The sequence below is a fragment of the Mycolicibacterium sp. Y3 genome, assembly GCF_051188035.1.
In the GTDB taxonomy this organism is placed as follows: domain Bacteria; phylum Actinomycetota; class Actinomycetes; order Mycobacteriales; family Mycobacteriaceae; genus Mycobacterium; species Mycobacterium fluoranthenivorans.
In genome coordinates this window covers 4,814,406-4,871,473 of sequence record NZ_JAVQLT010000001.1, presented here as the reverse complement: position 1 = coordinate 4,871,473, position 57,068 = coordinate 4,814,406, and the positions used below count along the sequence as shown (strand labels likewise).

55 protein-coding genes (2 of these 55 cut by a window edge) are annotated in these 57,068 nt (G+C 65.0%); 31 read left to right on the top strand and 24 right to left on the bottom strand.

Annotated elements, in window-relative coordinates; all coding sequences use genetic code 11:
* From QN239_RS23685 to QN239_RS23675, 3 genes are all read left to right on the top strand, one after another.
* Window positions 1-412, top strand: partial view of a UTP--glucose-1-phosphate uridylyltransferase gene (locus tag QN239_RS23685; protein ID WP_499014166.1) — the final stretch only. 515 nt of this gene lie to the left of the window's left edge; only the last 412 of its 927 coding nucleotides appear in the window; its start codon lies beyond the left edge, outside the window; its stop codon occupies window positions 410-412.
* Between the two features lie 70 nt (window positions 413-482).
* Window positions 483-1,721: a hypothetical protein gene (locus QN239_RS23680; protein WP_499014164.1), complete on the top strand. Its 1,239-nt coding sequence runs from the start codon at window positions 483-485 to the stop codon at window positions 1,719-1,721.
* A 126-nt stretch (window positions 1,722-1,847) separates the two neighbouring features.
* Window positions 1,848-4,040 carry an MMPL family transporter gene (locus tag QN239_RS23675; protein ID WP_499014162.1) on the top strand — a complete coding sequence of 731 codons (2,193 nt, stop codon included), beginning with the start codon at window positions 1,848-1,850 and terminating at the stop codon, window positions 4,038-4,040.
* Here QN239_RS23675 and QN239_RS23670 read toward each other — a convergent pair.
* The 3 genes from QN239_RS23670 to QN239_RS23660 are packed head-to-tail and all read right to left on the bottom strand — an operon-like array spanning window position 4,024 to window position 7,366.
* Entirely contained in the window at window positions 4,024-5,157 is a 1,134-nt protein-coding gene (locus tag QN239_RS23670; protein WP_499014160.1) for an acyl-CoA dehydrogenase family protein, read from the bottom strand. The genes QN239_RS23675 and QN239_RS23670 overlap by 17 nt on opposite strands.
* Before the next feature lie 17 nt (window positions 5,158-5,174).
* Entirely contained in the window at window positions 5,175-6,119 is a 945-nt protein-coding gene (locus QN239_RS23665) for an NAD-dependent epimerase/dehydratase family protein (protein ID WP_499014158.1), read from the bottom strand.
* A complete protein-coding gene (locus tag QN239_RS23660) occupies window positions 6,116-7,366 on the bottom strand; it encodes an aminotransferase class I/II-fold pyridoxal phosphate-dependent enzyme (RefSeq protein ID WP_499014157.1) in 1,251 nt (416 codons plus the stop codon). Before QN239_RS23660 ends, QN239_RS23665 begins: the two co-directional genes overlap by 4 nt.
* A 188-nt stretch (window positions 7,367-7,554) precedes the next feature.
* Here QN239_RS23660 and QN239_RS23655 point away from each other — a divergent pair, with 188 nt between their 5' ends.
* The gene (locus QN239_RS23655; RefSeq protein WP_499014155.1) at window positions 7,555-8,139 is read left to right on the top strand and encodes a hypothetical protein; all 585 of its coding nucleotides are present in this window, start codon (window positions 7,555-7,557) and stop codon (window positions 8,137-8,139) included.
* Here QN239_RS23655 and QN239_RS23650 read toward each other — a convergent pair.
* Window positions 8,124-8,915, bottom strand: a complete 792-nt coding sequence (locus tag QN239_RS23650; protein ID WP_499014153.1) for a helix-turn-helix transcriptional regulator — start codon at window positions 8,913-8,915, stop codon at window positions 8,124-8,126. The genes QN239_RS23655 and QN239_RS23650 overlap by 16 nt on opposite strands.
* Before the next feature lie 76 nt (window positions 8,916-8,991).
* Here QN239_RS23650 and ilvD point away from each other — a divergent pair, with 76 nt between their 5' ends.
* The 5 genes from ilvD (at window position 8,992) to QN239_RS23625 (ending at window position 15,391) form a co-directional block, all read left to right on the top strand.
* Window positions 8,992-10,833 carry a dihydroxy-acid dehydratase gene (gene ilvD / locus QN239_RS23645; protein ID WP_499014151.1) on the top strand — a complete coding sequence of 614 codons (1,842 nt, stop codon included), beginning with the start codon at window positions 8,992-8,994 and terminating at the stop codon, window positions 10,831-10,833.
* Between the two features lie 244 nt (window positions 10,834-11,077).
* Window positions 11,078-11,998, top strand: coding sequence for a glycosyltransferase family 4 protein (locus QN239_RS23640; RefSeq protein ID WP_499014150.1), 921 nt, complete (start codon window positions 11,078-11,080; stop codon window positions 11,996-11,998).
* The gene (locus QN239_RS23635; RefSeq protein ID WP_499014148.1) at window positions 11,995-13,659 is read left to right on the top strand and encodes a glycoside hydrolase family 13 protein; all 1,665 of its coding nucleotides are present in this window, start codon (window positions 11,995-11,997) and stop codon (window positions 13,657-13,659) included. Before QN239_RS23640 ends, QN239_RS23635 begins: the two co-directional genes overlap by 4 nt.
* A gap of 151 nt (window positions 13,660-13,810) precedes the next feature.
* On the top strand, window positions 13,811-14,536 hold the full coding sequence (locus tag QN239_RS23630) for a proteasome-type protease (RefSeq protein WP_090356197.1): 726 nt from the start codon (window positions 13,811-13,813) through the stop codon (window positions 14,534-14,536).
* Window positions 14,537-14,584: 48 nt separating this feature from the next.
* Complete coding sequence (locus QN239_RS23625) at window positions 14,585-15,391, top strand: transglutaminase-like domain-containing protein (protein WP_499014146.1); 807 nt, start codon at window positions 14,585-14,587, stop codon at window positions 15,389-15,391.
* A gap of 15 nt (window positions 15,392-15,406) precedes the next feature.
* On the opposite strand, the gene QN239_RS23620 is transcribed toward QN239_RS23625, so the two are convergent.
* The 3 genes from QN239_RS23620 to QN239_RS23610 form a co-directional block, all read right to left on the bottom strand.
* Window positions 15,407-16,147, bottom strand: coding sequence for an SDR family NAD(P)-dependent oxidoreductase (locus QN239_RS23620; protein WP_499014144.1), 741 nt, complete (start codon window positions 16,145-16,147; stop codon window positions 15,407-15,409).
* Window positions 16,148-16,210: 63 nt separating this feature from the next.
* Entirely contained in the window at window positions 16,211-16,570 is a 360-nt protein-coding gene (locus QN239_RS23615; protein WP_499014142.1) for a nuclear transport factor 2 family protein, read from the bottom strand.
* Window positions 16,571-16,602: 32 nt separating this feature from the next.
* On the bottom strand, window positions 16,603-17,031 hold the full coding sequence (locus QN239_RS23610) for a MarR family winged helix-turn-helix transcriptional regulator (RefSeq protein WP_499016945.1): 429 nt from the start codon (window positions 17,029-17,031) through the stop codon (window positions 16,603-16,605).
* A gap of 219 nt (window positions 17,032-17,250) precedes the next feature.
* On the opposite strand from QN239_RS23610, the gene QN239_RS23605 reads away from it, so the two are divergent.
* The gene (locus QN239_RS23605; protein WP_499014141.1) at window positions 17,251-20,103 is read left to right on the top strand and encodes an MMPL/RND family transporter; all 2,853 of its coding nucleotides are present in this window, start codon (window positions 17,251-17,253) and stop codon (window positions 20,101-20,103) included.
* 49 nt (window positions 20,104-20,152) lie between these two features.
* Here the strand turns inward: QN239_RS23605 and QN239_RS23600 are convergent, their stop codons facing one another.
* Entirely contained in the window at window positions 20,153-20,482 is a 330-nt protein-coding gene (locus QN239_RS23600; protein ID WP_499014139.1) for a hypothetical protein, read from the bottom strand.
* 101 nt (window positions 20,483-20,583) lie between these two features.
* On the opposite strand from QN239_RS23600, the gene QN239_RS23595 reads away from it, so the two are divergent.
* From QN239_RS23595 to QN239_RS23575, 5 genes are all read left to right on the top strand, one after another.
* The gene (locus QN239_RS23595; protein ID WP_499014137.1) at window positions 20,584-21,216 is read left to right on the top strand and encodes a DsbA family protein; all 633 of its coding nucleotides are present in this window, start codon (window positions 20,584-20,586) and stop codon (window positions 21,214-21,216) included.
* 478 nt (window positions 21,217-21,694) lie between these two features.
* Complete coding sequence (locus QN239_RS23590; protein WP_499014135.1) at window positions 21,695-23,167, top strand: ATP-binding protein; 1,473 nt, start codon at window positions 21,695-21,697, stop codon at window positions 23,165-23,167.
* Window positions 23,151-25,859: a Z1 domain-containing protein gene (locus tag QN239_RS23585; RefSeq protein WP_499014133.1), complete on the top strand. Its 2,709-nt coding sequence runs from the start codon at window positions 23,151-23,153 to the stop codon at window positions 25,857-25,859. Before QN239_RS23590 ends, QN239_RS23585 begins: the two co-directional genes overlap by 17 nt.
* Window positions 25,856-26,833: a PD-(D/E)XK motif protein gene (locus tag QN239_RS23580; protein ID WP_499014132.1), complete on the top strand. Its 978-nt coding sequence runs from the start codon at window positions 25,856-25,858 to the stop codon at window positions 26,831-26,833. Before QN239_RS23585 ends, QN239_RS23580 begins: the two co-directional genes overlap by 4 nt.
* A 63-nt stretch (window positions 26,834-26,896) precedes the next feature.
* Window positions 26,897-28,753 (top strand): DNA cytosine methyltransferase, encoded by a 1,857-nt coding sequence (locus tag QN239_RS23575; RefSeq protein ID WP_499014130.1) that lies wholly within the window; start codon window positions 26,897-26,899, stop codon window positions 28,751-28,753.
* Here the strand turns inward: QN239_RS23575 and QN239_RS23570 are convergent.
* Entirely contained in the window at window positions 28,737-29,159 is a 423-nt protein-coding gene (locus QN239_RS23570) for a very short patch repair endonuclease (RefSeq protein WP_499014129.1), read from the bottom strand. The genes QN239_RS23575 and QN239_RS23570 overlap by 17 nt on opposite strands.
* Before the next feature lie 710 nt (window positions 29,160-29,869).
* On the opposite strand from QN239_RS23570, the gene QN239_RS23565 reads away from it, so the two are divergent.
* The 6 genes from QN239_RS23565 (at window position 29,870) to QN239_RS23540 (ending at window position 33,602) form a co-directional block, all read left to right on the top strand.
* Window positions 29,870-30,226, top strand: coding sequence for a hypothetical protein (locus tag QN239_RS23565; RefSeq protein ID WP_499014127.1), 357 nt, complete (start codon window positions 29,870-29,872; stop codon window positions 30,224-30,226).
* Window positions 30,227-30,544: 318 nt separating this feature from the next.
* Window positions 30,545-30,835, top strand: coding sequence for an ANTAR domain-containing protein (locus QN239_RS23560; RefSeq protein ID WP_499014125.1), 291 nt, complete (start codon window positions 30,545-30,547; stop codon window positions 30,833-30,835).
* Window positions 30,777-31,739 (top strand): NAD(P)-dependent oxidoreductase, encoded by a 963-nt coding sequence (locus tag QN239_RS23555; RefSeq protein ID WP_499014124.1) that lies wholly within the window; start codon window positions 30,777-30,779, stop codon window positions 31,737-31,739. The genes QN239_RS23560 and QN239_RS23555 overlap by 59 nt, the downstream gene beginning before the upstream one ends.
* A gap of 111 nt (window positions 31,740-31,850) precedes the next feature.
* Complete coding sequence (locus QN239_RS23550; RefSeq protein ID WP_499014122.1) at window positions 31,851-32,081, top strand: antitoxin; 231 nt, start codon at window positions 31,851-31,853, stop codon at window positions 32,079-32,081.
* The gene (locus QN239_RS23545) at window positions 32,078-32,476 is read left to right on the top strand and encodes a TA system VapC family ribonuclease toxin (RefSeq protein WP_499014121.1); all 399 of its coding nucleotides are present in this window, start codon (window positions 32,078-32,080) and stop codon (window positions 32,474-32,476) included. The genes QN239_RS23550 and QN239_RS23545 overlap by 4 nt, the downstream gene beginning before the upstream one ends.
* A gap of 76 nt (window positions 32,477-32,552) precedes the next feature.
* Window positions 32,553-33,602, top strand: a complete 1,050-nt coding sequence (locus QN239_RS23540) for a DUF7159 family protein (protein ID WP_499014119.1) — start codon at window positions 32,553-32,555, stop codon at window positions 33,600-33,602.
* A 3-nt stretch (window positions 33,603-33,605) separates the two neighbouring features.
* Here QN239_RS23540 and QN239_RS23535 read toward each other — a convergent pair whose 3' ends face one another.
* From QN239_RS23535 to QN239_RS23515, 5 genes are all read right to left on the bottom strand, one after another.
* Entirely contained in the window at window positions 33,606-34,562 is a 957-nt protein-coding gene (locus tag QN239_RS23535) for a DMT family transporter (protein ID WP_499014117.1), read from the bottom strand.
* A 136-nt stretch (window positions 34,563-34,698) separates the two neighbouring features.
* The gene (locus QN239_RS23530) at window positions 34,699-35,205 is read right to left on the bottom strand and encodes a hypothetical protein (protein ID WP_499014115.1); all 507 of its coding nucleotides are present in this window, start codon (window positions 35,203-35,205) and stop codon (window positions 34,699-34,701) included.
* Between the two features lie 541 nt (window positions 35,206-35,746).
* Window positions 35,747-36,265 carry a hypothetical protein gene (locus tag QN239_RS23525; RefSeq protein WP_499014114.1) on the bottom strand — a complete coding sequence of 173 codons (519 nt, stop codon included), beginning with the start codon at window positions 36,263-36,265 and terminating at the stop codon, window positions 35,747-35,749.
* 41 nt (window positions 36,266-36,306) lie between these two features.
* Window positions 36,307-37,890: a DUF4185 domain-containing protein gene (locus QN239_RS23520; protein ID WP_499014112.1), complete on the bottom strand. Its 1,584-nt coding sequence runs from the start codon at window positions 37,888-37,890 to the stop codon at window positions 36,307-36,309.
* Window positions 37,891-37,893: 3 nt separating this feature from the next.
* Window positions 37,894-38,199: a WXG100 family type VII secretion target gene (locus tag QN239_RS23515; protein ID WP_499014111.1), complete on the bottom strand. Its 306-nt coding sequence runs from the start codon at window positions 38,197-38,199 to the stop codon at window positions 37,894-37,896.
* 96 nt (window positions 38,200-38,295) lie between these two features.
* Here QN239_RS23515 and QN239_RS23510 point away from each other — a divergent pair, with 96 nt between their 5' ends.
* From QN239_RS23510 to QN239_RS23500, 3 genes are all read left to right on the top strand, one after another.
* The gene (locus tag QN239_RS23510) at window positions 38,296-39,207 is read left to right on the top strand and encodes a haloalkane dehalogenase (RefSeq protein WP_499014109.1); all 912 of its coding nucleotides are present in this window, start codon (window positions 38,296-38,298) and stop codon (window positions 39,205-39,207) included.
* Complete coding sequence (locus QN239_RS23505; protein ID WP_499014107.1) at window positions 39,204-40,031, top strand: SDR family NAD(P)-dependent oxidoreductase; 828 nt, start codon at window positions 39,204-39,206, stop codon at window positions 40,029-40,031. The genes QN239_RS23510 and QN239_RS23505 overlap by 4 nt, the downstream gene beginning before the upstream one ends.
* 278 nt (window positions 40,032-40,309) lie before the next feature.
* Complete coding sequence (locus tag QN239_RS23500) at window positions 40,310-40,648, top strand: hypothetical protein (RefSeq protein WP_139169877.1); 339 nt, start codon at window positions 40,310-40,312, stop codon at window positions 40,646-40,648.
* 209 nt (window positions 40,649-40,857) lie between these two features.
* Here QN239_RS23500 and QN239_RS23495 read toward each other — a convergent pair whose 3' ends face one another.
* From QN239_RS23495 to QN239_RS23485, 3 genes are all read right to left on the bottom strand, one after another.
* Window positions 40,858-41,181 (bottom strand): hypothetical protein, encoded by a 324-nt coding sequence (locus QN239_RS23495; RefSeq protein ID WP_499014105.1) that lies wholly within the window; start codon window positions 41,179-41,181, stop codon window positions 40,858-40,860.
* Window positions 41,182-41,245: 64 nt separating this feature from the next.
* Complete coding sequence (locus QN239_RS23490) at window positions 41,246-42,853, bottom strand: peptide chain release factor 3 (protein WP_499014104.1); 1,608 nt, start codon at window positions 42,851-42,853, stop codon at window positions 41,246-41,248.
* A gap of 42 nt (window positions 42,854-42,895) precedes the next feature.
* Window positions 42,896-43,723 (bottom strand): oxidoreductase, encoded by an 828-nt coding sequence (locus tag QN239_RS23485; RefSeq protein ID WP_499014102.1) that lies wholly within the window; start codon window positions 43,721-43,723, stop codon window positions 42,896-42,898.
* Between the two features lie 48 nt (window positions 43,724-43,771).
* Here QN239_RS23485 and QN239_RS23480 point away from each other — a divergent pair, with 48 nt between their 5' ends.
* Window positions 43,772-44,440, top strand: coding sequence for a YceI family protein (locus QN239_RS23480; RefSeq protein ID WP_499014100.1), 669 nt, complete (start codon window positions 43,772-43,774; stop codon window positions 44,438-44,440).
* A gap of 26 nt (window positions 44,441-44,466) precedes the next feature.
* On the opposite strand, the gene QN239_RS23475 is transcribed toward QN239_RS23480, so the two are convergent.
* Entirely contained in the window at window positions 44,467-46,218 is a 1,752-nt protein-coding gene (locus QN239_RS23475) for a sulfatase-like hydrolase/transferase (RefSeq protein WP_499014098.1), read from the bottom strand.
* 48 nt (window positions 46,219-46,266) lie between these two features.
* On the opposite strand from QN239_RS23475, the gene QN239_RS23470 reads away from it, so the two are divergent.
* Window positions 46,267-47,166 carry an LmeA family phospholipid-binding protein gene (locus tag QN239_RS23470; protein ID WP_499014096.1) on the top strand — a complete coding sequence of 300 codons (900 nt, stop codon included), beginning with the start codon at window positions 46,267-46,269 and terminating at the stop codon, window positions 47,164-47,166.
* Here QN239_RS23470 and QN239_RS23465 read toward each other — a convergent pair.
* The 4 genes from QN239_RS23465 to QN239_RS23450 are packed head-to-tail and all read right to left on the bottom strand — an operon-like array spanning window position 47,163 to window position 51,746.
* On the bottom strand, window positions 47,163-48,329 hold the full coding sequence (locus tag QN239_RS23465) for a cytochrome P450 (RefSeq protein ID WP_499014094.1): 1,167 nt from the start codon (window positions 48,327-48,329) through the stop codon (window positions 47,163-47,165). The genes QN239_RS23470 and QN239_RS23465 overlap by 4 nt on opposite strands.
* Window positions 48,326-49,693 carry a bifunctional 3-(3-hydroxy-phenyl)propionate/3-hydroxycinnamic acid hydroxylase MhpA gene (gene mhpA / locus QN239_RS23460; RefSeq protein WP_499014092.1) on the bottom strand — a complete coding sequence of 456 codons (1,368 nt, stop codon included), beginning with the start codon at window positions 49,691-49,693 and terminating at the stop codon, window positions 48,326-48,328. Before mhpA ends, QN239_RS23465 begins: the two co-directional genes overlap by 4 nt.
* Entirely contained in the window at window positions 49,690-50,625 is a 936-nt protein-coding gene (locus tag QN239_RS23455; protein ID WP_499014091.1) for a fumarylacetoacetate hydrolase family protein, read from the bottom strand. The genes mhpA and QN239_RS23455 overlap by 4 nt, the downstream gene beginning before the upstream one ends.
* Window positions 50,622-51,746 carry a VOC family protein gene (locus QN239_RS23450; protein ID WP_499014089.1) on the bottom strand — a complete coding sequence of 375 codons (1,125 nt, stop codon included), beginning with the start codon at window positions 51,744-51,746 and terminating at the stop codon, window positions 50,622-50,624. Before QN239_RS23450 ends, QN239_RS23455 begins: the two co-directional genes overlap by 4 nt.
* A gap of 93 nt (window positions 51,747-51,839) precedes the next feature.
* Between QN239_RS23450 and QN239_RS23445 the strand changes: the two genes are divergently transcribed.
* The gene (locus QN239_RS23445) at window positions 51,840-52,484 is read left to right on the top strand and encodes a TetR/AcrR family transcriptional regulator (RefSeq protein WP_499014087.1); all 645 of its coding nucleotides are present in this window, start codon (window positions 51,840-51,842) and stop codon (window positions 52,482-52,484) included.
* A gap of 69 nt (window positions 52,485-52,553) precedes the next feature.
* Here QN239_RS23445 and QN239_RS23440 read toward each other — a convergent pair whose 3' ends face one another.
* Complete coding sequence (locus QN239_RS23440; RefSeq protein ID WP_499014086.1) at window positions 52,554-54,098, bottom strand: PTS transporter subunit EIIC; 1,545 nt, start codon at window positions 54,096-54,098, stop codon at window positions 52,554-52,556.
* Between the two features lie 68 nt (window positions 54,099-54,166).
* Here QN239_RS23440 and QN239_RS23435 point away from each other — a divergent pair, with 68 nt between their 5' ends.
* Genes QN239_RS23435 through nagA form a run of 3 tightly spaced genes read left to right on the top strand, consistent with a single transcriptional unit; the run spans window position 54,167 to window position 56,568 of the window.
* Window positions 54,167-54,622: a PTS sugar transporter subunit IIA gene (locus QN239_RS23435; protein WP_499014084.1), complete on the top strand. Its 456-nt coding sequence runs from the start codon at window positions 54,167-54,169 to the stop codon at window positions 54,620-54,622.
* Window positions 54,622-55,407: a glucosamine-6-phosphate deaminase gene (nagB, locus tag QN239_RS23430; RefSeq protein ID WP_499014082.1), complete on the top strand. Its 786-nt coding sequence runs from the start codon at window positions 54,622-54,624 to the stop codon at window positions 55,405-55,407. The genes QN239_RS23435 and nagB overlap by 1 nt, the downstream gene beginning before the upstream one ends.
* Entirely contained in the window at window positions 55,408-56,568 is a 1,161-nt protein-coding gene (gene nagA, locus QN239_RS23425) for an N-acetylglucosamine-6-phosphate deacetylase (protein WP_499014080.1), read from the top strand.
* On the opposite strand, the gene QN239_RS23420 is transcribed toward nagA, so the two are convergent.
* Complete coding sequence (locus QN239_RS23420; protein WP_499014078.1) at window positions 56,525-56,737, bottom strand: hypothetical protein; 213 nt, start codon at window positions 56,735-56,737, stop codon at window positions 56,525-56,527. The genes nagA and QN239_RS23420 overlap by 44 nt on opposite strands.
* Window positions 56,738-56,923: 186 nt before the next feature.
* Between QN239_RS23420 and QN239_RS23415 the strand changes: the two genes are divergently transcribed.
* On the top strand, window positions 56,924-57,068 hold the start of the coding sequence (locus QN239_RS23415; protein WP_090355242.1) for a DUF2237 family protein. It continues 242 nt past the right edge of the window; 145 of the gene's 387 nt are visible here — the first part of the coding sequence; the start codon lies at window positions 56,924-56,926; the stop codon falls past the right edge of the window.

The following is a 57,068-nucleotide window of genomic DNA, read 5'->3' as shown; positions in this document are numbered from 1 at the left end:
TATCGGGGCGTACGGCGTCTTCGACGTCGCCCCGATGCCGCCGATCATCAATCCAGATGTTCTGCGGGTCAAAGGAATGGTGGAGAAGCCGGCTCCGGGAGAGGCGCCTTCGAATTTCGCGGCGGCGGGCCGCTACTTGTTGGATCGCGCCGTCTTTGACGCACTGCGGTCTACGCCTCGCGGGGCCGGTGGCGAAATCCAACTCACCGACGCCATTGCGGGGATGGCGGCGCAGGGGCACCCCGTCCACGTTGTGGTACACCGGGGCGCGCGCCACGACCTGGGCAATCCCGAGGGGTATCTCAAGGCTGCAGTGGATTTCGCGCTCGATCGCCCGGACTACGGCCCAGGGCTACGAAGTTGGCTTCTCACGCGACTGGGAATCACCGCAGCGGTCGCGGTGGGGGCGTGAACCGCTTCGACTGATCGTCGGGGCGGCGCGATCGTGAGTAAGGCTGAGTGCCGGGGGACAGGGGGTTCAGATGAACGGTCGGTCTATCGCGGCGCTCGTTGTGCTCGTGATGGTTTCCGTGGTGGCCTGTGCGGCCCACAGCGAGTCGTCTGATGGGCCTTCGTGGAGTGATCACACGGGTGAAGGGGTATGGCAATCAGACGATGTCAGCGCCTCGACCGGGGCGCCCCCGGCAAGCGGAGCCGCCCTGACCGGGTATGCGTTCGAGGCGCAGGGCACGCAGCACATCGTCTACGTCGGAGCGCAGGATCGGCATCTGTTGGAGCTGTGGTGGAACGTCAACGGCTGGCATTTCGCCGATCTCACCGTCGCTGCGCGCGGGGTGCCGGTCGCGGATCAGTCGTCGGTGTACGGCTATGCGTTCGACGGACAGATGACCGAGCACATCATCTTCGTCGGTGTTGATGGCCATCTTCACGAAACGTGGTCGGACGCCGGCCAATGGCGCAGCGGCGACCTGACGCTGGCCACGGGTACCGTCCCGCCCGCGCTCGGCCCGGGGAACATCTCCGGGTATGTCGCCGCGGCGAGTGGGTCCCAGCATGTGGTGTTCGTGGGTGTTGACGGCCACATCTATGAGTTGGCCTACGGCCAAACAGGCTGGTATGCAGCCGATCTCACTGACATCACGAAGTCTCCGTCACCCGCGCCGAAGGGTGAGCTCAGGGCCTACGCCTTCGAGAGTGAGGGAACTCGGCACGTTGTCTTTGCCGGTGTCGATGGTCGTCTGCATGAGCTGTGGTCGGGTGGTGCCGGTTGGCAATCCAGCGATCTCAGCAGTGCCACCAACACGCCGAGTCCGACGAGTTCTGCGGGAAATCTCGCCGCCTACACCACCGCGGCCACACGAACCCAGCACATCGTGTTCACCACCGTAGACGGGCGCCTGCTGGAACTGTGGTCCGGGCGCACCGCCGGCTGGCACGTCACCGACCTGAGTGCGGTCGCGCCCGCACTGCCGGCGCGCCGTCTCAGCGGTTATGCCTTCGATCGGCAGGGCACCCAGCACATCGTGTATGTCGGCGCCGACAGTCGGCTCTACGAACTGTGGTGGACCGACGGCTGGCACGCCGGCAACCTGACCGCGGCCACCGGGGATCCTCCGTGTGGACCAGATGTCATCGCGGGATACACCTTCGAGGCGCAGCAGACTCAACACGTCATCTGTGTCGGTGTCGCCGATGCCCACATCCACGAGCTGTGGTGGGGCCCGCCGTCCGGTCAGGCTCAGCAACCGGCGGTGCGCTGATGCCGGCGTAGACATCTGCCTGCGGTTCAGGCCTGTCAATGGGTCCGGTTCGTTTCCTTCGCGACTCGCCGTCCGCGGCGTTGAGTTCCCCCAAATGAGGCGGCCACGTCGCGTAGCGTCCGAAGCGTGCTGTCTTTGCTGGCCCGCGTGGTCATCGCGGCCCCGAAACGGGTACTTCTCGCGGTCGGGCTGCTGACGATCGTCGCCGGGGTGTGCGGTGCCACGGTCACGGAGCACCTGGGCGCTGCCGGCTTCCAGGACCCGAGTTCCGAATCGGCGCGGGGGACCAAGGTGCTCACGCAGAAGTTCGGCCAGGGCGATATGGACCTGACCTTCGTGGTGCGAAGCTCCGGCGGGGGCAGCGTCCTGGAACCGGCGGCCGTGACGGCCGGTCGCAAGCTCGTCGCGGACCTACGGGCCACCCCGCATGTCAGCGGTGTCGAATCACCCTGGGACGGTTCCCCCGCCGGTCAGGGGTTGCTCAGCGCCGACCGCAGGACTGCGGTGGTGATCGCGCAGATCACCGGGGGCGAGAACGAGGCGCCCAAGAACGGCAAGAACGTGGCCGACACGGTCACCGGTGACCGTGATGGTCTCACCGTGCTGGCCGGTGGCACGGCGATGGTGTCCGCGGAGATCAACGAGCAATCCGAAAAAGACCTGCTCATCGCCGAAGCCATCGCGCTGCCACTCTCCCTGCTCGTACTCATCTGGGTGTTCGGCGGCGTGTTCGCTGCCCTGCTCCCGCTCGTGGTCGGCGGTATGGCCATCGTCGGCACCCTCGGGATGCTGCGCGGAATAACCCTTTTCGCCGATGTGTCGATCTTCGCGCTCGACCTCACCACCGCCATGGGTCTGGCACTCGCGATCGACTACACGTTGCTCCTGGTCAGCCGGTACCGAGAGGAGTATGGACTGGTCGGTGATCGCGATGAGGCCCTGCGCCGGGCGGTGGCGAAAGCCGGTCGCACGATTCTGTTCTCGGCCTGCACGGTCTTCCTCGCGGTGGGCGCGCTCGCGGTGTTCCCGATGTACTTCCTGCGGTCGATGGCCTATGCGGGCTGCGGCGTGGTGGCGCTGGCCGGCCTCTACGCCGTCGTGGTAGCCCCGGCGGTGATCACGCTCCTGGGCGACCGGATCGAGTCACTCAACATCCGCACGGCGATCGGACGGGAGACCACGGACCCGGACATCCGGCACAGCGTGCTCTACCGGACCGCCACGTTCGTCATGCGGCACGCGATCCCGTGCGCGCTGGCGGTGATCGCGCTGCTGCTGATTCTCGGCGGCCCGTTCCTCAGTGCGCGGTTCGGGCTCCCGGATGATCGCGTGTTACCCGCGACCGCGCAGTCACGCCAGGTGGGGGATACGTTGCGTGCGGAGTTCCCGGGCAACGCCGCGGTTGCGACCTCGATCGTCATCCCCGATGCCCGTAGCCTGACCGGCAGCGACATCGCCGCGTATGCCGCCGCGTTGTCCGACGTTCCCGGTGCCGTCGCGGTGTCTGCGCCGAAAGGCTCCTACGTGCACGGCCGCGTCGTCGGCCCCCCGCTGTTGCCGACCGCGCTCAAGGACGGCAGCCTGTGGATCTCGGTGGCGATCGAGCATCCGTCGTCGGACTCGTTGTCCCGGGCGGAACTCGACCGGCTGCGCGCGGTGCCCGTGCCGCACAGCGTCGAGGCGCTGTTCACCGGTGCCAATCAGCTCAACCAGGACTCGGTGGATGAGATCGTCCGGCTGCTGCCCACGGTCCTGCTGCTCATCGCGGTCACCACATTCGTGTTGATCTTCCTGCTCACCGGAAGCCTCCTGCTGCCGGTGAAAGCCTTGGTACTCAACACGTTATCCCTGTCGGCGACGCTCGGAGCGCTGGTGTGGGTGTTCCAGGAGGGGCATCTGGGCGGCCTCGGCACCACACCGACCGGCACACTGGTCGCCGATGTGCTGGTGTTCCTGTTCGCGACCGCGTTTGGGTTGTCCATGGACTACGAGGTGTTCCTGCTGTCCCGGATCCGCGAACACTGGCTTGCGACGGGCAACAACGACGAAGCGGTGGCGCTCGGGATCGCCGGTGCGGGCCGGGTGATCACCGCGGCCGCGATTCTCATGGTGATCGTCTTCGCGGCGCTGTCCAGCGGCCAGGTCGCCTTCATGCGGATGGTCGGCGTGGGACTCGCGCTCGCCGTCGTGGTCGATGCGACGCTGGTGCGGATGGTGTTGGTGCCGGCCGTCATGAAGCTTGCCGGTAAATGGAATTGGTGGGCTCCCGCACCGCTGGCGACGTTGCACGCCAAGGTGGGGATCAGCGAGTCAGGCTGATCTTTCCGGCCAGTTCGTGGTCGAGCAGGAAGGCGCCGGATTCGCCCAGATTCGGTGGGTGGAACGAATACGCCGAGATGCACGAGGAGAGGTATGCGATCTCGGGGTCGGTGGCGAAGGCGACGCCACCCACCTTCGCCACCAGGCGGGCCACACTGGTCTGCAGCTGGTCGCGCAGGCCGAGCCGGATCCACAACAGGTCGGCGAACAGGTCGTCGCTTCGATCGCCGGCGTCGTATCGCGCGGCGATCATCCGCAGTGCGCGCCACACCCCTTCGACCGGTGAGAACAGTTCGACGAAGTCGGCCGGGGTGAAGTCGTCGCGGCTGGCCAACTTGAGCGCGAGCCGGGTTGCCGCGCCGACGTAGCCGGCGGTGATGATCAGACCGAACAGGACGTAGCCCGACTTCTCGTTGCGGCCGTGGGGATCTTCGATGTCGCTGACCATCATCAGCTCGTTCGGCACGAAGACATCCTCGAAGACCACCGCGTGGGTCTGCGCACCCGACAGGGGTGCGCTGGTCCACAGCGGGGTGACGCTGAGCCCGGGGCTGCCGTTGAAGATCACGGTGATGGCCCGCTGTTTGGTGTCATCGAGCAGCACGCTGGCCATCACACAGTCCATACTGTCGGCGAGGCTGCACGGCTTCTTCTGTCCCGTGAGCGTGTATCCACCGTCGGCCGGGCTGGCCTGCATCGTGGGGCGGAAGACGCTGCCGGCGATCGTGCCCTCCGAGAAGCCGGAAGCGAACACCGTGCGGTTCTCGATCAGCGATTTGATCAGGCCGACGGTCTCCTCGTCGGCCGTGTTCGCGAAGTCGGCCAACCCCGCCACCGACAGGTAGTGCATGGTGGTCGCCGCGGCGAGGGAGGGGCTCAGGTAACCGACACCGCGTTGCAGCTCAAGGGTTTCCACGCAGGTCGCACCCAGTCCGCCGAGGGCACTCGGCGCGGTCAACCGGGGTCCGTCGTGCTCCTTCCAAAGCGCGACGACGTTGGTCGACGGGTCCTCGGCGGCCATCATGCCGAGCGTCTCCAAGGTGTCGGCGAGATCAGGCAGGTGATGACGGACGGCTGCCACGTGTGACAGTCTTGCCTCGAGTCCGGTGCGGTCCATGTGCGGGTCCTTGCTCGTCAGGTACGAATGAGGTAGCGCTGGAGCGCTTCTGCGGAACTGGCTGAGGGTTTCCAGGCGGTCGTGGTGCGAAGTAGCCGGGAGTCGAGTAGCGGATCACCGCGTGTCACCCAATGCCCGGAGAACGGTGAAAGGTGAAGCCGGAAAGCCAGATCGGCACCCGGTTTCAACAGGCGTACCGGACCGCCGATCAGACGTGCGCCGTTCATCGAAGCGATCTCCTTGACGCTGGTGTGATCTGTCGGGGCGATGTTGTAGATGCCGGCCAGGCCCTCGGTGAGGATCGTGGCGTAGGCATCGACAAGGTCGGTGTCCCAGAGGAATTGGTAGAACGAGCGGGCCGGCTCCGGGTAGACGACCGTTTTGGCCAGGAACGCTTGCAGGCCCGAGTTGTCGAAGTGCTCGCCGACGATGTAACACGGCCGCGCCACCGCCAGTTTCGTGCCGCCCTCGCCAGAGTGTGTCCAGTACCAGTTGGCCAGGTGTTCCAGCAGTGCCTTGTGATAGAAGTAGTAGTGGTCGGGGTTCTGATCCCCGGCGGGATAGCTGTTCTCCGGCAACTGTTTTCCCGTACCGCAGGCCGCGACGCCGAGGGCGTTCGCGCTCGAGGTGAGAATCAGGTGGCCGATGCCCACCCGGTTGGCTTCGGCGAGGAGGGTTCGCGTTGCCACCACGTTGACCTGATAGGCCCGGCGTTTGTCCCTGGGTTCCTCCACGCAGTAGGCCAGGTGGATCAGCGCGTCGTACCCGGCGACCGTGTCGAGGTCGACATGGTTGCTCAAGTCGAGGAAGGCTTCGCGCACCTTGGGGTGCGCCACCTCGACCGGCCGGCGGCCGAGGACGGTGACTTCCTTGATGTCGTCGTTCTCGACGGCCCACGTGAGCATGGACCGTCCGAAATCTCCTGTCCCGCCCGTGATGGCGAGGCGGAGGCCTCCGCTCATACGGCCGCCAAGGCCCAGGACAATTCCGCGGTGAGCACGTCGGCGCAACGACGGACATCGTCTTCGCTCAGTTCCGAGGTCATGCAGACCCGCAGTATCGGTTCGCCCATGGGCACCGCCGGATAGATCGCCGGTGTGACGAACACGCCCGCGTCCCGAAGCTGGTTCCAGCTCAATGCGGTCCGCATCTCGTCGGACAGCCGGATGGGGATGATCGGGGACCAGTCGGGGCTGAGTGCGTCGGGTCGCTGGAGTGTGACGTCCAGGGGCGCAAGGAGGTCGCGCATGAGCCGCGAGTTGCGTTCCAGGCGACGCCGGCGCCGGTTGCCTTCGTCGCTTCGGATGATGTCGATCGCCGTCGCGGCCGCGGCCATCGCGGCCGGAGTCGCGGAGGTGCTGAACCAGAATGAACGTGCACTCAGCCGGATCTCGTCGATGAAGTCGCGTGACGCCGCGATGAATCCGCCGAGGCCACCGATCGCTTTCGACAACGACCCCATCAGGATGTCGACGTCCTTGGCGACGTCGTTGCGTTGCGTCAAACCGCCCCCGGTCGGTCCGAACACGCCGATGCCGTGCGCTTCATCGACCATGAGCAGCGCCCCGGCGTCCTTGCAGACGTCGATGATCTGCTCCAGGGGGGCGGTCGAGCCTTCCATCGAATAGAGCGAGTCCACGATGACCAGCATGCGGCGATATCGGGTACCGGCATGGCTGCGCAGGGTCGCGGCCAGGGACTCGGCGTCGTTGTGCTCGAACTTGGCTTCGACGGCCCGGCTCAGCCGTACTCCGTCGCGGATCGACGCGTGGGCCAGGGAGTCCACGACCGCCAGGCAGTCGTCGCCGAGCAGCGCCTGGATGGTGCCGACGTTGGTCTGGTAACCCGTGGTGAAGACGAGGGCTTCCTCATGGCCCAGCCACGCCGCGATCTGCTGTTCCAGCGCGACATGCAGTCGGTATGTGCCGTTGAGCAGACGGCTGCCGGTGGTGCCGGTGCCGAATTCGTTCGTCGCCTCGACCGCTGCGGCGACCACGTCCGGATGTGTCGACAAGCCGATATAGGAGTTGGAGCCGAGCAACACGCATTGCCGCCCCCGGATCCCGACGCGCGGCGTGTCGACGGAGTCGATTTGCTGGAAGAACGGGAGCTGGCCGGTCGAGGCAAAGTGGCGCACCAGCTCGATTCGCTGCCCCACATCCTTCGCAATATCCCCCGTTTCTGCGAATTCCTGCAGGTCGTGATCCATGATTCCCCTCCAACGATCGGCTATGGACACTGACGAGCGTTCACCGAACTCACGTCACCGAAGTAATTCGGGTTCAACGCCGCCGCGGATTGCTCGGAACTCGGAGAATCTCGATCTGAGGCGGGGTGTGCGTACGAGGACGCACAGATGCGCACGCGTCTCGGCGGCGGCTCTGCCACGCTGAGCCGGTGGACCTGATGTGGAGCGTCGTGGCGTTGACGGTCGCGACGTTTACCGTGCTGCTCGCGGTGCGCCGGGTCGTCATGGTGGTGAGCGGGCTGGTGTTCGCCCGCTACGTCGCCGTCGGCGGCCTGGCGGCGTTCTCCGTCGACCGCGACGGCGATGTCTGCCGCGTCCGGTTCGAGGTGGGCGGGCCCGGCGTCTTCCACAACGTGACGATGCAACTGTTCGGTGGTGACGGACCCGACCCGCCCGCGGTGCGGCACACCATGGCCGCGGGGGACCGCCCGATCGAATGGACTGTCCACGCCGGGGACGCGGCGTGGGTGCTGGTGACGTGGGTCCGGCCATATCTGCAGGGCGTCGAATCCGAGGCGCTGGCGCATGTGGTGCAGAGCGGCCGGCTCTACGAGTGGCGGTGGTACTCGGAGACGACCCGCTATGTGCGCACGGTGATCCGGTTCGTCGGCCGCCGCTGGTCGCTGCCCGGCGCCGACCTGGCGCTGTACGGGCGGTGGCGTCGGACCTCGTCGAACTCGGCGGAGGATCTGGTGGGACCCGATGACACCCCGCCGCCTCACGCCGGCGTGTAGACCACGATCTGGAACTCCGGCTGATCCGACGGCCGCAGCTGGTGGTGCTCGTAGGTGACGGCGCCGAATTCAGGGTGATGGAAGATCCGTTCGCGCGATTCGAAGCCGCGGATATCGTGGCGTTCCCAGCCGGCGCGGAACTCGGGGCTGGCCTCCGATAGTCGCGCCACCAGGTCCAGCAGGGCGGGATCGCCCAAGCGCGAACCGATTTCGGCACGGAACTCGGCGAGGAACCGCGAACTCGTCACGTGCCAGTCGTCGAGCAGATCTCGCACCGCGGGGTCGGTGAACACCACCCACAGCAGATTTCGCTCGGTCGGCGCGGTGGTCGCCACGTTGGGGTAGAGGCGTTGGTAGGCGGCGTTCCAGCCGGCGATGCCCCACTCCGGGGTCAGGGCATAGGCGGGGTTGTCCCCGATCGCGTCGAGGAAGCGCTGCAGGTGCGGCGGCACCGTCGACACCTCATCGGCCGAGGCCGCGGGTAGCGGAGCGAACCCGGCCAGTCCCAGCACGTAGCGGTGTTCGGGAACACCGAGGCGCAGCGTGCGGCTGACGGCGTCGAGCACCTGGCGGGACGGATTGATATCGCGGCCCTGCTCCAGCCAGGTGTACCAGGTGACGCTCACCCCGGACAGATAGGAGACTTCCTCGCGGCGAAGCCCCACCGTGCGACCGCGCCCGGCGGGCGGCAGACCGAAGTCCGTGCGGACCAGACGTTCCCGGCTGGCGCGCAGGAAGGCGCCGAGTTCGGCGCGGCGGTCCTCATCGGTGGGCATCTGTCAAGACTAGTACTGTCACTACTAGTAGTGACGGCGTCTTCCCAGGTGAGGGTCCCCGCCCGACAGTAGAAGCATGATCCCGCTGCGTTCCCGCACCGTCACCCACGGCCGCAACATGGCCGGTGCCCGGGCCCTGCTGCGCGCCGCCGGCGTCGCCCGCGAAGACTTCGGCAAGCCCATCGTGGCCGTGGCCAACAGCTTCACCGAGTTCGTGCCAGGGCACACCCACCTGCAGCCGGTCGGACGGATCGTGTCCGACGCCATCCACCGGGCCGGTGGCATTGCGCGCGAGTTCAACACCATCGCCGTCGACGACGGTATCGCCATGGGGCATTCCGGCATGCTGTACTCGCTGCCCTCGCGTGACCTCATCGCCGACTCGGTGGAGTACATGGTGGAGGCGCACAAGGCCGACGCCCTGGTGTGTATCTCCAACTGCGACAAGATCACTCCCGGCATGCTGATGGCCGCCCTGCGGCTGAACATCCCGACGGTCTTCGTCTCCGGCGGCCCGATGGAGGGTGGCCGCGCCACCCTGGTGGACGGCCGTGTGCGCACCGGCCTGCACCTGATCGACCCGATGGCCGGCGCGGCCGACCCGAACGTCTCCGACGAGGACCTGGCCCGGCTCGAGGAGGCCGCCTGCCCGACGTGTGGGTCCTGCTCGGGCATGTTCACCGCCAACTCGATGAACTGCCTGGTCGAGGCCCTGGGGCTGGCGTTGCCGGGCAACGGGTCGGTGCTGGCCACCCACACCGCGCGACGCGCCCTCTACGAGCAGGCCGGCGCCGCCGTCCTGGACCTCACCACGCGGTACTACGGCCACGGTGATGTCTCGGTGCTGCCACGCGCCATCGCGTCGCGGTCGGCATTCGAGAACGCCATGGCGATGGACGTCGCGATGGGCGGATCCACCAACACCATCCTGCATCTGATGGCCGCGGCACATGAGGCGGAACTGGACTTCGTGCTCGGAGAGATCGACGAGATCTCCCGCCGCGTCCCGTGCCTGTGCAAGGTCGCCCCCAACGGGGCCTACCTGATGGAGGACGTGCACCGGGCCGGTGGCATCCCCGCGATTCTGGGCGAGCTGTACCGGGCCGGGCTTCTAGCCAAAGAGGTGCATGCGATCCACGCCACGAACCTCGACGAGTGGCTCGACGCCTGGGACATTCGCGGGCTCAATCCCTCCGCGGAAGCCGTCGAGCTGTTTCATGCCGCCCCGGGTGCACGCCGCAGCGCCACCGCGTTCTCCCAATCCGAGCGCTGGGAGAGCCTGGACACCGACGCCGCGCACGGCTGCATTCGCGATGTCGCGCATGCCTATTCGCCCGACGGCGGGTTAGCCGTACTCACCGGGAATCTTGCGCCCCATGGGAGTGTGGTCAAGACCGCCGGTGTCGACCCGAGCGTGCTGACCTTCGCGGGCCCTGCGGTGGTGGTGGAGTCGCAGGAGGAGGCCGTCGACGCCATCCTCGGCGGCCGGGTCGCCGCCGGCGATGTGGTGGTGGTCCGCTACGAGGGCCCGCGCGGCGGACCGGGCATGCAGGAAATGCTGTATCCCACTTCATTCTTGAAGGGCAAGGGGCTGGGCAAGGCGTGCGCGCTGATCACCGACGGCCGGTTCTCCGGTGGCACCTCGGGACTGTCGATCGGGCACGTGTCACCCGAAGCCGCGGCCGGCGGACCCATCGCTCTGGTGCGCGACGGCGACCGCATCGTCATCGACATCCCCTCGCGGGCGATCACCCTCGATGTCTCCGACGACGATCTCGACCGCCGCCGTGCCGAGCTCAACGGCGTGTACCGACCGCGAGACCGGGACCGGCCCGTCTCGGCGGCACTGCGGGCGTACGCGTTGTTGGCAACGTCGGCCGATCGGGGCGCGGTCCGGGAGATCCCGGCCGACGTCTGAGTGTTGCTTGCGCGCGTGTGTGCGGTTTCGTCGGCGACGCGCCGCGACGGGCCGTCCAAATCGCACAATTGCGTACGAGCGGTGCGTGGAGCGACCCGGGTAGGCTCGAGTCATCACCACTTCCGAACGTCTCGCGGTCCGCGACCCCCTCCGTATTGCTGTCCTGGCGCCGATCGCGTGGCGGACCCCGCCGCGGCACTACGGGCCGTGGGAGCAGTTCGCATCGCTGCTCACCGAGGGGCTGGTGGCCGCCGGCCATCACGTCACCCTGTTCGCGACCGCCGACTCGCTCACCTCTGCCGAGTTGCAGGCCACGACGCCCACCGGCTGGTCGGAGGACACCAGCATCGACGCCAAGGTCTCCGAGTGCCTGCACATCGCGTCGGTGTTCGAACGCGGCGGCGATTTCGACATCATCCACAACGGTTTCGACTTTCTGCCGCTGACCTACAGCGAACTGGTCGACACCCCCGTCGTCACCACCATTCACGGGTTCTCCTCGGAGAAGATCGTGCCCGTCTTCCAACGCTATGACGGCGCAGGTGCGTACGTGTCGATCAGTGACGCCGATCGCCATCCCGACCTGCACTACGCCGCCACCATTCACCACGGCATCGATATCGACCAGTTCGCGGTCCACCCGAGCCCGGGGGAGCACCTGTTGTTCTTCGGCCGGATCCATCCGGACAAAGGCACTGCACATGCCATCGAGGTCGCCCGCCGATGCGGGCGACGACTCGACATCGCCGGAATCATCCAGGACGAGGAGTACTTTCGCGATGCCGTCGCGCCGCACCTCGACGGCGACCAGGTGCGCTACCTCGGGGCCGTCGATGCCGACAGCCGCACCGAAGTGTTGGGCGGCGCGCATGCCCTGCTGCACCTGATCGACTTCGATGAGCCGTTCGGTTACAGCGTCGTCGAGTCCATGGCCTGCGGCACGCCGGTGATCGCCCATGCCAGGGGCTCGATGGGCGAACTGATCGAGCACGGCGTCACCGGTTACCTGGCGGCAGACATGGACGCCGCGGTGGCGGCGGTCGACGCGGCAGGAGGGCTGGACCGCGCCAAGATCGCCGAGTGCGCCGCGGCGCGCTTCTCGGTGTCGGCGATGGTCGACAATTACGTCGATGTCTACCGCGACGTCCTCGGCGCCCGGGCGTGAACGCGGCGTGGTGGAAAACCGCTGTCGTCTACCAGATTTACCCCCGCAGCTTCGCCGACTCCAACGGCGACGGGATCGGTGATCTGGGCGGGATCATCGAGCGGCTGGACCATCTGCACGATCTCGGCGTCGACGTCATCTGGTTGTCCCCGATCTACCGCTCACCCCAGACCGACAACGGATATGACGTCAGTGACTATCGCGATATCGATCCGCTGTTCGGGACGCTCGCCGACTTCGACGGGCTGATCGCCAAGGTGCACGCCCTGGGGATGAAACTGGTGATGGACCTGGTGGTCAACCACACCTCCGATGAGCACCCGTGGTTCGTCGATTCGCGATCGGCACGCGGAAACCCCAAGCGGGACTGGTATATCTGGCGAGATGCCCGCGGTGGCGCGGTGCCGAACAACTGGCAGTCGTTCTTCTCCGGGTCGGCCTGGCAGTGGGACGAATTCACCGGCCAGTACTACCTGCACCTGTTCGCCCGTAAACAGCCAGACCTCAATTGGGCGAACCCCGATGTGCGAAAAGCCGTGCGGGACATGATGGTGTGGTGGCTGGACCGCGGGGTCGACGGATTCCGGATGGACGTCATCAACTTCATCTCCAAAGCCGACGGGCTGCCCGACACCATCTCGCCGCAGCAGCGCTTCGTCGTCGGAGACGCCGTACACACCTACCTCGCCGAGCTCGCCGATACCGTGTTCGATGGCCGCGCCGGGGAATTCCTCACCATCGGTGAGATGCCCGGTGTGACAACCGAAGAGGCACGGCTCTACACCGATCCGGCGCGCGGTGAGCTGGATATGGTGTTCCAGTTCGAGCATATGTCGGTCGACCAGCGCCCGGGGAACAAGTTCGACGATATCGGTCTTGACCTGGTCGCTCTGAAGACCGCGTTGCACCGGTGGCAGTCAGCACTGGCGGATGTCGGGTGGAACAGTCTGTACTGGAACAACCATGACCAGCCGCGTGTGGTGAGCCGGTTCGGCGATGACCACCCGGACCACTGGGCCGCCTCGGCCAAGGCGCTGGCCACCGTGCTGCACGGGATGCGGGGTACCCCGTTCGTCTACCAGGGTGAAGAGATCGGAATGACCAACTACCCGTTCCGTTTTCCGGAGGAGTACGCCGATATCGAATCGGTGAACTACTTCCGCAGCGTCCTCGATCAAGGCTGGGATCCGGGAGCCGCGCTGGCCGGACTGGCGAAGATGAGCCGCGACAACGCCCGCACCCCCATGCAATGGGATGCCGGACCCCACGCCGGATTCAGCTCCGAAACAGCGTGGCTGCCGGTCAATCCCAACCACAGCTGGCTCAATGTCGCAGCGCAGAGCGCGGCGGCGGATTCGGTACTCGCGCACTATCGCGCCCTCATCCGGCTTCGGCACGAGCTGCCCGTCCTGGTGGACGGCAATTTCACGCCCGTGATGGCCGATGACCTGCAGATCTGGGCCTATACCAGGGCGACTGCGCAGGAAAAGCTGCTGGTGATCGCGAACTGTGGCCGCGCTACGCGCACGGTGGAAATCGGGCTCGAATGGATGTCGGCTGAGTTGGTGCTCGGCAACGTGTCCGGTACTCCGGCCGCGCTGACATCGACCTCACTCGCTCTGTCGGGTTGGGATGCCCGGATCTACTGCCTCGGCTCCTGATCGGCGGATGGTCGGCGTTCGGCGTACAGTGAAGGAATCAAAGGTGTTCGGCGGGGTGAACTCCCTGATGTACTGAGACCTGCGTCTGCCACGAGTCAGATTCACCCGTTCCGACGAAACGGGTAATTCACATGTGTGGCAGGGGTATCTCGTGACGTACTGCATCGGCGTGATGCTGAACGACGGACTCATCTTCGCCTCTGATTCCCGCACGAATGCCGGCGTGGACAACGTCGCCAAGTTCTGCAAGATGACGGTGTTCGAGATTCCCGGCAATCGGGTTATCGTGCTGCTCAGTTCGGGGAATCTGGCCGGCACCCAGGCCATCGTCAGCGTGCTGACCCAGCGGTGCGCCGATGGCGCGGCCACCACCAATCTGCTCGGCGCCACAACGATGTTCGACGTCGCTCGGCTGGTCTCGGATGCGATGCGCGAGACGGAGGAACGCGATGCGAAATACTTGAACGGCAACGCGGTCGGATTCAATGCGTCGTTCATCGTCGGCGGGCAGCTGGCCGGTGAACCGATGAGGCTGTTCCGCATCTACGCGGAGGGCAACTTCATCGAAGCCGGAACGGACACGCTGTTTCTGCAAACGGGGGAGACGAAGTACGGCAAGCCGATCCTCGACCGTGTCCTCGCGCCGGACACGTCGCTTGCCGATGCCACGAAATGTGTGCTCGTTTCCTTTGATTCGACCATGCGCAGCAACTTGTCGGTGGGTATGCCGATCGACTTCCTCAGTTACGAACGCGACAGCCTGGTGGTGCGGCGGCGGCGATTCGACGACGAGGACCCGTACTTCACCGCGGTCGGGGAGGCGTGGAGCGAAGGTACCCGCGCGGTGTTCAGCAGGCTGCCCGAACTTCATTGGTGATGGGCAGAAGCCCTGCGCGAAAACTAGCTTGAGAGATCGCGAGACAATATGAAAATCAACGTCGGCTTCGAGATGATCTTCGAATGCCCCAAACCCACCCCGATGATCTTCAACCTCAACGTTCATTACACCCGGGTGTCGGATCTCCTCGGTCGCGACGCACTGATGGTCGACCCGCCGGTGCCGATGAAGGCCTACCGCGACGACTTCGGCAACTGGTGCACCCGCATCGTCGCGCCGACAGGACGCAGCCGGGTCAGCGCCGACGCGACCGTCACCGACAGCGGGCTGCCCGACGCACTGGTTCCCGGGGCACGCCAGACAGCCGTAGAGGACCTACCCGACGACACGCTGATCTTCCTGCTCGGCAGCCGGTACTGCGATACCGATCGGTTGTCCCAGACCGCATGGGACCTCTTCGGGCAGACACCCACCGGCTGGGACCGCGTGCAGGCGATCTGTGACTACGTGCACCGCCACATCGCCTTCGACTATGAGCAGGCGGACAACACGCGGACGGCGCTGGAGGCGTTCACCGGACGGGTCGGGGTGTGTCGGGACTTCACCCATCTGGCCGTCGCCTTCTGCCGGTGCATGAACATTCCGGCGCGGTACTGCACCGGCTATCTGGGCGATATCGGAATGCCCCCGCCGTATGGTCCGATGGACTTCGCGGCCTGGTTCGAGGTGTTCCTCGACGGGCAATGGCACACCTTCGACGCACGCAACAACGTGCCGCGTATCGGCCGAGTGCTGATCGCCCGTGGACGCGATGCCGCCGATGTCGCGCTCAGCAACGCGTTCGGGGCCAATACCTTGACGGGTTTTCGGGTGTGGACCGACGAGGTCGGCTGAGCCACGTGCCGGCCATCAGACCTGAATCTGCCCGCCGTCGACGGCCAGCTCAGCGCCGGTCATGAAGCTGCTCTGGTCCGAGGCCAGGAACAGTACGGCTGCGGCAATCTCCTCCGGCTTGCCGACCCGCTTGAGCGGCAGGCTGGCCGCCATACCGTCGAGCAACTCCTGCTGTTGATCGGCCGGCGCCAAACCGGTGAGCCCGGGGGTTTCGATCGGTCCGGGCACGATGGTGTTCACCCGGATCTTGCGGTCGGCCAGCTCGGCGGCCCAGGTGCGGCCCAGCGAGCGGATGGCGGCCTTGGACGCGGCGTAGAGCCCGAACGCCGGCATACCTTCGGAGGCGGCGGTGGAGCCGGCCAGGATGATGGAGGCGCCGTCGTTGAGCAGCGGCAGCGTCTTCTGCACGGTGAAGACCGTGCCGGCGACGTTGCGGTCGAAGTTGTCCCGGTAGTGCTGAGGCGTCACGTCGGCGAGGGTGGCGAAGTCGCCGCCGCCGGCATTGGCGAAGACGATGTCCAGGCCCGTGCCGTGCGTGGCGATCTCGGCGGCCAGGCTGTCGAGATCGTCGGGCTTGCTGATATCGCTCTGCACACCGTGGGCGCCGATCGACGCGGCCGCCGCGTCGAGGCGGGTGCGGTCGCGGCCGGTGATGAAGACGTAGGCGCCTTCATCGGCGAGCCGCTTGGCGGTGGCCAGGCCGATGCCTGAGGTTCCACCGGTGACCAGTGCTGTCTTGCTGTCGAGCTGTCCCATGATCGGGCTCCGTCCTTGTGTGGTTCGTGCGGTTCGCCCGCTACAATATAGGTGATACATCACCTATTCCGGTGTGAGTACCGTCCACAGTCTGGCGATGCGGTCATCGATGATCTCGGCCACGTCGAAACCCGATGCCACGGCAGTGTGGTCCGGGGTGCGCACCTCCCAGGCCAGGAATCCCAGGCCGCGGGTCCCGCGGACCGGCCCGGCCTTCACGAAATGCAGACCGGGAAGCTTTTCCTGCAGCTCAGTGACCTTGGCATTGAGTTCGTCGTGGCCGGTGGCGATGCCCTCGTCATCGATCCACTGCACGTCAGGCGCGTATGTCGTCGCGATCGCCGCGGCGCGGCGCTGCGGGTCGCGTTCATCGAACACGGCCAGCAGATTGGCTTCCATCAGTCGGGTGATGATCTCGGTCATAACGCTCCTTTAGGTGATTAATCACCTAAATACTAGCCCGGCGCCGGCGGGAGCGAGCTGTTGTGATTGAGGTTGACGTGAATGTGCTCCAGCGCCGCGGTGAACGGGGCGAGCAGGTTGTCGGGCAGGGGATCGAAGAACAGCCGTCGCACCAGGTCGACGTGCCGGGGCGCGGCTTCCTTGATGGCCTGGCGTCCGTTCGGGGTGAGCACGACATTGGTGATGCGGCCGTCGGCGGCGCTGGGCCGGCGTTCGGTCAGGCCGCGTTCTTCCATGCGGCGCAGCTGATGTGACAGTCGGCTGCGTTCCCAGCCGATCTGCGCGGCAAGATCACTGACCCGCATGCCCTCGTCTTTCGCGCCGCTCAGCGCCACCAGCACGTCGTAGTCGGCCAGGGATAGATTCGAGTCGGCTTGCAGCTGGCGGTTCATCTCGTAGCTCATCCGCAGTTGCACGCGCATATAGGCCACCCAGGCGCGTTGCTGCTTGGGCGTCAGCCATTCCTGCTTAGGTGATGTGTCCCGCTTCTTCGGCACCTCATGAGTATGACCCGATATTGCGCCCGAGTCTGGGAAGTCCAGTTGACACGCGATGCTTTGACGGACTAGGTATATTACGCGTGACTGCGCAGATGTAATGCCGACGAGCTCCCCACGGGCCGGGGCCTGATCGGAGTATCGATGACTGCTAGCACCACTGAACAGCGATCCAAGATCGCCCACCTCATCCGGGTGCTCTCCGTGCCGATCCTGATCGGCTGGATTCTGCTCAACGTCGCCACCAGCGTTCTCGTGCCGCAGCTGGAGGAGGTCGGGGAGGCCCACACGGTCGGGCTCAGCTCCAAAGACGCGCCAGCCATGATCTCGATGAAGCGCATCGGCTCGAACTTCCAGGAGTTCTCCTCCGACAGCAACGCCATGATCGTGCTGGAAAGCGACCAGCCGCTGGAGGCCGACGCCCACCACTATTACGACGAGCTGATCGCGAAGTTCCGGGCAGATCCCGCGCATGTCGAGCATGTGGCCGACTTCTGGGGCGATCCGCTGACCGCGGCGGGTGCCCAGAGCGAGGACGGCAAGGCCGCCTACGTCCAGCTGTATCTGAAGGGCAACCAGGGCGAGACGCGGGCCAACGATTCGGTGGCCGCGGTGCGTGACATCATCGCGAAGAATCCGCCGCCGCCCGGCCTGCAGGTCTTCGTCACCGGTGGCGCGCCGCTGATCTCCGACCAGCACCACGCCGGCGACAAGAGCATCGCCCTGGTCACCGCGATCACCCTCGGCGTCATCGCCCTCATGCTGCTGATCGTCTACCGCTCCCTGGTCACGATGCTGCTGATCATGGTGATGGTGTTCATGGAGTTGGGCGCCGCGCGCGGGGTGGTCGCGTTCCTGGCCAACACCAACATCATCGGGCTGTCGACGTTCGCGGTGAACCTGTTGACGCTGCTGGTGATCGCCGCGGGCACCGACTACGCGATCTTCGCCATCGGGCGATACCAGGAGGCCCGCGGCGCCGGCGAAGATAAAGAGACCGCGTATTACACGATGTTCCACGGCACCGGGCATGTGGTGCTGGGTTCGGGGATGACGATCGCCGGCGCCATGCTGTGCCTGTCGTTCACCAAGCTGCCGTACTTCCAGACCATGGGCGTGCCCTGCGCTATCGGCACGTTCGTGGCCGTGATCGCGGCGTTGACGCTGGGCCCGGCGATCATCACCATCGGCAGCCGCTTCGGCCGCTTCGAACCCAAGCGGGCCATCCGCTCCCGCGGTTGGCGCCGGGTGGGCATCACCGTGGTCCGCTGGCCCGGCCCGGTTCTGGTGGCCACGTTGGCGCTGGCGCTCATCGGCCTGGTGACGCTGCCTGGATACAAGACCAACTACGACGCGCGCAAGTATCTGCCGACCGATATCGCCGCCAATGTCGGATATGCGGCGGCGGAACGGCATTTCAGCGCCGCCCGGATGAATCCCGACCTGCTGATGGTCGAAAGCGACCACGACCTGCGGAACTCGGCCGACTTCCTGGTGATCAACAAGATTGCCAAAGCCATTCTCGCGGTGCCCGGCATCGGCAAGGTGCAGACCATCACTCGGCCCAACGGCAAGCCGATCGAGCACACCACGATTCCGTTCATGCTCGGCCAGCAGGGCGCGACGCAGAAGATGAACGAGAAGTACCAGCAGGACAACTTCGCCCAGATGCTCAAACAGGCCGACGATATGCAGACCAACGTCGAGACCATGGAGAAGATGTCGTCGGTCACCGAGCAGATGGCGGAGACCATGCACTCGATGGTGCAGCGGACCACCGACATGACCATCGATATCGCCGAATTACGGGACCACATCGCCGATTTCGATGATTTTCTGCGGCCCCTGCGCAACTACCTGTACTGGGAACCGCACTGCTACGACATTCCGTCGTGTTGGTCGATCCGGTCGATCTTCGATGCCCTCGACGGTATCGACACCATGACCGACGACATCCAGAAGCTGCTGCCCGATTTGAAGCGCATGGACACCCTGATGCCGCAGATGGTGGCGCTCATGCCGGAGAACATCCGCGTGATGAAGAACATGCGCGACCAGATGCTGACCATGTACCAGACCCAGAAGGGTATTCAGGATCAGCAGTCGGCCGCGGGGGATCAGACCAACGCGATGGGGCAGGCGTTCGACGACGCGCTGAACGACGACACCTTCTATCTGCCGCCGGAAGCCTTCAACAACAAGGACTTCAAGCGCGGGATGAGTAACTTCATCTCACCGGACGGCAAGTCGGTGCGGTTCATCATCAGCCACGACGGCGATCCAGCCACCCCCGAAGGCATCTCGAACGTCGAGCCGGTCAAGCAGGCGGCCAGGGAGGCCATCAAGGGCACCCCGCTGGAGGGCTCGAAGATCTTCCTGTCCGGGACGGCCGCGACGTATAAGGACATGCACGACGGGGCCTACTACGACCTGCTGATCGCCGGAATCGCGGCAGCCTCACTGATTTTCATGATCATGCTGCTGATCACCCGGTCGCTGGTGGCGGCCGCGGTCATCGTGGGCACCGTGCTGCTGTCGCTCGGGGCATCGTTCGGTATGTCAGTGCTGTTGTGGCAGCACATCCTTGGCCTGGAACTGCACTGGATGGTGCTGCCGATGGCGGTGATCCTGCTGCTGGCGGTCGGATCGGACTACAACCTGCTGCTGGTATCGCGGTTCAAGGAAGAGCTGCAGGGAGGGCTCAAGACCGGGATCATCCGCGCGATGGCGGGAACCGGTTCGGTGGTCACCTCGGCGGGCCTGGTGTTCGCTGCGACCATGGCGTCGTTCGCGTTCAGCGATCTGAAGGTGATGGCCCAGGTAGGTACGACGATCGCGCTGGGCCTGCTGTTCGACACGCTGGTGGTGCGGTCATTCATGACACCCGCGGTGGCGGCGCTGCTGGGCAAGTGGTTCTGGTGGCCGCAGATCATCCGGCCGGAGCATTCGGACCGGAGGTTGGCGGCGGCGGGAGTGGAGCCCGTCGCGGCCCGGTGAACCCGCTGACGGCCGGGGCTTGCGCCCCGGCCGTCAGCGGGTGTCCTGGCTAGGGGCTGGAGCTGATGGTGACGTGCGGGGTGACCTGCGGGATCTGGTCCTCGGACAGGCCGATGCACGCGCCGCTGTCGGCGCCGGTGCACGGGATGCCGTCGATCTCGGGCATGTCCGGGTTGGCAGCCGTGGTGGTGAAGCCCGACGAATCCGGTGAGTTCGGCACCATGAACGGCGTGCACTGCGTGGTGAACTGGTCCTCTTCCTCACCACTGCTGCAGGCTGCCTGCGCGGTCGCGGGGTTGAGGATGACCAGCGCGGCCGGGGCACCGAGCGCGGCCAGGGCGAAGGCGGCGGCTAGCGCACGTTTGGTCAGGTCGGGCATGGAGCGGCTCCTCGTCTTTGATAGTCGTCAGGATTGTACGGCTGAGTCACAGAAGTCACACGGGGAACTGACGGGGTTAGTGGCGGGCGCATGATGGGGATATGAAGCTGCCCGTTGTCCTCGGTCTGGTCCTGACGTTGCTGATGTTGTTCCCCGGTGTGTCGTCGGCGTCGGTGGCCGCGACTTCCGGGGATGTGGTGACGATCGGGGATCCCGATGCTCTGGGCCAGATCGATCTCTATGTCGACCCGCTGTGCCCCTACAGCGGCAAGATGATCCGCTCACAGGGGGCCGAGATCGGTCGGCGCATCGAAGACGGCTCGCTGCGGGTGAATCTGCGATTCGTGAACTTCCTCGAGAAGTACTCCGCGAGCGGCACTTACGATGCCCGGGCGATCGGCGCGGTGTTCGTGGTGGCGGGGCAGTCCGGGACGAGTGATGTGACGTGGCGGTTTGTGCAGCAGATCTTTTCGGCTGAGCAGCAGCCGCACGAGGGTGGGCCGACGGATCTGTCGAATGACCAGCTTGCTGGGTTGGCTGCTTCGGTGGGGGCCCCGGCATCGGCCGTTGATCAGATTCGGGTTGGGGTGTTTTTGGGGTTCGACCCGCAGGCGATCGCGGCGTCGAACCTCGCGGTGCTGCACACCTTCCCGGAGCCCGGGGTGCCGACGGTCATTCTCGGCGGGGAGCCGTTGGATGGGGAGTCGGATTGGTTGGCGCGGTTGCCGGGGTGACGGGATGGGGCGCGTGGCGGTTTCAAGGTAGTGGCCGACCTGTGGCTCCTCGGAGGTGTTGAATTCGAGTGGGCTGCTCCTTCGAACCCCTCTGTTGCTCTCGGAGCCTATCCAACCTCGTCCTACTATCCCGTAAACGAGAGTCTTGAGCCCGTAGGCGTATTGCGCCTCCAATTGCGAGCCCGACTTTGGGTGGAGGGCCAAACCTCTTGTCGATTCCCTACGTATGTTCTTGGGCGGCTAAGAGCTCATCGCCACGCGGTCCGGGCCCAACGTCTGAGCGCAGGTTGGTAGATCGGGCTTCGCCTGAATCGCCAGCGCCACATTTCATGGCACACACCGCTACCGGCGTGGGATCAACCAGGCTCACCCGCGAACGACAAGCACGTCGAACCCGCCATGGCCCAATGACTGGGAGCGCGGCGTGGTCGTGACGTGCCTAAGAAAGGTGGAGGACCCGAATCGCCCCGTGCTTAGCATGGCGAAGAGGCCACATAACCTACGCTCGATTGCGAACGAGGTCGTGGCTATTGGGGGAGAGGTTGCAGAGCTGGTGGGATCGACACGTAGCGGCGGCGGGAAGAAGCTGAAGGTCGAGGAAGTCGTACCAGCTGCAGCAAGGACGATCTCATCGCTTCGTGATATCGGCTACGAGCTACCACAAGCCATCGCCGATCTTGTGGATAACAGCGTTTCTGCAGGAGCTTCATGCGTTAACGTGGACCTCATTTTCGACGGCACAGACTCCTGGATCCGGGTATCTGACAACGGTTCAGGAATGGATACGTCGACGTTGACGGAGGCTCTGCGCTATGGATCGGTGCGGGACTACGACGGTGACGACCTTGGCAAGTTCGGCTTCGGTCTAAAGACAGCCTCGACGTCGCAGTGCCGGCGCGTCGTGGTTGCGTCACGGCGGTCACCCGAACGGGCTCGAATCGAGGCTAGAGCTCTTGATCTAGAGCATATTGAGAAAACAGACAGGTGGGAGATCCTTATAGTCGATCCTTCGGAGAGGCCCGCCCATCTAACTGATCCGTTGCAAGAAACTACCGGCACAGTCGTACTGTGGGAAGATCTCGACAGGGTGCTTGACTATAAAGATCCGTGGGGTGGTTGGGCAAAGCGGAAACTGCTAGAGCAAGCCGAGGCCGTTGCCGAACACCTGGGGATGGTGTTCCATCGATTTATCTCCGGCGAGGTTAAACGCACAAGATTGAAAATATTTGTCAATGGATCGAAAGTTGAAGCATGGGATCCATTCTGTAAGGCTGAGACAGCTACTACCCCACTCCCTGAACACGACTTCCGGGTGGCCTCCGAGAATGGAGTCGGTATTGTCCGCGTCCGTCCGTATGTCCTCCCCGAAAAAGGAGATTTCTCTGACGTTGCCGCTTGGCAGCGTGCATCTGGTCCACTGAAGTGGAATCGGCAACAGGGATTTTACGTTTACCGTGCAAATCGTTTAATCCAGTGGGGAGGCTGGAGTCGTATGCGGACCTCGGACGAACACTTAAAGCTCGCACGTGTCGCGATTGACTTTTCGCCGGACCTTGATTCGACATTCGGCATTAATATTTCTAAAGCGATTGTGAAGTTGCCGTCTGACCTACGATCTGATCTAGAGCCTGTGGTTGCACAAGTAGTTAGGGTCGCAAATCAGCGATACCGCAAGGAGTCTAAGTCAGGTGGCCCCTCCCAGCCGTCGCCCCGTCCGTCGCATAGCCCCCCCTCGTCCTCAGCGCGACGAGGGGCGCTGGCTGGCGGAAGTGGGCACGGCGGCAACCCTCCGCAACCTCCACCGGTAGACGCAGAGGACAAGTCGGCTCAGTCGACTCGTCAAGCCATAGAGGAGGCTGCCCGCGCGGCGGGCGAACAAGAAGCCCTTGAAAAGATCGTCGCAAGCTTGCGGCGCACGGCACCTGAGGTAGCGCATGAACTTGGATGGTGAACGCATTGATGGTCATATCCGCATTCTGCGAGCTTTAATAACGCGCGATGGAATTACTCTGGACGAAGCCTTAGATGCTGCGGGGAGTTTGGTGCCCCCAGCTGACCACGAAGCAGTTCGACAGGCTTATGAGAGGCAGTCGTCTACTACCATCAAGGTGCTGAGGCCAGACGTGTTGTCCGAAGGCGGTCCACGCCCTTGGTTCGCGAATTTCGACCCGTCCAGCGGATACTACTGGCGCCGGCAAAGGAATTTCCTGGCGCACGACTTAGGTCGGGAAGACTTCGAAATCGATGACCTGGATCGTGCCAGCAACGATGTGCTAGAACATCTCGAAGATCCCCATCTCGAAACTGGATTCGCCATCCGCGGCTTGGTCATCGGCCACGTGCAGAGCGGCAAGACGCAGAACTTCTCGGCCCTAATCGCTAAGGCCGCTGACGCCGGCTACAAGATTGTGATCGTACTGTCGGGCTTGCACAACACCCTCCGGCAACAGACGCAGAGGCGGCTGGAGCGAGACCTTGGTCGGGAGAACGTCGCTGGTGTTGGGGAGCCTGAAGCCGGTAAACGATGGCAGTGGATGACGGGGTCCGAGGTATGGGGTGATTTCGATCCGGGGGCAGTTAATGCTGCCTTGCTGCAAGGAAACGAAAATGTGATCTTTGTTGTAAAGAAGAATAAGACACGCTTAGAACGGCTGATCGAATGGATGGACGGTCGGGTTCCCGACCACGTCCCGGTGCTGGTTATCGACGACGAAGCTGACCAGGCATCAATCAACACAGGCGGTAATCGGAATTTTGAAGCCCGGGAAGAAGTCGATCTTGTCGGCGACAGCGACTTTGATGGAGACAACCTCGACGACGATGAGCTTGATCCAAGCACGATAAATCTGAATATCAGGCTTCTCCTCAGAAGCTTCGTTCGTTGTTCTTACGTGGCTTACACAGCAACCCCGTTCGCCAACGTGCTCATCGATCCGTCAGCTTACGATGTCCAGGGTGGTAATGATCTTTTTCCGAGGAATTTCATTATTTCTCTGCCAACTCCACCGGGTGGACTTTACGTCGGGGCCACACAGCTTTTTGGTCGTGATCGCCTTCCTGCCGATGCGCAAACGAGCGCAGATGAAGACGGCCTTAACGTCATAGAATTCGTACCGGACCACGAGGTTGAAATGCTGGTTCCACCGCCTCGGCAAAGGGCTGGCTTTGTTCCGATTGCTCCACCTACGCTGAAGCAGGCATTGGTGGACTATGTCTTGGCCTCCGCGGCCTGGCTCCAAAGGTCAGGTAAGGATGAACCTTGCACGATGCTTATTCACACTGATATGCGTCGAGCGATGCAAGATCCGCTTGGTCCCGAGGTTCGGGCTGAGCTTGCGTACATTCGTCAGCGTTGGCTATACGAGTCCAGCGAGTACAGACCTCTTTTAAAGGCGCGTTGGGATGACAGATTTCGGCCCCTGACGATCAGTATCAATCTAGACCTGGATAGGTTGTTCGATGTGATCGAGCCCTATATTGATAGGCTCTTGCGCGACGGGATTGACGTAAGAATATTGAATTCTAACTGGTCGGATACCGTCGATTTCGACCATGAACCTACCCTCAAGGCGGTTCTAATTGGTGGAAACAAATTGAGCCGAGGGCTCACAATTGAAGGTCTTTTGGTCTCCTACTACGTCCGGGAAACTCTTTATTATGACACACTTATGCAGATGGGGCGTTGGTTTGGCTACCGCGGGCGCTTCGTTGACCTTACGAGAATATATAGCACTGAACAATTGGTGACTTGTTTTCACGACCTCGCGACTGCAGAAGAAGAGCTTCGTAGACAAATTTCTCGTTACAAGCGCGATCGCCTAACTCCGACCCGATTTGTGCCAAAGGTTCGGACCCATCCGCTCATGCAGATCACGTCGGAGAGCAAGATGCAGGCCGCAGTCCGAGTCAATTTGAACTTCGCAGGTGAACGAGTGCAAACACTGCGTTTTCCGGAGAAGCCAACTGATGCATTGCTTGCAAACTTGGACGTCACCAGACAGCTTTTGAGTTCGTTGGGGCAGGCCGACGGGCAGAGTGATGCCAAACCTTCTTGGTCGGCTGTCAGCCCCGACGTTGTTAAGCGTTTTCTATATGACTTTCGCGTGATGAATCAGTTTGCAATCGATCCGCCGTCAGTGGTTGAGTACATTGATAATCAATTGCATCATGGCGAGTTGATGCGTTGGCGAGTTCTCCTGTCATCCGCGATCCGGCAACGCGACGAGGCTGGATGGACTGAAGACTTAGGTGTCTACGGAATGCCTAGGGTTCCACTGATATCACGTAGTCGGTTGGCTAACGATCCAACCTCGCTTGGTGTTGTAACGGACCCGGGTGACGAATTGATTGGACTTTCAGATCAGCAAATAATTGATGCCGACCGAGAATTCGAAGACGGCCACTACGGATCGCGTGCTGAGGCATATCGGAGTCGCCGTGATCCTGTGGAAGGCTTGCTGATGCTTTACCCAATTAGCGCCTTTTCGTCGCCGGGCGCGAACGCCTCTTCAAACCGTGTCCGACTATTCGCGGATCCGTCGCGTGCCCAAACGCTAATCGCATATGCGGTGTCATTTCCGTTCAGCTCGACCGATGCCACTCGTGAATACGTGTCGGCTCCCCGACCGCAAGGGACCCTATGACTCCTAACGAATTTGATGTTGTTTGGCGAGCGCTTCCTGCTCCCATGTCACTCGACGAGATGGAAGCGCACGAAGCCGCTCCAGGAACAGGCGTCTGGATTGCTCGAGATGTCTTGGGCCAGCAACATCTGTTGGTAGAGGTTCCTGCTGGCGTTCATGCAAATACCGCCAGTACGCATGGCTTGGGCGTCACTGTGGGGACGCGTCGTATTGCGGGTAAGCCAGATGCGCATGTCATCGACCTCGCTTGCCTCGATCCCGCCGTAACGGGCACCTTTTCGTCGGTAGCTGCGAATGTGCTGAGTGCTGTGCTGGACTTGGATCTGAAGGCTCGGCGGGACCAGCTTATGTTAGTGCTCAGTCAGTGGCGCTGGTTCTGGGGTGTTGATGGCAGCAGATTTTCGGCTTCGGAAGCTACGGGGCTGTTTGGGGAGCTGTGGTTCCTGCTCCGCTGGGCTGGGGTTACATCGGAGTCGGTCCGCGCATGGGACGCCTCTAATGGAGCGAGGCATGATTTCCAATGGCCGGAGCGGTCAGTCGAGGTCAAGGTGTCCTCGCGCTCCGGTGCCCTCGTGCATACAGTGCAGCATCTCGATCAACTTGCGGACCCTGAGACTGGGGAGCTGTACCTTTTTAGCCTGCGACTGAGGCGGGACAACCTGGCGGCCAACAGCCTCGACGGACTCGTGGAGGCCGCGGTTAACGCGCTCTCGGACGACGTAGTCGCCCGAGGTGATTTGCTTGAGAAGGTGGCTAAACGGGGTTACGCCCCAGCCGCCAGTGGCCAATCGTCAGCCAGCTATCGGATCCTGGATGAATCGCTTTACCGTGTTGCCGATGGGTTTCCGAGACTGACGGAGTTTTCGTTCACCGATGGACTACCCAACGCCATCACAAATGTGTCGTACCAGCTTGATATGAATGCGTGCGGCGACTGGTTGGTGGGCACGACATCTCAAGTGTGGTGTAGGTGAAGCTTGAAAGTGCTAGTCCAGGTGTGATCTCCTGGCCCAAGGCGTAGAGGGAGGAGTCCTGCGGTGTCACATTACGCGGTCACGCTGAAACGAAGTGACCAGCTCAGGCTAGCGCCGCACCCCGAGGGGCCGACGGTGCGAACGTTGAGGAAGTGGTGCGAGGAGCAACAGACGTCGGGCCGGCGAATTGCCGTTGACCTTTTTGCCGGTGCTGGCGGACTGAGCGCTGGTTTGGATTCTGCCGGATGGTCAGTTGCTGCTGCGGTGGATCATGACGAGCGAGCGCTCGAAACTCATCGTCACAACTTCCCCGGGTTGGCGTTAGATCTGGATCTCGGGGATGGACAGTCCAGGGATACATTGGTTCGACTCTTTGATGGTATTGAGGTTGACCTTGTGGCGGGTGGGCCGCCTTGCCAGCCATTCAGCCGGGCGGGCCGTAGCAAGATCCGAAGTCTGGTGGACGCGGGATTGCGAGCCGACGTCGATGAGCGACGAGAGCTTTGGTCAGCGTTTCTGGATGTGGCCCTTCGATTGTCGCCTCGAGCAATCTTGATGGAGAACGTCCCAGACATGGCCCTCGGTGACGATTTTCGAGTGATTAGATCTATGACTGACCAACTTGAGAGCGTCGGTTATATAACTATGGTTAGACTCGTCGATGCGTGGCAGCACGGGGTGCCGCAGCACCGAAAGCGGCTGCTGTTGTTCGCTCGACGTGACGGCCACGGCTTTCATTGGCCCGAAAGTCAACGCACTGTTACAACATTGCGCGAGTCGATTGGTGATCTGCCAAACCTCAGAGGAGGTACTGGCTCGCGGGAGTTGGCTTACGTTGAAAGTAGAGATATTTCGAGTTTCTCTGCGCGAATGCGCCGAGGAGCTACCCCCGGAGTGGTCTATGACCACATGACGCGGGCGGTGAGGCCAGACGATCTTCAAATCTTCAACATGATGAATTCGAAGACACTGTACTCAGAGATACCCGCAGAGCTTCGTCGTTACAATGCCGATTCATTCGATGACAAGTACAAGCGTCTGGATTGGAATGATGTCAGTAGATCAATCACTGCTCACATCGCAAAAGATGGTTACTGGTATATACATCCAGAAGAACCACGCACGTTAACTGTTCGTGAAGCCGCTCGTATCCAGACCTTCGGTGACAGCTTTCGTTTCGCCGGAACACGTAGCGATGCGTTTCGCCAGATAGGAAACGCGGTGCCGCCGTTTCTCGCGGAGGCCGCAGCTCGGGTGCTATCGCCTCAAGATGGTCTGTCACCTCCCGAAACGAATTGGTTTAGCGTCCGGGCGGACTTAACTACTTGGGCGAGGCGACAGAGAAGAACTAAGCATTGGTTTATGTTGCCGGGTACAGCCGTAACGCCTCCTGTTGCGGTGGCCCACGCGGTTACTGCGGGTTGCAGGGTGGGGGCGACGATATTGGGTGATGCGTTGCAGTCGATTCGAGGCCAAGCTGTACTGCAAGCATCAGCATTAGCTGATGCGGAGGAGCGATTGAGCGGCAGTCCAGCTGCCGCTCTTCGGCGACTGCGCCCGTTGTTAAGGAAGCGGAAGCTTTGGATCGACTTAGATGAGGTAGTTGCTGCCGTTCCCCTCAAACCTGCTGAGTCCCAACTTTTCTGGCTATTGTGCGGCGCTGACATACTATTGACCGGCCAAGGAGTTCTGCGAGTCGCCGCGCGTGTAGCTGGATCGAAGTCCAACGAGTCCAACCGATTGACGGATGGGCGCGTTGACTTAGTTCGGCTTGTCGGTGGTGGTTCTGACGCACCCTTGCGGATGGCGGCAGTCAGGCTTATAGGGGAGTCGGTATGTACCCCTCATAAACCGACGTGCGAGCAGTGCCCTTTGTCGACTTGCTGCGCATACTTTGCGGCCGCTAGGACGGAGACCTAGCATGTAAGATGTCAATAATCCGTTGGGCGGTCTGCTCGCTACTTTTCTCAACTTCGCATTCCCAGATACGCAGGCAGAACCATCCAGCGGTTGTCAGCGCTTCGACGGCTGCGATGTCTCGGATTCGGTTTGCGGTGAGTTTGTCAGCCCATCGGCGTGCGTTTGGGCCGGTGAACTCCTTCGGGCCGTGTTGGGGGCAACCATGCCAGAAGCAACCATCGACGAATATGGCTGTGCGGTAATGTGGGAGTACTATATCTGGCTTGTAGCCGTTGATATTGCGTCCTAGCCGGAACCTAAGGCCACGCGCGTGGAGCACGCGCCTGAGCGCAACCTCAGGGTGAGTACTGGAAGTCCGCCTTCCGCGCAAGTGCGCTCCACGGTCCGTCGAAACCCATTCGGCCACGCTACACGGCGTTCATTGAACTATCGCTGAATCCGATGGGCGCCCAAAGGCTTACAATCAAAACCGTTGTCCTTGATAGAGCTCAGAGGTGATGCTCACGCCAACACAGTGTACTGCCGACGCAAACAGTCGTCACGGGTCCGTGGAATCGATAGAACGCGATCGTCTTGTGGTGGATCTGATGGCCCAAACGGCCGACATTGAAGGTGTCGATGTGCGTGCGAACCGCGGGGCTGCGCCTAGGCCTGCGCCGTAGAGATCTGTGTAGTCATGTACGTGGCAACCCTTCTCGTTCGAACATGTTCGGTCAGGCTGCCGCTGGTGCTCGACCCCCGGGTGCGGCCGTTTGCGGCGCAATCGATCTCAGATTGGAAGAACGCCTAGCGTAGATGAATGCGAAGACTGTTCGGCCCGTAGCCAGTGCGTCGGATTCTTCTCAACGGGCCGACCAAGAAACCTCGTATTGATTGGCTCGCTGGAGTTGCACGTCGAACATAAGAATTGCGGAGACCATCGATGAGCAACGGTGCACCGCGACTGGTCCATATCGCAAGCCAAGCCCCCGCGCCTGCTGACCGCGGGTCTGCTTACTACGAAGGTCGTCAGCCTCTGATCGCAGCGACTCCGCGACTGAACTCGCCTTCGACAGTTCGGCTTTATGAGTAGTTCTACCGATGTATCGGCCAAACCCAACAGCGCAGAGTGATCCCATGCCAGCCGGATTCCCTGCCGATATCGAGCACGAAGCGGGCTCCCGCCCGGCCGGACTGGGCGGACTGGTGTGCTGGTGTTCAGCGATCTGTTTCGGCGTTGCCGCTGGCATTGCGCTGCAGGTGTGGGCCAGCCCCGAATTCGCCGTGGACTTCGACGGCGGTACCAGAACCGCTCACGTTTCCGCGGACATCCATCTGGCGACCCGACTGCTCGTCGCCGGCGTTCTGAGTGCGATCGGTTCCATCGTTCGCGGTGGCGGCTACCGCGTGCGACCGAGTGGCCTGCTGCTTTTATTGTTGGTCGGTCCGGGCGTCGCGGTTCTGACGCTGCCGTTACTGGGGTACTACGGCTGACCGACCCCTCCAGTTGGAAGCGGCTTATCAGTGCCCTGTTCGATCCGTGCCACTTGCGTCCGTCAGGCACCGACAGGCAGTAGGCAGACGTGGTTGCGACACCAAACGCCCAACCCACACGCGTCTCCGTATCGCGGAACGGCAGGAGTGAACCGGTCGGCCATTCGTGCAACTGTGCCGGACGGCACACATCGCTCGGCCAGGATCAGGACTAGAACCCTCCTGTTCGGGGTATCCGCCTTTCGCCGGAAGTGCACCTGCTGATCGTGCGGACGCAGAACGGCACTCTCGTTCGAAGGACCTGAAGGAGTTGTGACGATGTTTGGTGGAGTAGCCGGACCCGGAGCGGTCGTCGGATCTGATGAGCATCGAGTGCTCGCCGCGGCCGAGGGCGTGTTGATGGCACTTCGCCGATGCACTCCGCAATCCGCGATGGACGAACTGCGTGGTGCTGCACACCGCCACGGTGTGCCGCTGTCGACGATCGCGTTGGCCCTGGTGGATATAGCAGCCTGCCGGGCCGCGGACGACGAGACGCCCGGCCCGGCACATGTTGCGGCGCAACAGGAATGGGCCTCGCTCTTCAGCTCCTCCGCAGCGGCAGCCTGAGCAGCGGCACCCCACGCACGTCGCGGCCCGTCGGCTCCCGGGAATAATGAACGCCATGAGAGTCGCGGTTCTGGGTACGGGTGCCATGGGCGCCGGCATGGCGCAGTCGTTGCTGCGTGAGGGAATCGAGGTGGCGGTCTGGAACCGCACGCCAGAGCGGGCGCTGCCGCTGGCCGCCGACGGCGCCGAGGTGGCCTCCGATCCGGCCGATGCCGTCAGAGGTGCCGACGTCGTGGTGGCAATGCTCTTCGATGCGGCAGCGACGCTTGAGGTGATGGCCACGGTGCTGCCTGTTTTGGAGCCGGACGCGGTGTTCGTCCAGTGCGCGACCGTCGGCACCGACGCCGCCGAGCAGACCGCAGCCCTTGCCGCCCAGCACGAGGTGGCGTTCCTGGATTGTCCGGTGCTGGGCACCAAAGTGCCTGCCGAGCAAGGCAACCTCGTGATGCTGGCCTCCGGTGACCCTGGACTGCGTGAACGGGTGCAGCCGGCGTTCGACGCCATGGGGAGCAAGACGATCTGGGTAGGCGACGAGCCGGGCTTGGGGTCTCAGCTCAAGCTCGTCTGCAACGCCTGGATCAGCGCCCTGGCCGCCGCCATCGGCCAGTCATTCGCCCTGGCCAAGAGCTTGGGCTTGGATCAGCGACTCATCTTGGAAGCGTTCGATGGGTCCGCCGCGGGGTCGCCATACCTGCAGGTGAAGGGCAAGGCGATCATCGATTCGTCCTATGCGCCGCACTTCAGCGTCGACGGCGTCCGCAAGGACACCCGACTGATCCGTGACGCGATTGCGGCGGCGGGGCTGTCGACAGCCTTGGTGGACGGGGTCCGCGCCGCGTTCGACGCCGCCAGCGAAGCCGGCCACGGCGGCGAGGACATGGCCGCGGTCTATTTCGGTTTCTGAATCCGGACCGTTGAGTTTCTGAACCCGGACCGTTGATTCGGAGCTTCCTCGGACTGTCATCTCTGCATCGGCACATCATGATGCAGAGATGTAGCAGTGCTACGCTTTCATATGCGCACCACCATCGATCTACCCGACGAGCTGCACAAACAGGCTCAGGCGATCGCCCGAGATACCAAGCGCACACTCAGCGAAACCGTGGCGGATCTGATGCGGCGCGGCCTCGGAGCGGGTGGCACACCGGCGCCGATCTCTACCAACCCGCGTACAGGATTGCCCGCCATCAGCGTCGGTCGCGTCGTGACGTCGGAAGATGTGCGCTCGCTGGAGGACGAGCAGTGAGCGTTCTGCTCGACTCCAACGTGTTGATCGCGTTGCTGGTCGAGGAGCACGTGCATCACGATGCGGCCGTCGCCTGGTTCTCGGCATCCGGAGAGGCTTTCGCCACATGCCCCATCACCCAGGGCAGCCTCGTGCGTTTTCTCCTGCGCGAGGGCCAGTCCGCACACGCAGCGCGCGAAGTCGTCACCGCTATCACCGGCGCCGAGCGTCACGAATTCTGGCCTGACAGCCTCTCTTTCACCGATGTTCAGATGGACGGAATCGTCGGCCATCGGCAGGTCGCCGACGCTTACCTTGCTCAACTCGCCCGAGCTCGGCACGGACAACTTGCCACTTTGGACTCCGGCTTGGCCGGGCTTCACCTCGACGTCGCGGTACTCATCGAACAGTCTTGACCGCAAGCCTTGTGCTTAGCCTTCGGTCACAAATGGGTAACCTCATGCCTGAAGTCGACGGATCAGGGGGAAGTCCATGAGCCTGGTGCTGGGCCTTTCGGTGACGACGAGGGATATACGCGGCGAGCTGGTTGACGGCGCCACCGGTGAGGGAGACCACCTGGACCGGGCGGTGCTCGACGCCGCGGGCATCCAGGACTACCTGGCCACACTGCCCGCCGACGAGGAGCTCGCGGCCGTCGGGCTGACCTGGACCCCGGACGCCGAGTCGGATGCGATCAAGGTGCGCGAGGCGCTCGATGTCTACGGCGGGGGAGCACCCGTGGTGGCCGTCCGCGAGGTCGAAGCCACCGAAGCCCTCGCCCGCGGCATCGCCGAGATGACCGGGCATGACTTCCTGGTCGTGTGCATCGTCGAACCGGATGCGGCGGTGGTCGCGACCGTCGACGGTTACCACGTCGCGGTGGAACAGATCGACCGCATAGACGCCGCCACTCTGATCGAACGGGTGTGCGCGGTGGTGCGCAGTGCGCGCCCCAGCCCGGACGCCGTGTTCGTCCTCGGCTCGGAAGACTCTGAGGAACTCGTCGAAGCGCTGCAGGAGGAGACCGACCGGCCCGTCGTCACCGCCACCGAAGCGGACTTCGCGATGACGCGCGGCGCGGCGCTGGCGTCGGCATTGCTGGCCAGCCAGCCCGCGACGGAGCCCGCTGCGCCACGGTTCTCCCGGGTTCAGCTGCTGGCCTCGGCACTGGGCGTCGCGAGCGTGGCGTTCGTGACATCGGTGTCAGTGGTGCTTGCCTCGCATGGGTTGCCGCAGGTGAGCGAGTCAGAGCCCGAGCCGGTCGCCGCTTCGGCACCCCTCGCCCGTCCGGCGCCTCCGCCACCAAGCGTGGACGCCGTCCGGGCCATGGCCCGCAAGCCTTTCGCCCTCATGAACGTGCCCGCCCCGCAGGCGCCGGCACCCGCCGCACCGCCGCCCGCTGCGGAGCCCGCCGCGCCGGCGAACGTCGCACCCGTGCTGCCGCCGGCCTACCTGCCGCCGCCGGCAGCCCCGCCGCCGCAGCCACCCCGGCTGCGTGACCGGATTCTGGACAAGATCCCGATCATCGGCAGGTTCCGCTAGGCCTCAGGTCTCCGGGAGCGGAGATTCGCCAGCTCCGAGCCCGTTCAACGGGTGCTGCGCGGCGGCGCTCGGCTCCTTGCTCCGGCCGGAGACGAAGGGCACGGCGCCGCAGGCGACCAAGATGACCGCCACGCCGATCCACTGGATTGGGTCCAGGCGCTCGCCCAAAAGTGTTGCTGCCAAGGTGATCCCAATGACGGGTTCGAGAGCGCCGAGCAGGCTGAGGGGCACCGAGCCCAGCGTGCGGACGGCAAAGAGGGCGCCACCGGTGCCGATGGGCATCAACACCACACCCTGGATGGCGGCCACTGTCCATACGCCCGCCGGCACGGAGAAATGCTCGCCGGAGACGACGGCGAAGAGTCCGGTGGTCACCGTCGAGCCGATCGTCACCAAGGCGGCGGTGGCTACGGTGCCGACTTGGCGCACCCACCGCTCGCTGAGGACGAGATACCCGGCGTAGCCCGCCGCGCTGAGCAGGGTGAGGACCACCGCCGCAACGGACACCGCGCCCGATCCGGCGCCACCGACCATCACCAACCCAGCGATCGCCACGCAGGCCAGCAGGATCAACAACTTGGGTACCGGCGCCCGGTCACGCAGCCACACCAGGGCGATCACCATGAGCGGGCAGACGTTCACCACGATGACCGGTATCTGCGCACCGCCGTGTTCGACAGCCATGAAGAACGCGAGCACCTGAGCCCCGAACAGCGGACCGCAGAACACGAGCATGCACAGCACCGGTCGCCACGGCAGTCGCCGGGCCCGGCCGCTGAGCAGCCACAGCGCGGCGATGACGGCCGTACCGAGGATGCCGCGGATGGTGAGGAGCACCGCAGGACTGGCGCCGACGTTGTAGGCGAACACGGCCGCGACCGGCATCGAGCCGTATGCGAGTGCCGACGCCGCACCGGCAACCCAGCCACGCCGAGCTGAGTGCTCCAGATCCTGCCCCACCGCTGCCTTCCCGTTGCACGTGCCGCATCGAGCCGACGTCGTTGTCCGGGCTGATCTTGCGCACGCAAAGACTACTGCCCGGCGGGACGGGGCTGGATCGGGCGTCGAGATCGCGCCTGAAGCGTCGTTGGTGCCGTCAGACTTTCGGCAGCCAACCGGACCAGGTGGGGGACAGGATGAAGCCGCGACCCTGTGCGTCCTTGCACGCCGTGGTACCTGCGCCGTCGACGCCGCAGGTCATGCTGTTGAAGGTGATCGAGTGAAACGGTGGGAGCACCTTGAGAGGCTGGCCGCGAAGCGTGCCGTTCACGGCGACCGGATTCCCCGTTGTCTTCAATTTCGTCAGTGTGCCAATCCAATTGGCGCCATTGAGTCCTCGGCTTGGATCAGTCTTGACCGGTGGCACACCGGGAAAGTTGTTACCGGTGCATTGGGCTTGCTCGATCATGAAGTCACAGGAAATGCCGTCCGGCGTGAGGAAAGCAATGGTGCTGGCCGTGAATCCCGGTGTCGACGTGTCGATGGCGTAGTCGGCGAAGTCGACTGGTGTGTAGCGGCTGAGATCAGGGAACCTCGGTGTGTCGGCATGTGCTTCGGGGCAATGCGCGCCAACAAGCAGTGCTGCCGCGGCCAGTACAGACATCGAGTGGATCGTCATACTGCTAGACCTTTGGCAGCCAGCCCGAACCGTTCGTAGACAGAACAAATCCGCGACCTTGCGGGTCTTTGCACGCTGTGGTCCCTGAGTTGTCCACGCCGCAGATGACCCCGTTGACCGTGATCGAATGGGAGGGCGGGAGAGTACGAATTGACTGCCCGTGGATAGTGTTACCGTCGACATAGCCAGGGTTCGATGACTGGTATAGGCCCCGCTGGGTGTCCATATAGCTGACTCTGGACTCGGGATTTGCGAGCGCCGGGACGCTCGGGAGATTGTTCCCAAAACACGCCGCGCCGCCGTCATCGATGACACATACGACTCCGCTGGGAGTTAGGAAGTAGTCGGTCATAGTCGGCTGCCGGCCAGGATTGTCGAAGGCGATCAAGTAGTCCTGAGCGTTGACAGATGCGTAGCCCCCCAGATCTGGAAATTTCGGTGTGTCCGCGCGGGACTTGGGGCCGTAACTCCCGATAAGCAGACCCGCCGCGATAAACACGGCCGTAGTCGAGCGCATCCTCACCCTCTACACCTTCGGCAGCCAGCCTGACCACTCAGGGGACAAGATGAAACCTCGCCCCTGTGAGTCTTTGCATGCCGTGGTTCCGTGGTCGTCAACGCCGCAGACAGCGCCCCCGACGGTGATCGAGTGCAGCGGCGGCAGTGTCTTGATGGCCTGGCCGTTGAATGTGTTCGTCGGGGTTCCCTCGTTCGTCTGCTTCAGACCAGTCACGGTGCCGATCCAATTTGCCCGATTGAGTCCTCTAGCGGGATCGGACGCGGCGGGAGGAACAGCAGGGAAGTTGTTTCCGCGGCACTGCGGTTGGAGAGAACTGAAATTGCAGATCACGCCATCAGGCGTCGCGAAATAGGTACCTGAACTCGAGTGGCCAGGTGTAGTCGTGTCGATTCGATAGTCCGCGATGTCGACGGGGGTGTAGCCACTCAGATCGGGAAACGCGGGCGGGTTCGCGGACGAGATACCGGCGCTGAGCACGGCCACACCGCTGGTCACGGCGGCAACAGCGAGGGCTTTGGCGATCATGCTTGTCCTATCGGTACGGATGGTGGATGCGTTAACAGCCATCAGCGGTTCGGATTCACCTGGAACTGCTCGACGACGTAGGGGTTGCCGGTACTGGTGTTCCATTGACTGACCAGAATGCCCAGGTTGTTCAGCGACGAACCGGGCAAGATATAGCCGCCGTAGTTCTGCGGGTACTGACCGGGAACCGGCTGTTCCCAGCGGCCGGGTGCGGCAACGACGGTGGCGGGTGCGGTATCGAAAAGTCCCGTCGGCACCCCCGTTCCAACACGTACCTCTGTCGCTCCGGTGTCGGCGTTGAAGCCAGACAACACGGGGCGGCCATCAACTTCCCGAAAGCTGATCTCCCCGAAGTTGCCGCCACTGATCGCCGGGGCGACTTGCCCCTGCTGGCCGAAGCTCTGCCCATTCCACGGTTGCCATGCATCCCGGTCACCAATCTGGCTGGGGTCGACGCGGTACATGGAGACGCCCTGCTGACGGTCGAACCCGTCGGCAGCGATGTAGACCTTCCCATCGCTGGCTTGATATCCACTGATCTGTGTTGGGAGCGCGGTGGGGTCGCTGATGAGCGCGGGTTGCCCAGGCCCGGCGTTCGGATTCGGGACTGGCGACCAAGGCTTATAGCTGTTCTCCACCGGCACCCACCCTTTCGACGGTTCATTGGTCACCTTCACCAACCACGACCCGCCGATAGGCGCCAGCCCCTTCCCGGTGTTGGTGCCGACCACCATCATGTAGGTGTCCTTGCCGACGGTGATGCTGCCGGCAGGCAAGGAGTTGTTGGCGCCCGCCTTCACCGCTTCGGGAGGCAGTGGGAACAGCACGTTTTTCCCGTCCGGCCCGGTCAACGGCGTCCCGAAGTGCGCTTTCCCTTGCGAATCGAAACTGACTGGCACGGCCACGGACGGGTAGTGGGTGCCCTCGCCCTGCTTGCCGCCCGAATACGAGTCACCCAGAATCGCCACCTTCGACCCGTCGGGCAGGGTGATCACCTCACCGAGGTCGGCCGCATTGATCCCGTCGATCGGCGCGCCGGTGCCGGCGACCGGGCCCATGTTCCGGGACTCGCCCGGCTGCAGTGGGCCCAGATCCGGCGTCGTCATCGGAGACGGTGCAGGCTCCGGCAGCCCCGACGCCTTCGCGATCGCCTTGGCCAGCTCGTCGTCGATCCGGTCGCCCTCGATGATCGCGTCGGCGATCCGGGCCTTGAGGTCGGCGATCTTCTCGGACACCTTGGTCTGTGTCTCGGCGTCCATGTACTGGTAGCTGTCCGGTGGGCTCACCGCATTCGTCGCGGGGTCCACCTTCACCGCCGGCGCCTCGGCCGCGTAATTGAGGATGTCCTTGACCTTGTTGGCCAGCGTGTCGGCGTCCTGATGCGCGGTGTCGATCAGGGTCGCGGCCGCCTTGATCCGTTCGGCCTGTTTGTCGTGGTCACCGGCGGTCGAGAACACCGCTTGACGCGCGGTATCGCCGGACTCGCCGTCCCAATCCGCCGCCTGCATCGCCGACCGCAGGAAGTCGGCGGAGTCGGCGTGATTGGTCGCCACGTCATGTGCGGCCTTGCCCAGGTCGCCGATCTCGGGCGGCCAGTTCAACAGTTCCTGCAGGGTGAGGGCCACGAGCTACAGGTCGCGCCCGGCGGCCTCGATCTCGTCGGCAGCGCCATCGTCGGTCTTTGTGTACGCCGCGGCCGCCGCCCGGTGCCCGTCCGCGTGCTTGACGTGATGTGCCGCGAACTGGCTAGCCGAGGTCTGCCACTCACTGAGCATCGCCGGCAGCGCCGCGGCGGCCTTGCCGGCTCCGAGCGCCACCGAACCTGCGCGCGACTGCGCCTGCGTGTGCGCCGCCGTGAATGACTCGGCGTGACTGCTCAACGACTCCGCAGTGACCTGCAACTGGGCCGGATCGACCCGCAACGACTTCCCCATGAGAACTACCCCCTCGACCACAACGCGGACGTTCTTCGATTCTAAGCTCGCGCCGAACCGGCCCAGCACGCGAAAACCGGGCGGTACCGTCGACCGATGGAGATCTTGCGCACCCCAGACGAGCGTTTCGCCAACCTGCCCGGGTACAACTTCGAGCCGCACTACGTCGAGGTCAGCAGCGCCGACGGGACGCCGATACGGGTGCATTACATCGACGAGGGCGCACCCGACGCACCCGTGGTCCTGCTGCTGCACGGTGAACCCAGCTGGTCCTACCTCTATCGGCATATGGTGCCGGTCCTCGTGAGCGCGGGGCTGCGCGCCGTCGCGATCGACCTGGTCGGCTTCGGGCGCAGCGACAAGCCCGCGCATCGCACCGACTACACCTATCAGGCCCACGTCGACTGGGTTCGCGACGCGATTGCCGCGATCGGCCTGGCCGATATCACCCTGGTGTGCCAGGACTGGGGCGGACTCATCGGACTGCGCCTGGTCGGGGAGCACCGTGAGCTGTTCAGTCGCGTGGTCGCGGCCAACACCTTCCTGCCGACCGGCGACCGCCCGCCGGGCAAAGCCTTCCTGGCCTGGCAGCAGTTCAGCCAGCAGACACCGGTGTTCGACGCGGGCGCCATCGTCAACGGCGGCTGCACCACCTCCTTGCCCGACGATGTCATCGCCGCTTACAACGCACCGTTCCCCGACGAGACGTTCAAGGAAGGCGCTCGGCAGTTCCCGACGCTGGTGCCGACCAGCCCGGACGACCCGGCCACCCCCGCCAACCGCGCCGCGTGGGAGTCCTTGGGGCGCTTCGAGAAACCGTTCCTGTGTGCGTTCTCCGACTCCGATCCGATCACCCAGGGCGGCGACCGGGTACTCGCCGCGCACATCCCCGGCGCCAAGCACCACGAACCCGTCACCATCGCTGACGGCGGGCACTTCCTGCAGGAGGACAAGGGCGCTGAGCTCGCGGCGGTAGTGGTTTCGTTCATCCAGCGCACTCCGCAATGACGGTCGTCGCCGTCACCGGCGGCGGTCGCGGCATCGGTGCCGCCACGGCCCGAGCCTTGGCCGCGCGCGGCGACCGGGTGGCCATCGGCGATATCGACGCCACCGCCGCCACGGCCTTGGCCGATCAGCTGCCCGGCGCGATCGGCGCGCAGCTCGACGTCACCGACGCCGCGTCCTACCAACGGTTCCTCGATGACATCGAGAACCGTCTTGGCGCACTGGATGTGCTGATCGCCAATGCCGGGGTGATGTGGGTCGGCCCGTTTGACCAGGAACCCGAGGCCGCGATGCGACGCCAGATCGCCGTCAACCTCGAGGGCGTCATCACCGGTTTCAAGTTGGCGACACCGGCGATGCGGCAACGCAGATCGGGACACGTCGTCGTGGTGGCGTCGGCGGCCAGCAAGCTCGCGCCGGCGGGAGAGGCCACCTACGCGGCGACCAAGCACGCGGTCTACGGCTACTGCACCGCGGTACGGGAGGAACTGCGGGGCAGCGGTGTCGACGTCAGTGTGTTGATGCCGACCGTGGTGGCGACCGAGCTTGCGGCCGGAACCTCCAGCGGCAAGGTCGCTCTCCTGACACCAGAGCAGGTCGCGGCCGGGGTCCTCGCACTCGTCGACGGTCGACAGCCGGAACTGTTTCTGCCGCACAAGGCCGGTCTGGCGGCACTGGCAATGGCTGTGACGCCGCCTCGGCTGCGTGGCGCCCTGCAGCGGTTGCTCGTGCCCAATCAGGTCGTGCTCGGACATCCTGAACAGCGTCGCGACTACGAGACGCGGACCCTGGACGCGCCCGCACCGGAAGACGGACCCGTCAGCTGAACGAGCGCTGAGTGCGGTGAGCGACTGGTTACCCCAGGTCATCGCGATCTTCCAGCGAATTGCCAGCTGGCAGATGGCTTTTTGTGACAGCACTGCGACCTCTGGTTATCACTTGTACAAGCAATCCTGACCGTGCGCATAGCCTCTACTTAAGGTCGATAGCAAAACTAACTTTCAGACGTCCTCCGCCGGATCGGGACTACCGGTACGGGTCCCACGCGGTTGCGATCCCAGTAGCCGCGGTTCCCACGACGTCAGGTCTGAAAGGAATCATCGACATGAAGTTTGCGAAAGTCATTTCCACAGTGGGGATTACCGGCGCGCTCGCGATGGGTGTCGGTGCCGGTGTCGCCAATGCCGACCCTGGCTGGGGTCCGCATGGACCAGGTTGGAACAACGGCCCGGGCTGGAACCGTGGACCAGGACCGGCTGACTGGCATCACCCCGAATGGGCCGGTTGGAACGACGGATACCCGGCACCGGGCTGGCGGCCGCCGGAGGGCTGGGAGCCCCCGGGCGACTGGAACAACCCCGGCGGATGGGCACCGCCGGCGGATTTCCACATGAGATGTGGTGGTCCGCTGTGGAATCTGTTCCACCCGATCCCATGCTGGTGATCTAAGCCTGCTCCCTGTTCTGCCGCTCGCCGCGTGGCGGGCGGCAGAACGCCGGGGATGGCGCGCTCCGTGGTACTCCTCTTCTGGACTGTGTCATCACATGATGACAACCGCCAGCAGAGAGTCACTCCAGATCTCCGGGGTCCATTGCTCGGACTACCTGATGAGACAAGGCTTCTCAGGGGGAGGTCGTCCCTTCGCTGCCGTGGCTATTCGGTTATTGAATCCGCGGACGGATTGCCTCTACTCGTTGATGAGATTCCGCGACGAATGGACGCAGCAAGCACGCCGATGCCGATGATCGCTGGGATGCTTACCTGCCAGGCGATCAGGAGATACATGGGTCCCCAGACCGTCAGTGAAACAACGACTAGGCGAACATATTCACCAGCTGCCACCGTCGTGGTGCTGTCTTTGCCGACGATGAAGCCGATTGCCACCGCGATCCCCGCGATGACGCTGCTGACGACGAAGACGATGACGATCGACCAAAGCGCCCGGCGCAACGATGGTTTAGCGAAGTGCATGTTCACCGTCCCACCCCCACGGTCGGGACATTACCCATGAAGGGGTCCCGCGCCGCCATTCCAGAGCGTCTTACCCCTCGGCCGCCACCAACGACCGCAACTTCACCGACGGGTTGTCCCGCTGGAAGCCTTCCAGTCGCCACTTGGTGGAGAACAGCACCAGCAACACGCCGTCCGAGCGGGTCAGCACCTCCGAGGACACCTGCTTGCTCATAAACTCCGCGTCCTCGGGATCCACGATCCGCGCCACTTGATACGGCAGCGACTCCAGAGTGATCGCCGCACCGATCTCAGTCTCCATCCGGTGCGCGGCCACCTCGAACTGCATGGGCCCGACGGCCGCGAACACCGGGGCCTGCTCGCCGCGCTTGTCCGAGCGCAGCACCTGCACCACGCCCTCCTGGTCGAGCTGTTCGATGCCCTTGCGGAACTGCTTGTGCTTGCTCGGATCCTTGCCGCGGACCACCGAGAAGTACTCGGGGGAGAAGCTCGGGATCGGTGGAAACTGCACGGGCACATCGCGATACAGCGTGTCGCCGGGACGCAGTGCTGCCGCGTTGGCCAACCCGATCACGTCGCCGGGCCACGCGTCGTCCAGTGTCGAACGCTGCTGCCCGAACACTGACTGCGCGTACTTCGTGACGAACGGTTTGCCGGTCCCGGCGTGGGTCAACACATCCCCACGCTCGAACGTGCCCGAGCACACCCGTGCATACGCGATCCGGTCGCGGTGCGAGGAGTCCATCCCGGCCTGCACCTTGAACACGAACGCGCTGAAAGGAGAGCTCACCGGGCGCGGCTCACCGGCGACATCCACGATCGCGCCGGGCGGGGGCGCCAGCTCCACCAGCACGTCCAACAGCTGGTTCACGCCGAAGTTCAGCGCCGCCGAGGTGAACAGCACCGGCGAGGACTCGCCGGACAGGAACGTGTCCCGGTCATAGTCCGAGCCGTCCATCGACAGCAGCTCGGACTCCTCCACGGCGGTGTCCCAGTCATCACCGGCCGCGGCGTGAGCGTCGGCCGCCGCGATGTGTTCCTCCGGGGCCGCGGTGGCGCCACCGGCGGTCCGGGTGAACCGGATGAACTTGTTCGCCCGGCGGTCCATCACGCCCTTGAAATCACCGGCGATACCGACCGGCCAGGTCAGCGGGGTTGTCCGCAACCCGATGCGCTCGTGGATCTCGTCCATCAGCTCCAGGGCGTGCCGACCGGGGCGGTCCCACTTGTTGATCACGGTGATGATCGGGATACCCCGGTGCTTACACACCTGGAACAGCTTCAGTGTCTGCGGCTCAAGACCTTTGGCCGCATCGATGAGCATCACCGCGGCATCCACCGCCGTCAGCACCCGGTAGGTGTCCTCGGAGAAGTCCGCGTGACCAGGGGTGTCCAGCAGGTTGATCACGCAGTCGCGGTACGGGAACTGCAGCGCGGTCGAGGTGATGGAGATGCCACGGGCCTTCTCCATCTCCATCCAGTCCGACACGGTCGACTTGCGGCCCGCCTTGCCGTGGATGGCGCCGGCCTCGTTGATCACCCGGGCATGCAGCGCCAGCGCCTCGGTCAGCGTCGACTTACCGGCGTCCGGGTGGCTGATGACGGCGAAGGTACGGCGGCGCTTCGCCTCGGCGGTGACGCGGCCGGCGGTGCGGGTGTCCAGGGCGTTCTCGGTCATATCACCCTTGATGGTATTTGCCCAGGTGGGCAAACCTGAAATCTACGAGAAGTCGGTCCCGGAGCTGACGCGCTCCCACGTGGCGATCTCGGCGGCCCGAGTCTCCGCGACGTAGCGGTAGAGCGCCAGAGCATCACTGCCGAGCAGGAGGAAGCCGGGCGGCTCAGGTGCCTCAACCGCGGCGATGATCGCGGCGGCCGCCTTGGCCGGATCGCCGGACTGGGTGCCGTGCACCGTGTCGTTCTCGATGCGGCGCTTGCCCGCGGTCTGGGCGTAGTCTGCGATTGGCGACGTGGACTGGGTGAGTGAACGGCCCGCGAAGTCCGTGCGGAACGCACCCGGCTCGACCACGGTGACTGAAATACCCAGCGGGGCAAGTTCGCCGCGCAGCGATCCGCTCAATCCCTCGATCGCCGCCTTGGCCGCCGAGTAGTAGCCCGACCCGACCGGGGTGATCTGCGCGCCGATCGACGAGATGTTCACGATCGCCCCGGACCGCCGTGCCCGCATTCCCGGTAGCACCGCCTTGATGGTGGCGACCGTGCCGAAGAAATGCGTCTCGAACAGGGTACGCACGTCGGCGTCATCACCCTCCTCGACCGCAGCCCGGTATCCGTAGCCGGCGTTGTTCACCAGCACGTCGACGCAGGAGAACCGGTCTTCGGCTTGGCGCACCGCCTCGGTGACCTGCTCGGCGACCGTGACGTCCAGCCGCACGGGCAACACCCGGTCCGGTGCGGCATCCGCCAGGTCGGCGACGCGGGTGACGTCGCGGGCGGTGACCACGGCATTGTGGCCGGCGGCGATCACCGCCTCCGCGAGCTCACGTCCGATTCCTGAGGAGCAGCCGGTGATGAGCCAGGTCGACATGTCGCCAGTATGCCGCCCGATCCTGTGGCTTCTGCCACGATGTTGGTCGTGAAGAAGCGTTGGCTGGTCCTGGTTGTGCTGCTGGTCGCCGCGGTGGCCGCATTGCCGTGGGGGTTTCGGACCTTTGTCGAAGGATCACCGGAGCCTGCTCTCATGCTTCCCGCGGGAGCTCAGCCGGCCACCACCGCTGTGGACGGGTCCTGGACGGTGCAGCCGGACTCGCAGGCCGGCTACCGCGCCCGGGAGAAGTTGCTGTACCAGCCGATCGACGTCAACGGCCGAACCGGCAAGGTCACCGGCGACGCCAAGGTCGCCGAATCCCGCTTGGTGTCAGCCGATTTCGTCGTCGATGCGGCATCGCTGCAGTCCACGCACCGCGGCCGCGACGAGAAGTTCCGGAGCACCGACGTCATCGACGCGAAAAAGTTCCCGACCGCCGAGGTCAAGGTCACCGCGCCCGTCGACCTCACGTCGGTGCCCGACACCGGGAAGGCGGCGGAGGTGGAGATCCCCCTGACCGTCACCCTGCACGGCGTCACCCGGCCGGAATCCGCACATACCAGCATCCAGCGCAACGGTGACCGCGTCGATGTCGCCGGAACCATCCCGATCACATTCGCCGACTACGACGTGCACCCACCCAAGCTCCTCGGCGGCGTGCTGGAGATCCAGCCGGAGGCGACCATCGAGTTCTTGGTGCATCTCGCCAAGAACTGACACGATCGGCCCGGTGTGCTGGAGCGTCAGAACCGCAACCAGCCCCGCTTGGCCGGTGTGTGCCGATCCGCGTACGGCCACGGCCAGTGCCGCTCCGGAACCGATTCCGCCCGCACCTGCTTGAGCTGGGTGCGCAGGAACCGGCGTACGTCATCGAGCGTGGGATCAGCCCAGCGGTTGACGGCCTCGATCGGATCGCCGGTCAGGTCGTAGAGCTCCCACTGGTCATCGAGCACATCGTTGCGGTACCGGTCGCCGCCGCGCCCGCTGAACGCCAGCTGCCGCACCCCGGGCTCGGTCCAGACGCCCGGATCGTCGAAGCAGCGCACCAACTTCCACAACCGCCCGTCGTATCTCTGGACGAGCCCCTCGAAATTCCCGGCGACATCTGCGGGCACCCTGATGCGTAGCGGTGCAGGGGGATTCGAGGCGACTCCGAACATCCGTGCCACCCCCGATGCCCCGGTGTCGCCTTCGAGGACGTTATCGCGGGTCATCAGATACACCGGCCGGTCGGCATCGGCGGGGGCGCCGTCCACCACCGGCATCAAGTTCTGCCCCGGCAGCGGATGCACCTCGCTGAACGTCTCGGCCAACACCGCGGCGGTCCCGGCCACGTCGACGCCGGCCGCGCCCAGCAGCGTCGGCACCAGATCCACGTGCGAGGTGGGCGCGTCGACGGTGCGTGCCGAGGTGGCTCCGGCACCGATGCGCGCGATGATGAATGGCACCCGGGTGGCCTCGTCGTACAGGTTGAACCACTTCTGGTGCAGCCCGCCATGCGCGCCGAGCAGATCCCCGTGATCGGAGGTCCGCACCAACACCGCGTCCGTCGAACCCTCGGTGACGGCGCGGCGCACCCGCTCCAGCGGACCGTCCACCTCCGCGTGCAGCCGGTAGTACAGATCGCGGTACTCCTGCGCCTTGCGCCGGTAGGTCCGTTCGATCGCCCCGGCCGGGCCGTATCCGGAGTAGTACGCCTCACGGAACGCGGCCTGGGCCGCGGGCTTGGACCGAAGATCCTCATCCGCGGTCGGGGCGGGCGGCACCGGCGGCGGATCCAGCGGTGAGGCGGCCAAGGGGGAGCGTCGGGCCCACGCCGGAAACAGCACGATGTCATGCGGATTGACGAAACTGGCCACCAGCAGGAACGGCTTCAACGCCTGCGCATCGCCCGCGCGGCGACGGGCATAGCGGTCCTCCAACCACGCCACGATCCGGTCGGCGAACAGCGGGTCACGCCGAAACCCGCTGTTGCCCATCAACGCCCCGTGCGGCTCGGGGCCGACCCAGCCGGAGAAGCCGTAGGGCGCCAACGGGTCGGCATCGAGGTACTTCTGCACGGCCGCCGGGTCGACGACACCTTTGGCATCGTTGGTGGCCAACGGTTTTCCGGTCTTCGGGTCGGTCAGATCGGCATGCGAGATATGCCATTTGCCGTCGTAGTGGGTGTCGTATCCGGCGGCGCGGAACCAGTTGCCCAGGGTCGGCACCTCACCGGGGCGCAGCCAGCGCAACCGCGAATCGTCATACCGTTTGCCGATACCGTCGGTCTGGGTGACCCCGTGCAGATCCGGGTACTGCCCGGTGAACAGCGTGGGCCTGCTCGGCACACACGCCAGCGACCCGGTGTAGTGCCGGGTGAAGCGCACGCCGTGCTTGTCGAACCAACGCCACCCGGCCAGGGTGGTCTGCCGCCACTGCCGCAGCGCCTCGGGTTCATAGGGCGGCGCGGCGCGTTCCTCGTCGGTCATCAGGATGACGATGTCTGGGTCCATATGTGAATCTCACACCGTGCGCCCAGCATGGTGGGGGAGAATCGCCGCATGTCGACACCGCCGCCCGACCCGGCTACTCGGCGGATACCGCGTCCGCCCCGACCGGAGGTGCCGACCCAGCGGATTCCGCGCCCGGAGCCACCGACAGAGCAGCTCCGCGTCCGGGCCGAACCGGCCACCGAGAAGATCGCCCTGCCGCAGCAAGCCCCGCCGCCCGCACCGCCGAAGAAACGCAACACCCAGACGATCGTGCTGGTCGCCGTCATCGTGGTCGCACTTGTGGTCGGCAGCCTGGCCGGCGCCGAACTGTATGCCAGATACAAAGCGGCCGCCCTGCTGTCGAGCATCACCGACTGCCTGGTGCAGGACGGCGCGAATGTCTCGTTCTCGGTGAGCCCGCCGTTCCTGTGGCAGTACCTCTCCGGTGACTACACCAACATCTCGGTGGCCACCGACGGCAACCGGGTACAGGAAGCCAAGGGGATGACCGCCGACGTCACCCTCAGCAAGATCGCACTGAAGGACTCCGCAGACTCGAAGGGGACGATCGGATCCCTGGACGCGACGCTGTCCTGGACATCGGACGGCATCAAGGACACCGTGGCGCAGAATCTGCCGGTGGTGGGGAGCCTGGTCACCGGCGTACACACCGACACCGGCGCGGGCACGCTGATCATGGAGGCCGCCGGCGGCACCACGGTCACCGCACAACCCGCGGTGGCCGACGGCAAGCTGAATCTGAACGTCACCGACGTCACCGGCCCGTTCGCCAAGGACACCGTCCAGACCGCGCTCAACGATCTGACCACCAAGCTCAACGACAACTACCCGCTCGGCATCAAGGCCGACAGCGTGCAGGTGACGAGCACCGGTGTGGTCGGCAAGTTCTCCAGCCGGAACGCGACGATCCCGTCCGGCACGAGCAATTCCTGCTTCGCCGATCTCTAGGCGACGAGCCTGATGGGCAGGTGACTGTGCCTGCGAATGATGTTGTTGACGGCCCACACCGGCCGGCCCGTCACCTCGATCCGATCCACGTGTTGCACCAGCGCGCGCAGGATGGCGACCGTCTCCAGCCGGGCCAGGCCCTGACCGGCGCAGGCGTGTGCGCCATTGCCGAAACCGACGTGCCGCCCGGCGTCGCGGCGGATGTCGAACGTCGCCGGGTCGTCCCAGGCGTCCTCGTCGCGATTGGCCGATGCGTAGAGCACCAGCACCCGGGACCCGGACGGCAAGGTGGTGCCGGCGATCTCGCCGTCCTGGCGGACCCGACGGGCGAACGCCCGCAGCGGTGACTCATAGCGGACGATCTCGTTGACCGCGGCCGGAATCAGATCCGGGTCGTCCTTGAGCAGGCGCCACTGTTCGGGGTGCGTGCCCAGCAGGTACAGCGCATTCGAGATCGCGCTGATGGTGGTGTCCAGCGACGGGGCGATGTAGTCGATCATCAATGCCGGGCACGCACTGTGGTCCAGCACGCCGGCGTCGGCCGCGGTCAGCAGTTCGTCGACGATGCTGCCGGGCAGGACATTGCGCTGCCGTACCACCCGGCGGGCGAACCGCAGCATCTGCAGTGCCCGAGGCATCGCTTTGACCGCTTGCCAATTGAGCGGTCCGAGGATGTCGAAAGTGGCCCCGCCCCATTCGATCAGGTGCTCACGCTGATCACGCGGCCAGCCGACCAGATCGGGGACGATGGCCAGCGGCAGCGCGGACGCCAACTCCACGCCGTCGACGTCCCGGCGGCGCACCGCCTCTTCGACCACCGTGTTGGCCTGTTCCTCGACGGTGTCGCCGATGGCGCGCAGGGCGCGGGGCAGCAATCGGTGCGCGACGAGTTTGCGTCGGTCAGCGTGCTCATCGCCGTCGCTGGCCAGCGTGGTCCCATGGGACAGCTTGTTGGACAAGCTATTCAGGGACACACCTTCGCGGGACAGGAACTGCTCATCGTCACGCAGGGTGGCCTTGCATTCCGGGTAGCGCGGCAAGGCGAAGCACTTGTGCCGGTCCAGCCACACCACCGGCCCGAGCCGGCGCAGCTTCTCGTAGTGCGGGTGCGGGTCGAGGATGGCATCGGTGCTGTACAGGTCGGCGGCATAGGTGGCGGTCATGAGATCCTGCTGGCCACGGTGAAATCCGGTCGCACGAGCAGGGTCTGGCCGCGTAGCCAGTCGGCGGCGGCGCCGGACACGATCTGTACGGTGGCGCCGCACGCGTCGGCGTGCGCCTGTTCGGCGTCGGAGAGCGGACGCGCGGACACCACGGCGAATCCGTTGCCCCACGGCGCGCCCGGGTACAGCCGGCCGGTGAGCCGGCTGCGGCTGACTCGGCCGTCGCGCACCTTCAGTGCCGGCGTGGTCGAGTCGACCATCTTGGTGCGCAACCCGGGGATCAGGTGCAATCGCGGTACGACGACGCGGCGCAGCAGATCACCGAGCCGGCCGCCGCTGGTCATCGCCCGGCCCACCATCAGGGCCAGCCGGATCATGGCACGAGCGTGCGGTTTGCGTTCGCGCTCGTAGGTGTCCAGGACCTCGGGCGGCAGCTCACCGTGCAGCACGCCGGCCAGCTTCCAGGCCAGATTCATCGCATCGCGCATTCCGGCGCCCATGCCCTGGCCGATGAACGGCGGGGTGAGATGTGCGGCGTCGCCGAGCAGGAACGTGTTGCCGTGCCGCCAGCGTTGCGCGAGCAGCGCGCGGAAGGTGTACTCGGCGACCCGGACCAACTCCAGGTCGGGTTCGGTGGTCCAGGGTGCCAACAGCGGGCGCAGCGCCTCCAGGGTGCCGTAGTCCGAGGCGGATTCACCCGGCAGTAGCTGGAATTCCCAGCGGTAGCGGGCATCGCCGATACGCATGTACGTGGCGGCCCGGCGGGTGCTGCACACCTGGTACACCCCGTCCCATTGGCGAAGATCGGCGGTGGTGGCGATATCGACCACCAGCCAACGCTGTTCGAAGCCGAGGTCCTTCATGGCGACACCGACGCTGCGGCGCACCAGGCTGTTCGCCCCATCGCAGCCCAGGATGTAGTCACACTCGATCACCGCACCGTCGGCCAGGGTGATCCGGCCGGGCTCGACACCGGTGACCTCGACCCCCGCGCGCAGATCAATCTGTGGATACCGGGATGCGTTGTCCCGCAGGAGCGTCTCCAGCTCGGGCTGGTCGAACATGTTGGCCTGCGGGAAGCCGCAGCGCCCGGGCCCGCGGTGGAACCGGGCCATCACATTCAGCTGCTCGTCGACCAGTTGCAACCCGAGAGCGGGCCGGGAGACCTTGGCGAATTCGCCGGCCACACCCAGCCGGTCCACGATCCGGTACACCTCGTCATCGAGGTGGACGGCGCGGGGCTGCGGGTAGACGTCGGGCCAGCGCTCCAGCACCAGGGTCTCGATCCCGTACTGGGCCAGCAGGGTGGCGACGGTCATTCCGGTGGGCCCGGCGCCGATGACGGCCACCGAGACATGTGTCACCGGTAGCGCACCGTCAAACGCTGTGCGCCAAGGTCGATCGCACCGTCATCGGTGCCGATCGTGGCTTCCACGATATCGCCGTCGCGCAGGTACTTCGGGTTGCCGGCCTGCCGCTTGAAGAACGCCTTCCACTTCACCGCCGGCGGCAGCAGGTTGCCGATCATCTCGATCACCTTCGCCGGGGCCACCAGCGCGGTGCCGGCGGGGGTGCCGGTGAGCACCAGGTCACCGGCGGACAGATCCTGGAATCTGGTCAGCGACTGCAACGCCTGCAGCGGCCGGTACAGCATGTCCCCCTCCACGATCGCGTTCTGTCGCTGAGATCCGTTGACGCTCAACCGCAACCGGAGGTCGCCGAATCGCTTGAGCTCGTCGGCATCGAGTAGCACCAGCTCGGGGCCGGTCGGGGTGAACGTGGGGTAGGACTTGGCCTCGTAGAACTGGGTCTGGGGCAACTGGATATCGCGAGCCGACACGTCATTGGTGATCACCAGGCCGGCGATGACACCGGGCAGGTCGGCCTCGGAAAGGGTTGTGCCCACCGGGATGTCGCGTCCGATGACCAGGCCGATCTCGACCTCGTAGTCGAGGAACCGGACATGCTGGGGCTTGACGATATCGTCGAACGGCCCGCTGATCGATGCCGAGGACTTACGGAAGAAGGTCAGGGGCACCGTCTTCGGATCCATGCCCGAGTCGCGGACGTGGGATTCGAAGTTGGTCATCTGCGCCACCACCCGGCACGGGGCGGTGACGGGGGAGACCAGCGCGAGGCTGTCCAGCGGCACACTCTGGCCGTTGCGCGCCGCCTCGATGGCGGCCCGGTCGGCCAGCAGCGCGCCGGTGGTGGCGGCCTCGGTGTCGATCCGGGCGGCCCCAGTGGGCGTCTTGACCCACCAGGCGTCGGCGGTGCGCAATACGGAAATGGTCATGAGGAAGCAACTTTCAGTAGGCCGGCCAGGCGCCGGATATCGAATTCGTTGTCGCCGCACAGTGCGGTCAGCAGGTGCGCGGCTTCATGGCGGACCGATTTCACGTCGGTGCCCAGGAAGTCCCGGCTGACCGGCGGGCCCCACTGCGACAGGCCGGTGGCGGTGAACGGCGCCCAGCCGGGCTCCAGCGTGTTGTCGAACATGTCGCCGTCGGCGTAATGCTCGACCAGAAAGCCGTCGGGGTCGCGCCAGTAGTCGAACAGCTGGCTGCCCTGGATGTGCCGCCCGATACCCCAGGAGCGGAAATAGCCACGCTCGCGCAGGTATTCGCCGCCGGCCGCCAGCGCGTCGAGGTCGCTGACCTGGTAGGCAGAATGCACGTAGCGGTTCGCCGGACCCAGCGCCAGGGCCAGGGTGTGGTGATCGGCCGGGGTGGCGCCCCGATCGCATCGGATGAAGCTCATGGTGGGGCCGCGGTCGCGCTGACCGGGGAAGTAGAGGAAGTCGCTGACGATCATCCCGAACAGGTCCAGGTACCAGTTCAAGGTCCGGCGGTAGGTGGTGGACTGCAGCACCACGTGACCGAGGCGTTGCACGCGGGCCGGGACCCGCGGGGGGCGCTGAGTGGCGTTGGTGCGGGTGACGGTGCGGCCGGTGTTGTGCACGAGCGGAGGTTGGACGGGCAGTTGCGGCAGGGTGTGCATCCCGGCGACCACCCGTACCGGTGTGCCGCCCGGGTCGGCGAGGTCGACGGCCAGCCCGCCGATCGCCTCCGGCAGCGCGTGCGCCGCGACGCCGGTGTGCTCGGCCAACCGCAGCACGTCCACCTCGTCGGCGGCCTGCAACGCCAGCCCGGCGAACCGGGTGGCCGGCCCCTGGCGCAACAGCACGCATGGCGCGTCCGCGTCGGTGCCGCGCAGATGTACCTCGCTGGGGGTGCGCAGAGCGGTCTGGAACCCGAACGCGCGGGCGAACGCTTCGGCCCGGGTCAGATCGGGCTTCTCGAACTCCAGCCAGGCCAGGTCGACCACCTTGATGACCGGGTTACGCGAGCGTCCGGGATGTTCACCCTGGTGCGCGCCCTGCTCGCTGTGCAGGTCTTTGTGCACGTCAGTGTCCATGCTGCCCCCTTTTCTGACGAAATCGTCACATGAGACGTGGCCGTCAGTCAATGTTTCTGACGAAATCCTCAGAAATGAGCTACGCTGCTGTGCGTGCCTGAAGCACCCGTGGGCCGGGTCGACTCCCGTAAGCGGCGCACCCGCGCCGCGCTGATCGAGGCCGCGCAGGCGTTCGTCGCCGCAGGCCGGCTCAATGCGCCGATCCTGGAGATCACCCAGGCCGCCGATGTCGGGATGGGCTCCTTCTACAACCACTTCGCCACCAAGGAGCAGTTGTTCGAAGCGGCGGTGACGGAGGCGCTCGACGCGCACGGAGCCCTGCTCGATGCGTGTACCGCCGAGCTCGACGACCCGGCTGAGATCTTCGCGGCCGCCTTCCGGTTGACGGGTCGGTTGTTCCGTAGCCGGCCACAGGAGAGCCGGGTGTTGCTGGCCAACGGGATGGCCCTGTTGGTATCGGATCGCGGCCTGGCACCTCGGGCGCTGCGTGACATCAGGGCCGGGGTGGCTGCGGGGCGGTTCCGGGTCCCGGATCCCGAACTTGCGCTCGCGATGGCCGGTGGCGCGTTGCTCGGGTTGGGCAATCTGCTTCAGGCGCAACCCGATCGCGACGACGCGCACGCAGCCGATGCGGTGACGGCGGACTTGCTGCGCCTGTTCGGCATGACCGAGGACGATGCACGCGAGATATGCGCGCGTCCGCTGCCCGACCTCAGCGTCCGGGCCGCCGCGAGCTGACGCGATTGTGCGGAATCATCGGTCCCGATCGGCGAGTCGGCAATGAAACCGCACAAACTCGCGCCGGGTCTAGAGGATGCCGAGGATATCGTTCTTCAACGCCTCGGCCTCGGTGCCGAACACCGCCTGCACACCGTTGCCGACTTCGATGACCCCAGCGGCGCCAAGGCTTTTCAGCCGGGCCTGATCCACCTTCGAGGGGTCGGCGACCTCCATCCGCAGCCGGGTGATGCACGCGTCGACGTTGACCAGATTCGCCCGTCCGCCGAACGCGGCGATCACCTGTTCGGCCTTCGAATCCACCTGCGCGTCGGACCCCACGGGCACTGCGACGGCGGTCGCCGAATCGGCACCCTCGCCGAGATTGGCCTGCTCCTCGGCCTCGAACTCGTCTTCCGGCTCGCGACCGGGGGTGCGCATATTCCATTTGACGATGGCGAACCGGAACAGCAGGTAGTAGACGGCGAAGAACACCAGGCCCATGCCGATCAGCAGGGGGATGTTCTTCGCCGCCGGCGCGGTGCCGTAGAGCAGCAGGTCGATCAGCCCGGCGGAGAACGAGAACCCCAGATGGATATCGAGCAGATAGGCAATCGCCAGCGACAATCCGGTCAGGACCGCGTGGATGACGTACAGCGGGAACGCCACGAACATGAACGCGAATTCCAGCGGCTCGGTGACCCCGGTGAGGAACGCCGTCAGCGCGGCGGCGGACAGGATGCCGACCGCCACCTTGCGCTGCTTCTTGTTGGCGACGTGGATCATCGCCAGCGCCGCGGCCGGTAACCCGAACATCAGGATCGGGTAGAAGCCGGAGGTCAGGATGCCCGCGCTCGGGTCACCGGCGGCGAACCGGGTGAGCTCACCGGTGACCGTCTGCCCGCCGGGGGTCTGGTAGTCGCCGTAGAGGAACCACACATACGAGTTCGGGATGTGGTGCAGACCCAGCGGGATCAGCATCCGGTTGGCGAAGCCGTAGACGAAGGCGCCGAACGCCCCGCTGGCGCCGATGAACTTACCCAGGCCGGTGAGGCCGGCGTCGAAGAGCGGGTAGAAGTAGCTCAGACCGAAGCCGATGAACAGCGCCGCCAGCGACACCACGATCGGCACGAACCGTCGTCCGCCGAAAAAGCCCAGATACGAGGGTAATTGGATGGTGTGGTAACGGTCGAACAGCCACGCGGTGACGAGTCCGACGACGATACCGGCGAATACGCTGTAGTTGATCTGGGCCTGCTCACCGGATTTGTCCAGCTGGCCGGCCAGCACGATCGGCGACATGGTCTTGAACACCGCCTCGACCACCAGATAGCCGACCACGGCGGCCAGTGCGGTGGAGCCGTCGGCCTTGCGGGCGAAGCCGATGGCCACGCCGACGGCGAACAGCAGCGGCAGATGCGCGAATACCGCGTCACCGGCGGCGCTCATCGCTTTGAAGAACGCGCCGATCACCGGGGTGTCGATACGGCCGAGCAGATCGGGCTGCCCCAGTCGCAACAAGATGCCGGCCGCGGGCAGCACCGCGATCGGCAGCATGAGACTCTTGCCGAGGCGCTGTAACTGCGCAAATCCCGGAATCCGCGGACTACTTTGAGGTTTCGTCGACCCACCCATTCGGGGAGCTTAAACGAGAACCGGTGAACCCGAGACCCGGTTGCGCCGGGATCGTAGTGTTGAGCACCATGACCACAGAAGTTCTCGCGCCGGTCCCCGGCCGCGCGGTGGCGCTCAGTGAGGTGCCCGACCCGGTATTCGCCCAGGGTATGGTCGGCCACGGTGCTGCCATCGATCCGCCCCACACGGTGGTCGAGGCGCTGGCCCCGGTCAGCGGCACGCTGCTCAAACTGATGCCGCACGCCTATATCGTGCTGACCCCGGCCAAGGTCGGTGTCCTGGTGCATCTGGGTCTGGATACCGTCGCGCTGAACGGGGAGGGCTTCACCACCCACGCCGCCCAGGGCGATGAGGTCACCGCCGGCCAGCTCATCATCACCTACGACGTGCCCGCGGTGGTCGCCAAGGGACTCAACCCCGTCGTGCCCGTGGTCATCATGGACGAACGCGAACCCGGCCGTATCACCCAGCGGGCCGATGGCGAGATCGCCAGTGGTGCAGAGCTTTTCCTGGCGACGAAATAATGGAAGTCGTCATCGCGCCCGATACCGGAACGCTCGGCATCCTCGCTGCCGACGCCATCGCTGCCCTGCTGGCGCGCAAACCCGACGCGGTGCTGGGGCTGGCCACCGGATCGTCCCCGCTGGTCGTCTACGACGAACTGATCGCGCGTCACCAGGCCGGGCTGCTCAGCTTCGCCCAGGCCCGCGCCTTCACCCTCGACGAGTACGTCGGGTTGCCCGCCGAACATCCCGAGCGCTACCGCAATGTCATCGACAACGTGTTCGTCTCCCGCGTCGACTTCGCCCACGGCGCAGTGGACGGACCGGACGGCCTGGCCGCCGACATCCCCGCCGCATGCGCGGCCTACGAGGACGCCATCATCGCCGCCGGCGGGGTCGACCTGCAGATCCTCGGGATCGGCACCGACGGTCACATCGCGTTCAACGAGCCGGGGTCCTCGCTGGCGTCACGCACGCGGATCAAGACGCTGACCCGCCAGACCCGCGTGGACAACGCCCGGTTCTTCGACGGCGATATCGACGCGGTGCCCACGCACTGCCTCACCCAGGGCCTGGCCACCATCATGGCCGCCAGGCACATCGTCCTCATCGCCGCCGGCGCGGCCAAGGCCGAAGCGGTGCATCACCTCGTCGAAGGGTCCGTGTCGGCCATGTGGCCGGCGACCATCCTGCAGCACCATCCCCATGTGAGCGTGCTGCTCGACGATGCCGCCGCCCGGCGCTTGCAGCTGTCCGACTACTACCGCGAGGCCTACCGATCCAAACCGGCTTGGCAGGGTATCTGAGTGCTGATCGCCGCCGACACCCTGCTCACCGGAGCGGAACTGTTACGGCCCGGGTGGATTGACCTCGCCGGGGACACGGTGCGCGCCGTCGGGGCGGGTCACCCACCGGCGCCTGCGGACCACACGGCGGCCGTGGTGGTGCCGGGTTTCGTCGACACCCATGTGCACGGCGGCGCCGGAGCCGATTTCTCGGCGGGCACGCTGGCCGCGACATCGGCGGCAGCCGGGCTGCATCGCCGGCACGGCAGCACCACACTGATCGCCTCCTTGGTGACCGCGGCGCCCGATGACCTGCTGCGCCAAGTCGGTGCGCTGGCCGAACACACCCGCGCCGGCCTGATCGACGGCATCCACCTGGAGGGGCCGTGGTTGTCGGTCCATCGCTGTGGCGCCCATGACGCCTCGCTGATGCGTGACCCGGATCCCGTTGAGCTCACCCGCATTCTGGACGCCGGCGGCGGTGCGGTGCGGATGGTGACGCTGGCGCCGGAGCGCGCCGGCGCGCTGGAGGCGATCGCCACGCTGACCGACGCCGGGGTGGTGGCCGCCGTCGGGCACACCGAGGCCAGCTATGCGCAGACCAGGGCGGCGATCGACGCCGGCGCGACGGTCGGGACCCATCTGTTCAATGCGATGCGCCCCATCGGGCATCGCGCACCCGGCCCCATCGTCGCGCTGCTGGAGGATCCGCGGGTGACCGTCGAGCTGATCACCGACGGTGTGCACGTCGACCCGGCCATCTACCGGCACGTGTGCCGAAGCAGCGACCGGGTCTCGCTGATCACCGATGCGATGGCGGCCACCGGTGGCGCCGACGGCCACTACCTGCTGGGCACCATGTCGGTCGAGGTGCGGGACGGGAAGGCGCGGGTCGCGGGCACCGACACCATCGCGGGCAGCACCGCCACCATGGACGCGGTGTTCCGGTTCGCTGTCGCCCACAGCGGCCTGGGCCGCGATGACGCGCTGCTGCAGGCGGTACGGCAAGCCACCATCAGTCCGGCTGGTGCGCTGGGGCTGTCCCGTCCCGGCTTGGTGCCCGGGGCACCTGCCGATGTCGTGACAATGGATGCTGATCTGGGCGTGACCGGCACGCTCTACCGGGGGAGTTGGGCCGTCACACCTGGCGGCGACGGCGGCGTCGGTACCGCCACACCTTGACGGCGAGGTAGACGCCGGTGCCGATCAGCACCATGGTCGGACCACCGGGTGTGGTGGCGCCGTCATCGGGGCTGGGGACGTGCTTCGTCGGCGCAGCGTCCTCGGGTTCGGTCAGCGTCAGCTCCTCGATTGCCGTCGCGGCATCGCTCGCCGAACTGTCCATCGTCATGTCCTGTGTCACCCTCATGCCTGTGGCCGCCATGCTGGCAACGGCTACGACTGTACAGAGTGAGGGTTACTGGCGGGTATCCGAGAAGTGCACCGGGTGTGCCGCGTCACACCTGCGGCCTGATCGCGCGGGTGGCAGCACGTGGAGTACCGCTCACGACGCTGAGGAGCAGGGCATGATGAGACGATGCCCGAACGCAATGTGCTCGGCGGTCCGCTGGAACCCTGTGGGACGGAACCGCTCACCGGCTTCTACCGTGACGGCTGCTGCTCGACCGGCCCCGAGGATCCGGGTATGCACTCGATCTGCGCGGTGGTGACGCGGGAGTTCC

Bases quoted from the DNA above. Each gene is read 5' to 3' on its own strand.
- QN239_RS23680 (WP_499014164.1), top strand. From the start codon at position 483: ATGAACGGTCGGTCTATCGCGGCGCTCGTTGTGCTCGTGATGGTTTCC.
- QN239_RS23670 (WP_499014160.1), bottom strand. From the start codon at position 5,157: ATGGACCGCACCGGACTCGAGGCAAGACTGTCACACGTGGCAGCCGTC.
- QN239_RS23665 (WP_499014158.1), bottom strand. From the start codon at position 6,119: ATGAGCGGAGGCCTCCGCCTCGCCATCACGGGCGGGACAGGAGATTTC.
- QN239_RS23660 (WP_499014157.1), bottom strand. From the start codon at position 7,366: ATGGATCACGACCTGCAGGAATTCGCAGAAACGGGGGATATTGCGAAG.
- QN239_RS23650 (WP_499014153.1), bottom strand. From the start codon at position 8,915: ATGCCCACCGATGAGGACCGCCGCGCCGAACTCGGCGCCTTCCTGCGC.
- ilvD (WP_499014151.1), top strand. From the start codon at position 8,992: ATGATCCCGCTGCGTTCCCGCACCGTCACCCACGGCCGCAACATGGCC.
- QN239_RS23625 (WP_499014146.1), top strand. From the start codon at position 14,585: ATGAAAATCAACGTCGGCTTCGAGATGATCTTCGAATGCCCCAAACCC.
- QN239_RS23620 (WP_499014144.1), bottom strand. From the start codon at position 16,147: ATGGGACAGCTCGACAGCAAGACAGCACTGGTCACCGGTGGAACCTCA.
- QN239_RS23615 (WP_499014142.1), bottom strand. From the start codon at position 16,570: ATGACCGAGATCATCACCCGACTGATGGAAGCCAATCTGCTGGCCGTG.
- QN239_RS23610 (WP_499016945.1), bottom strand. From the start codon at position 17,031: ATGCGCGTGCAACTGCGGATGAGCTACGAGATGAACCGCCAGCTGCAA.
- QN239_RS23605 (WP_499014141.1), top strand. From the start codon at position 17,251: ATGACTGCTAGCACCACTGAACAGCGATCCAAGATCGCCCACCTCATC.
- QN239_RS23600 (WP_499014139.1), bottom strand. From the start codon at position 20,482: ATGCCCGACCTGACCAAACGTGCGCTAGCCGCCGCCTTCGCCCTGGCC.
- QN239_RS23595 (WP_499014137.1), top strand. From the start codon at position 20,584: ATGAAGCTGCCCGTTGTCCTCGGTCTGGTCCTGACGTTGCTGATGTTG.
- QN239_RS23590 (WP_499014135.1), top strand. From the start codon at position 21,695: ATGGCGAAGAGGCCACATAACCTACGCTCGATTGCGAACGAGGTCGTG.
- QN239_RS23585 (WP_499014133.1), top strand. From the start codon at position 23,151: ATGAACTTGGATGGTGAACGCATTGATGGTCATATCCGCATTCTGCGA.
- QN239_RS23580 (WP_499014132.1), top strand. From the start codon at position 25,856: ATGACTCCTAACGAATTTGATGTTGTTTGGCGAGCGCTTCCTGCTCCC.
- QN239_RS23565 (WP_499014127.1), top strand. From the start codon at position 29,870: ATGCCAGCCGGATTCCCTGCCGATATCGAGCACGAAGCGGGCTCCCGC.
- QN239_RS23560 (WP_499014125.1), top strand. From the start codon at position 30,545: ATGTTTGGTGGAGTAGCCGGACCCGGAGCGGTCGTCGGATCTGATGAG.
- QN239_RS23555 (WP_499014124.1), top strand. From the start codon at position 30,777: ATGTTGCGGCGCAACAGGAATGGGCCTCGCTCTTCAGCTCCTCCGCAG.
- QN239_RS23550 (WP_499014122.1), top strand. From the start codon at position 31,851: ATGCGCACCACCATCGATCTACCCGACGAGCTGCACAAACAGGCTCAG.
- QN239_RS23540 (WP_499014119.1), top strand. From the start codon at position 32,553: ATGAGCCTGGTGCTGGGCCTTTCGGTGACGACGAGGGATATACGCGGC.
- QN239_RS23530 (WP_499014115.1), bottom strand. From the start codon at position 35,205: ATGTCTGTACTGGCCGCGGCAGCACTGCTTGTTGGCGCGCATTGCCCC.
- QN239_RS23525 (WP_499014114.1), bottom strand. From the start codon at position 36,265: ATGATCGCCAAAGCCCTCGCTGTTGCCGCCGTGACCAGCGGTGTGGCC.
- QN239_RS23515 (WP_499014111.1), bottom strand. From the start codon at position 38,199: ATGGGGAAGTCGTTGCGGGTCGATCCGGCCCAGTTGCAGGTCACTGCG.
- QN239_RS23510 (WP_499014109.1), top strand. From the start codon at position 38,296: ATGGAGATCTTGCGCACCCCAGACGAGCGTTTCGCCAACCTGCCCGGG.
- QN239_RS23505 (WP_499014107.1), top strand. From the start codon at position 39,204: ATGACGGTCGTCGCCGTCACCGGCGGCGGTCGCGGCATCGGTGCCGCC.
- QN239_RS23500 (WP_139169877.1), top strand. From the start codon at position 40,310: ATGAAGTTTGCGAAAGTCATTTCCACAGTGGGGATTACCGGCGCGCTC.
- QN239_RS23490 (WP_499014104.1), bottom strand. From the start codon at position 42,853: ATGACCGAGAACGCCCTGGACACCCGCACCGCCGGCCGCGTCACCGCC.
- QN239_RS23485 (WP_499014102.1), bottom strand. From the start codon at position 43,723: ATGTCGACCTGGCTCATCACCGGCTGCTCCTCAGGAATCGGACGTGAG.
- QN239_RS23475 (WP_499014098.1), bottom strand. From the start codon at position 46,218: ATGGACCCAGACATCGTCATCCTGATGACCGACGAGGAACGCGCCGCG.
- QN239_RS23470 (WP_499014096.1), top strand. From the start codon at position 46,267: ATGTCGACACCGCCGCCCGACCCGGCTACTCGGCGGATACCGCGTCCG.
- QN239_RS23465 (WP_499014094.1), bottom strand. From the start codon at position 48,329: ATGACCGCCACCTATGCCGCCGACCTGTACAGCACCGATGCCATCCTC.
- QN239_RS23455 (WP_499014091.1), bottom strand. From the start codon at position 50,625: ATGACCATTTCCGTATTGCGCACCGCCGACGCCTGGTGGGTCAAGACG.
- QN239_RS23450 (WP_499014089.1), bottom strand. From the start codon at position 51,746: ATGGACACTGACGTGCACAAAGACCTGCACAGCGAGCAGGGCGCGCAC.
- QN239_RS23440 (WP_499014086.1), bottom strand. From the start codon at position 54,098: ATGGGTGGGTCGACGAAACCTCAAAGTAGTCCGCGGATTCCGGGATTT.
- QN239_RS23435 (WP_499014084.1), top strand. From the start codon at position 54,167: ATGACCACAGAAGTTCTCGCGCCGGTCCCCGGCCGCGCGGTGGCGCTC.
- nagB (WP_499014082.1), top strand. From the start codon at position 54,622: ATGGAAGTCGTCATCGCGCCCGATACCGGAACGCTCGGCATCCTCGCT.
- QN239_RS23420 (WP_499014078.1), bottom strand. From the start codon at position 56,737: ATGACGATGGACAGTTCGGCGAGCGATGCCGCGACGGCAATCGAGGAG.